Origin of the sequence: Acinetobacter sp. WA-87, assembly GCF_039938935.1 — a bacterium.
Lineage (GTDB): Bacteria > Pseudomonadota > Gammaproteobacteria > Pseudomonadales > Moraxellaceae > Acinetobacter > Acinetobacter seifertii.
Window position 1 is genome coordinate 346,030 of the sequence record NZ_JBDUVF010000001.1, and the last position, 57,671, is coordinate 403,700.

The window sequence follows — 57,671 nt, forward strand, 5'->3', positions numbered from 1 at the left end:
GCCCTAAGGCTACGCGCTGTTTTTCACCACCTGAAAGTTTGATGGGCATACGTTGTAATAAGTGCCCTAACTTTAATAATTCAATAATGTAGTCTGCTTCAAAGTGACGTTCTTGTTGGGATAGACGCTTAAGACCAAATAATAAGTTTTGCTTTACCGTTTTATGCGGAAAAAGCTGAGCATCTTGAAAAACCAATCCAATATGCCGCTTTTGGGTACTCAAGTTAATGTTCTGATCTGAATCAAACCATGTTTGGTCCTGTATCTTAATGAGTCCACTATGCGGTGTGTTCAACCCTGCAATGGCATGTAAAATTGATGTTTTACCTGACCCAGAGGCACCAAATAATCCAATAACAGCAGCATCTGACTGGAAACTAGGTTCAATATGAAATTGACTCATATGTAGCTGGAAATGGCAATCAATTAACATATTTCTACCGTCCTAAACGCTTTTTTTGATACCGATGAAACCACTGTGCAAACCATAGGGCTAAAAAAGCCACACTTAACGATAAAACAATAAGCCTTTGAATAGCAGCTTCTGTATCAGGTTGTTGCATTAGGCTATACATGGCCAAAGGCAAAGTACGCGTTTCATTTGAAATATTACCCACAAAGGTAATGGTCGCACCAAACTCACCTAAACTGCGGCAAAAACATAAAATAGCACCAATTAGAATACCACTGCTGGCAAGCGGCATCGTGACATGAAAAAATGCCCCTAAAGATGAGGCACCTAATGTCTTTGCTGCCATTTCTAAGCGCTGATCGACCAGTTCAATCGCTAGTCGAATCGATTGCACCAATAGCGGAAAACCCATTACTGCTGAAGCAAGAACGGCACCTTTCCAGTTAAATGCAAAATCAATTCCGAGCGGTGCCAAATATTGTCCAATAATGCCGCGGCTCCCAAAAACTTGTAATAACAAATAACCAGGAACGACCGGCGGTAGCACTAAAGGTAAAAACACCAATGTTTCAATGAATGACTTCCCCCAGAACTCTTTACGTGCCAAAAACCATCCCACACAAATTGCAGGAATAATACTGACGACAAGACAACTTGCTGCCACCTTACAAGAAAGTTGCAAAACGCTCAGTTCTTCTGGAGTTAAAGAAAACATCATGGCTTTGCTGGAGCCAACACGCTAAAACCATATTTTTTAAAAACAGCTTTGGCTTGATTGCTCTGTAAAAATTGATAGAACTTTGTTGAGCTTGGATTCTTTTTAATCAACCCTACAGGATAAATAATTGGTGAATGCGTATTTTCTGGAAATACACCAACTACTGTTACATCTTTACTAATCGCTGCATCAGTTGCATAGACAATGCCAACCTGACATTCACCTCGCGCAACAAAGTTTAATGCCGCTCGAACATCTTCTGTTTCAACTAACTTTGGCTCAATACGGCTCCACCAACCTAGGTTAGTAAAAGCTTGTTTAGCATATTTGCCTACAGGCACACTTTTGGTATCCCCTGTACAAATCTTGCCTTTAAACACTTTATTTGGATCGGTGGTTTTATCTAGTTTTACATTTAGTGACTGCCCTTTAGGGGTAATTAGAGCCAGACGGTTGCCTAATAGATTTATACGGTCATTTGTTGCAACTAATTTTTTATTTTGCAGATAATCCATCCACTGGGTATCTGCTGAAATAAATACATCCGCTGGTGCCCCAGCTTCAATTTGTTTCGCTAAGGTCGATGAGCCTGCATATGAAGTTTTAACTTCTACTTTATTTTGTTTTTCATAAATTTTTTCTAAATCGTTAATAGCATTGGTTAAGCTCGCTGCTGCATAAACGGTAACCGATTCAGCTTTGGCTGGAACATTAAAGACTAATCCTATGCTGAGCACCGAACAGACTAAAGCCAACTTTTTTATATTCGTATCACTTACCATTATGTTTACCTTTTTGTCGTTTTTTGCAGCGATATATACCCAAGAATATAGCGATAAGCATAGACGATGAAAAGTAGAAATTATTTATAAAGATGGATATTTTTTTCTAAGCAGTTAAAAATTATAGTTAAGCAAAAACTGATTCTCGCTTAAATTCTTTGATTTATAAAATATTTCTCATCTTATTTCTTTAAATAGCTACCCATAATTTGATAGTCCTGTTCTAAGGCTTGTCGAGCATTGATTTCCATTTGGCGGTAATGCTGTAAGACATTCTGGCCCAAAGCTGTAACGGCAGCCCCACCACCATGTGTTCCACCTGTTTGAGTTTCAACTAAAGCTGTTTCAAAACACTGGTTCATGGTGTCTACCAACTGCCACGCACGGCGGTAACTCATATTCATAGATTTTGCAGCTTGTGAGATCGAACCAGTTTTCTCAATTGCTTCAAGTAAGTCTGCCTTACCCGGTCCAAATGCAATGTTCTGCTCTAAAAGAATTCTAATCTGTAATTTTAAGTTTTTTTCTTTCATAGACTTAGTTCACAAAAGTTTATTTTATGCTCGTTAACATTATAGGGAAGTTTAACAAGCTAAGACATATACAAATTTAAATCTCGATTAGCTCTTAAAAATAGTCTTATTAAAAAATCAAAACTGCACAAAGTGGATAAAGATCTGGAAAAAACGGATAGAGGCCAAAGCCTAATCGCGGTTCAATCAGTTAAAAGCTGAATGAATAGGATTGAGCAAATGACCTCATCTAATTTAAAACAATGGAATGATTTTGTAGATGGATGTATCGACTTCCGTCCTAACGATGGCGTGTTTCGTATTGCACGTAATATGTTTACTGAGCCTGAACTATTTGACTTGGAAATGGAACTTATTTTTGAAAAGGTTTGGATTTATGCATGCCACGAAAGTGAGATTCCAAACAATCATGATTTCCTAACAGTTCAAATTGGCCGTCAACCAATTATTGTGAGCCGTGATGGTAAAGGCGAATTACACGCAATGGTTAATGCTTGTGAGCACCGCGGCGCAACATTAACACGTGTTGCTAAAGGCAACCAATCTACATTCACTTGTCCATTCCACGCATGGTGCTATAAGTCAGATGGCCGTTTGGTGAAAGTCAAAGCACCTGGTGAATATTGTGAAGATTTTGATAAATCAAGCCGAGGCTTAAAACAAGGCCGTATTGCCAGCTACCGTGGCTTCGTATTTGTAAGCCTTGATACTCAAGCAACAGATTCTCTTGAAGACTTTTTAGGTGATGCAAAACTGTTCCTTGATTTAATGGTTAACCAGTCGCCAACAGGTGAACTCGAAGTATTACAAGGCAAGTCATCTTATACCTTTGCAGGTAACTGGAAGCTACAAAATGAAAATGGCCTAGATGGCTACCATGTAAGTACCGTTCACTATAACTACGTCTCTACAGTTCAACACCGTCAGCAAGTCAATGCATCAAAAGGTGAAGAACTCGATACGCTTGACTACAGCAAGTTAGGTGCCGGTGATTCAGAAACTGACGATGGCTGGTTCAGTTTCAAAAATGGTCATAGCGTGCTGTTTAGTGACATGCCGAACCCAACTGTTCGTCCGGGTTACAGTACAGTTATGCCATATATGGTCGAAAAATATGGCGACAAATATGCTGAGTGGGCAATGCACCGTTTAAGAAACTTGAACTTGTACCCTAGCCTATTTTTTATGGATCAAATTAGTTCACAGCTTCGTATTGTTCGTCCAGTGGCATGGAATAAAACCGAAGTCATTAGTCAATGTATTGGCGTTAAAGGTGAATCTGCTGAAGCGCGCCGTAACCGTATTCGCCAGTTTGAAGATTTCTTTAACGTGTCGGGCCTTGGTACACCCGACGATTTAGTTGAATTCCGTGAACAGCAAAAAGGTTTTCAGGCACGTCTTGAACGTTGGAGCGATATTTCGCGTGGTTGTCAGTCTTGGGAATATGGCGCAACTAAAAACTCACAAGATTTAGGCATTCAACCCGTCATTACTGGCCGAGAGTTTACCCACGAAGGACTCTATGTAAACCAGCATGGACATTGGCAACGTCTGATGCTCGACGGATTAAACAAGAAAGCATTGAAAATGCAAGATATTACTTTTGAAAACAATACCCTGATGGATGAGGTGTAACCATGTCACAAGAACTACATTTTGCTGTATCTCAGTTTTTGTACAAAAAAGCAGAGCTTTGTGATGCTTATGACTGGGATGCCTACCTAGAGCTTTACGATGAAGATAGTGAATATCATATTCCCCAGTGGATTGATGACCATAACTATGTTCAAGATCCAAATCAGGGCTTGTCTTATATCTATTATGCGGACCGTACAGGCCTTGAAGACCGTGTATTCCGTATTCGTACTGGAAAAGCAGCCTCGGCAACGCCGTTGCCACGTACTTTGCACAGCATAAACAACATTCGAGTTAAAACACTGGATGATGGATTAATTGAAGCAAAAGTTGCATGGCAAACGCTTTATAACCGTCAAGGTTTAGAAGGCTGTTTTTACGGACATGCTACTTATCTTTTACGCCAAACAGCAGATGGTTTCCGTATTCGTCGTCAGCACAGCATTTTGCTTAATGACAAAATTGATTCCGTTTTAGACTTCTATCACGTTTAAGGGGAATGAAAATGGGACATTCAGTTGCACTTAACTTTGCCGATGGCAAAACCTTTTTCATTTCGGTAAATAACGATGAATTGTTGCTTGATGCAGCAGTTCGCCAAGGAATTAACCTACCGCTAGACTGCCGTGAAGGTGTTTGTGGTACCTGTCAGGGTCAATGTGAAACTGGTCTTTATGAACAAGAATATGTTGATGAAGATGCATTAAGTGAGCGTGATTTGGCTGAGCGCAAAATGTTAGCTTGCCAGACCCGTGTAAAATCAGATGCAGCTTTTTATTTCGATCATGATTCTGCGATCTGCAACGCTGGTGATACTTTAAAAATTGAAACCAAAGTGACCGCTGTTGAGCTGGTTTCTGAAACAACAGCAATTTTGCATCTTGATGCAAGCAGTCATGCTGCACAACTTCAGTTTTTACCGGGTCAATATGCTCGTTTGCAAATTCCAGATACTGAAGATTGGCGCTCATATTCATTTGCAAACAGACCAAATGCGACCAATCAATTACAGTTTTTAATTCGTCTCTTACCAGACGGTGTTATGAGTAATTACTTGCGTGATCGTTGTCAGGTTGGGCAAACCCTACTCATTGAAGCACCACTTGGTAGTTTCTATTTACGTGAAGTACAGCGTCCACTGGTTTTTGTGGCAGGTGGAACAGGATTATCCGCATTTTTAGGAATGCTTGATAACTTGGTTGAGCAGCCTAACTCACCTGCCGTTCAGTTGTACTACGGCGTAAATAATGAAACCGACTTGTGTGAACAACAGCGTTTACATGCCTACGCAGAGCAGCTACCAAACTTTAGTTATCACCCGATTGTGACTAAAGCAACCGAAGCTTGGCAAGGCAAAGCGGGCTATATTCATGAGCACTTGAATAAAGATCAACTGGCTGAACAGGCTTTTGATATGTATTTATGTGGCCCACCACCAATGATTGAAGCCGTCAAAAATTGGTTGGATGAGCAAGCTCTGCAAAATTATCGTATTTACAGCGAGAAGTTTTTACAGAGCAATACCTCACGTTAAAGGTATAAATAATTTAAAAACCACTAAAACCTGAAATGATTCAATATACTCTGTAGGGGGTATATTGAATTTTTGCATAAAAACTAAAAGTTAATATATATCAATAATATAAAACAATAAATTCCGAAAAAATAAAATTGACCAATTCGCTCGGATTTGCTATAAATTTTGATAGATCTTAAGGAATAAGGTCATGATGAGATTAACTTATAGCACCTTTTATATCCCCCTATTTTATTTCTCAAATGTATTAAATTGATGGACAAAATCCGACGTAAAAATTTGAGAAAATCATATTAATTAGCGGTTAAATTGGTCTGTATTTTGCTTATATCTCATTGTAATTTGCGAGTAACTTAATTTTTTAAGTGCCGTATTTACTTGCTGAACAGTGAAGGTTTAAGACTTTTGCAATACAAGTAAATACAGGAGTGAGCCAAAAGGGATAAATATGAACCAAGCCAACTCCCCAGAACTCAGTGGGCGTCATTTTCAAAATGAGTCTATCTTTACCAATCATAATCTGGTGTTTGATCACCACGATTTAAGCGAAACTTGCCGAAATGTAGGCCAAATTTTTAAGCCACATGATCTTAAAATCTCTCAGCAGAAGCGAGATTTCAGTGCAACCATGCACCATGTTAAAACAGGCGCATTGTCTATTAGTCGCTTGGAATATGGCGCGGATGTCATTATTGAACCAGATCACCTTGATAACTTTTACCTCATTCAAATTCCAACTCAGGGCTATGCAGAAATCGAGTTTGGTTCACAAAAGTTTATTTCTTATTCTCAAGTTGCGTCTCTTATTTCTCCTCAGCAATCTTTACGTATGCGCTGGCATGCGAACTCGCCACAGCTTATTCTAAAAGTTTCAAAGGATGATTTTACTTACCATTGCCGTCAACATATTGCTGATTCAGAAAATAACTTACTCATTTTCGACCCAAAATTAGACTTTTCTATACAAAGTGGAGCCTATTTTTTACAGCTGGTTAGAACCTTGATGGATGCTTTGGCATGCGAGCAACACCCGCTTCATCATCCTTTAGCCTTTAAACAATTTGAGTCAAATTTGTTTAATGCCCTCATTTATGGGCAACCCAATAACGCATTACATAAAATAGATCAGCATAAAGAAAAAACGGTCTCTCCTTATTTCGTGAAGCGCACAGAAGCCTATATTAAAGAACATTTACATGAGCCGCTTAATGTCGAGATTTTAGCTGAACATGCAGGCGTGAGCGTAAGAACCCTATTTACTGGTTTTAAAAACTATTTGGGGACTACCCCAATGTCTTATTTAAAAGAATTACGCTTTGAACAAGCTCATTTAGAGCTGATGCATAATGAAAATCTGTCGGTTACTGACGTTGCATTTAAATGGGGATTTACTCATTTAGGCCGTTTTTCTCAAGAGTATAAACGCCGTTATGGCGAATTACCTTCTTCTACCCGCCGTTCTGGTCAAAATGAAGGCTCAGGCTTAATTACTTCAATTTTTTCTTAAAACAAATAGAGAAAAGCCTTTTATATTGATGAATATAAAAGGCTTTTTTTATAACTTAGAAATGATGGACATAACGAACTTGCAGTCGTGTTCCCTCTGGGCGGTTTTCAGCATCTTGCTCAAAATAAGCATTTGTAACCAAGTGATCATTTTTAGAAAAACTATACATCGCACCCGGACCAATTGCCCAGACTTGCTCACGTCTACCTTTGACTTTTTCACCATCAACTTCGGTGTCTGTGATTTGTTTTAACCAATAGCCATTTAGTCCTAAGCGGAACTGTTCAGTAATGGCATAGTCTGTTGCGAAATTTGCATGAATTGCTTGCCCAGCTTGCATATCATTTGCTCCAGCAAAAGCATAGCTTGGGTCATCATTTTTAAAGTTATAGAGATAATGGATACGTGTGGATGCGGTCCATTTAGGATTAAACCAATACGTTGCAGCCCAATAAGGGTCAAATGAAACAGCGTTATTACTGGGGTTAATATCTTTTTGCCGATCATATTCGCCAGTAGGTAAATTCACCTGAAACTCAAAACGATGTACAAACTTTGGCCCTTGTGCCCCCATGACTGGATCGAACTGAATAAAAGGTCCGATCATAATGTCCCCAAAGCCACTTTGGGCTTTAATAGCAGCATTATTCAAGCCATCATCCATATCCATTTTGCTGACAAAAGGAATTAAAAAATTTATACCTAAACTGGCTTTATCATTTACTCGGACATTCGATAAATAACTAATCTGCTCAACCAATACTTGATAATTTAAATCTGTTTTAGGTAAACCTAATTTTTGTCCATTGGCATCGACCAGTTTATTACTATCGTAATTTTGAAAATAGGTTTGAGCATACCAGCCGGGCCCTGCGGGTAAGCCGCCATCGAGAAAGCTGGTCATACCTAAATTTACGGTCGGTAAATCATAGGCATGAGAAACCAATGGCAAACCCAACAATGTCCCTGCTAAAAAGCCATGTTTAATTAAAGTGCTTTTCATCTTCTTATTTCCTATAAAAAAATCACGACCGGATTGATCGTGATTGTGGTGAATTAATGTGCTAATTCTGGATGTTCTGCGGCAATCCGATACTTTCCTGCGTGGAATACCAATGGTTCACCTTGGCGTTGTTGGTATTGTTCAATTTGACCAATAAAAATCAGGTGATCTCCGCCCTCATACTGATTTACATTTCGGCAAACCAAGGTTGCGAGTGCATCAGATAAAATTGGAATGCCTGCATTGCATTGTTGATGGGCAATACCTGCAAATTTGTCTTCGGCACCTCGAGCAAAATGTCCTGAAAGCTGATGATGCTCTTGTGCCAACATGTGAATGGCAAAATATTCAGCTTCAACAAAATCAGTCAAACTTGGAGCTGTTTTTGAAAGACTCCATAAAATTAATGGCGGATCTAAAGACAGCGATGAAAATGAATTGGCTGTCATGCCTATTTTCCGACCATCTTTACCACGAGTTGTAATCACGGTAACGCCAGTTGCAAACTGTCCAAGCAAATTACGGATTTCTCTTGGGTTTTCTGCATTAATTGCTTGTAAAGCTAAAGTTTCAATTGTGTCCATTTTCATATCTCCCTTTGCTGTTTTGCCCTTAAGCCACTTTTGCTGCGGTTTTTGAGGCCATGAATGCTTGAGCCTGATTTGCATCAAACCACCAAGGAGCAAAGGCACGAGGGTCATCAAAGTTATTGGCCATAATGGAAGCAATGCTCTGGTTTTGGCTTGCGGCTGCTAATAGCTCAACAACATGGGGTTGCGGCGGTACTAACAGGCTATTGGTCCAAGCCACCACTTTTTCTGCATAAGCCCAATAACGTTCAAAAGTTTGAACCATCCATTGTTCGCTAAAGTTTTGATTATCATTGGCTAAAATGGCATCGAAATAGATTTTGCTACACTTAGCAGCGTTGTTTGAGCCTTGACCAGTAATAGGGTCATTCACCACCAAGGCATCTGCCATACCAAAAATTTTCTTGCCAGAAGGTAAGGTTAAAACGGGTTTACGTACTGTCGGCGGAAAACGTCCTGCTAAATATCCACCAGCATCGGTTAACTCAACATTCGCGCAGCGTTCATATTCCCAAGGCACAAATTTCTTGAGTAAATCCAAACTGCATTGCAGATGCTGTTCGGGTGTTTTGACATCTTGCCAGCAATCCATTGGACCGTTTGGAATACCTTCAAACACCATGATGTCGCAAGGACCATTAACGGTAAGTGCTGGAAATGAAAAGTATTCGCCGACTTCAGGAATAATGTTAAAAGTCACACGAGAGTATGGCGAAATTGGCTTCATGTTTTTGACGTAGGTCAAAGCCAAAGCGCGTTGAGGCTTATCAAAAACACTGCGCACATCATCACGTTCAAACTGTTTAACGACTTCACCTTTACCAGCCGCGAGTAATACAAGCTCGTAGTCGTTTGCGAGTTGTTCTAATTCCTCTATACCTACATCCTGAATTACCAATCGACCGCCACGGCGTTCAAATTCTTCCATCCAATATGGCATTTTGACGCGTTGATCGACCGATTGAGCGTAGCGTTCAAGACGAGCACTCCATTCAAATGCTTTACCACCATTTTCAGGATTAACTAAAGCCAGCCCGATACCTTCTACCGCTGGACATTGTTCTTCCCAAAAATTTAGTCCCAAGTCACGTTCAGTTTGTAAAGCGGTATGAAACATACACTGGCTTGACATGACTTTACCTTGACGGATTTCATCGGCAGTTCGGTTGGTGATCATGGTCACGTCATAGCCTGTATCTAATAAACCTAAACCAAGCTGTAAACCAGACTGCCCTGCTCCAACAATTGCAATACGGCGCATAATATTCTCCATAATTTTCTAAATGTGCTTTTAAAACGCTGTGCTATTCGGCTAAGCGTGGAATAGCGGGCTGTGATCCTTCAGGGCCCATCACTGAATATCCGCCATCGACCGCATAATCTGCTCCGGTGACAAAACTCGCAGCGGGTGACAATAAAAACAAAACAACATTGGCAACTTCTTCGGGATGACCCAATCGACCTAGCAAGTGATAATCGGCTGCCACGCTATCGGCCTTTTCACGGTTATTACCACTGACTTCTGCAATAACACGAGACCATGTCCAACCCGGTGAAACGGAGTTGACGCGAATACCATCGGCAGCAAAATCCATTGCCATGCTTTGTGTGAGTTGACGTATCGCGGCTTTAGAAACCGGATATAACCAGCGTCCTGTTTGTGCTACTTTGGCCGAGATTGAAGTAAAATTAACGATTGAACCTTGCTGCTTTTTTAGGTCATGGTATAAAGCACGGCTCAGCTCAACTGTTGAGACCAAATTAATATCGAGTGCTTGTAACCAGTCCTGACGTGAAGATTTAAAACCATCATCTAAGTAGGTACATGCCAAATTCACCAAGTAGCTCACTTCACCTAAATGTTGGTGAATATCCGCCACAGCTTGTTGAATAGCCGCATCACTGGTTAAATCGGTTTGAATAAACATCACATCATGATTAAAGCTTTCCGCAATTGCCTTGCCTTTGGCATCAATATCTAAGATAGCGACATGAGCACCTGCACTCACTAAGGCTTGCACAACAGCTTTACCAATCAGTGTTGCGCCGCCGCTTACCACAGCGACTTTTCCTTTTAAATCTATATTCATTACAGATACTCCTTAATTGACTGGCTTGCCTTCGCTACTTGACCAAGATGGCATCAACGTATTTGAAGGAAGATCTTCATCAAGAAGTTTTCGTGCTGTCTCTACACCTGCAACTGGTAAACCTATCGGGTCTAATAAACCAATTTGAACCAGTACAGACGCTTGGTCCCAGTAAATATGCTCATGACACAGCTTTGAACCTCTGAACTGAATTACACCTAACATTGGAATTTCGACGTATTTACCAGTCGGTTTTACACCCGGTAATAACCAGTCAATTTCAGCATCGTGGGTAAAGCTCATAATGAACTCGTCTACCACTTGCGTTGAACCAACCGTACGAGAGATCGAGGTAATCTTCATATCTTTTGGATTTTGATGAACAAAGTGATATTGATAAAAACGGGCAAGCTGGCTTTGACCTACACCACCAGTTAAGGTTGGAATATGGTTGACATACGGTTCTGCGACCATTGTTGCCATGGTTGCTGGCACGTCACGCGTATCGAACTCATGACAAATATGCTCTTCCCATAAAGCAACTAAGTCATATTTCGGTCCAATCGTGTCATGTAGAGCGGTTACTGTACGCTCGTGGGCAAAACGTGCTGACGGTTTGTGATAATGATTGCTTTTAGGGCGTGCAAAAGCATGATCAACACCTTCATAAACATAAGTTTGTACATTTGAATATTGGTTGACTGCATCGACAATCGCTTGTCTCGCATCTGGCGGTGTAAATTGGTCCAGTTCTGCAATATGTAAAACCAAACGTCCTTTTACGTTGGCTAACTCATCTAACGCTTTTTCAATGCCTACACCGTAATAACCTACGGCACATGCCACGTCAGAAAGTCGGCAGCCTGCTAGATACGCCAGCTTTCCACCCAAACAGTACCCCACAACTCCGAGGCCTGTAGAAGTGTCACATTCTGGTCGAGTCTTTAAAAAAGATAAGCTGTCCTGAATATCTTCAACCCCAAGATTTTCATCATATTGCTGATAAAGTTCAAAAGCCTTTTGAAAATCTTCTGGTGTATAACCCAGTTCAATATTAGGTGCTACACGCCAAAATAAATCAGGAACTAAAACGGTATAGCCTTCTTCTGCAAGAAATTCTGCTTTTTCTCGCATGGCTGCATTCACCCCAAAGATTTCCTGACAAAGCACCACACCGGGTCCTTTTCCTGTTTCTGGCGTCGCTAGATATGCACTGAACTGCTTTCCAGATGCTGTTTTAATTTGAATGGTTTGACCAGCCATAGTGTCAACTCCTGACATTGTTATGGCTTTATCTTCTATCCGAAATTTTTTTTAGACTGTCCAAAAGCTGCAAGCACTATCCAATCTCTGCGCAATTATCAAAACTCATCAAACTGGATAAAAACTAAAAAAAACAAGAAATACCTATATTTCAAAAGCTTAAATTAAAAAATTAAATTAATACTTTTTATCTCATTTGGAAAAAATGGATGAAGATTAGGACTTATTGGATAGTGACGATTGGCTAAAAATAGTTCAATCAAGTCATGTAATTCGTTTGATTACATAAAAAAAGCCCAGTCATTTTCTAAATTAAGGCGTTTATTTATGCATCGACCATGGCCACTTTATGGACAACAAAAAACGTTAATGCTCATCAATATTTTATGTTGTAGTGCATTTTCTACTCAGGCTTATTCAGCGGATGAAGAATGGAAATTTACATTAAAAAATGCATATATAGACAGAAACTATGACAATCCAGATGTAAAAGACACAGGTAGCTGGTCACAATCAGTTTCTCTATTTTACAACTCAAATATGCATGATACGCCGTTAGAAATTGGAGGAACCCCAATTCAAATTGGCGCAAATGCTTCAGCACAATATGCGGTTCGATTAAGCCAAGATAAACATGTTGCAGATACGGTATTACCTTTCGATAAAGCGACGCAGTCACAAGCACCCGATTATCTAAAATATGGTGCGACCTTAAAGTTAGGCTATAACAAGACGCTACTCAGCATTGGTGAATTATGGCTGGATCTACCCGTAACCACTGTAGATGCAAGTCGACAACTCCTGACATCTTATTGGGGAACTAACCTTAAGAGCCAGCTAAACGATAAGCTTTTTGCAGAAATTGGCCGCATTGAAAAAGTATCTCCGCGAAATGAAGAAGACTTTCACAGATTTTCTTTTACTTCAAAAGGTGTGACTGGCTATTCCGACGGACTTAACTACATAGATCTGCGCTATCAATTTACGCCTACATTGAAGGGTGAATATTACTTTGGGAATATGGAGGATTTATATAACAAACACTATGTCGGCATTGACCATATATGGAAAAATTCTAATTTTTCAGTTAATTCAAAGTTCAAATATTTCAATGCCAAAGATAATGGAAATCTTTTTGACATCGATGCACAAAATGTAGGGTTACTAGAAACGCTTAAAGTAAAAAATCACAGCTTTGGTTTGGGTTATCAGCAAATTATTGGTGAGTCTGCTTACCCGTTACCAGATGGTTTCTTGCCTGAAACTTATTTCATTAACTGGAACACCACTGGTTTCTTCAAACAAGATGAAAAGTCCTATCACTTTATTTATGGCTATGACTTTAAAGATTATGTGCCTGGCTTAAATACCACTTTCAAATATGTATATGGCGATCACTTTAAGACAGCAGATGGCTTAAAAAATAAAGAAAGTGAAGCAAACGTTATTGTCAATTATGCCCTTCAACAGCCATTCCTCAAAGGCTTAGCTCTTCAGTACATCTTCATCAATTATGACGTTAAGCATGGGAACGATTTCTCTGAAAACCGTTTCTTCGTCAATTACAGCAAAAAATTTTAATGAATAAGGAATACGTATGAAAACGATAGATGCAAACACGATTATCAACCGTGAGAAACTGTCTCCACTACAGTGGATGGTTTTTATCCTAGGCTTTTTTGTCTTCTTCTGTGATGGTCTAGACACAGGAATTATTGGTTTTGTTGCCCCAGCATTATTAGATGATTGGGGGATTACCAAGCCTCAACTCGCTCCTGTTTTAAGTGCTGCCTTAGTCGGCATGTCGATCGGTGCAATCATTTCAGGGCCTCTGTCCGATAAGTTTGGACGTAAAGGTGTTATTGTTTTTACAAGCCTTTTATTTTCAATATTTACGATTTTGTGTGGCTTTGCCGACTCAACCCAAGATTTAATGATTTATCGCTTTATTACAGGTGTTGGTTTAGGTGCAGCCATGCCAAACATCAGTACGATTGTCTCTGAGTATATGCCTGTAAAACGTAAAGCATTCTTAACAGGTCTTGCTGGCTGTGGTTTCATGCTCGGTATTTCTTGCGGCGGTGTACTGTCAGCTTATCTATTAGAGAGTTATGGCTGGGCTAAGGTGATTATTATTGGCGGAAGCATTCCCCTAATTTTAGTGGTTGCTTTATTGCTTAAATTACCTGAATCAACTCAATATTTAATTACACGTCATCAACAAGACAAAGCTCAGCGTATTCTAGAAAATATTCAAGGCCACTCGTTCCAAGAACCTGTAAAACTTGTTTTAACTCAAGCAGAAACTGCATCAGATGAAAATCCGGTTAAAGTGGTTTTAGGAAAATATCTGTGGGGTTCAAGCATGCTTTGGCTCTGCTGCTTTACTAGTCTTTTGGTATTTTATCTTTTAACAAGCTGGATGCCAACAATTCTAAAAACAGCTGGTTTTAGTACCCAACAGTTTAGTTTAATTGCCGCGATTTTCCCTTTTGGTGGTGTGATTGGTGCAACCATTATGGGATGGTACATGGATAAACTGAACCCAACCACAGTCATTAAATATTCATATCTAATTGCCTTCGCCCTATTCATTGTCGCAGGTCTGGTGAGCTCAAATATTTTCTTGTTAGGTCTTACTATCTTCTTAATTGGTGCATTACTCGCTGGTGCACAGTCTTCATTACTGCCACTTGCAGCTATGTTCTATCCAGCAGTTTGCCGCGCGGTTGGTGTTTCATGGATGCATGGTATTGGTCGTATCGGTGCAATTTTAGGTGCTTTCTTTGGCTCGCTTATTTTTACTTTCAACCTAAGCTTAAGCGGTATTTTCTTTATTCTTGCATTACCAACCTTCATCTCATTTATTGCACTTAGCCTGAAAGTGATTCATGAGAAATCTAAAAACAAACAAGTGTTAAAGCTCGAAGAAAGTTTATAAATATTAGGCTATAAATAAAAAACTGATTTAGGCAACTAAATCAGTTTTTTATTGCGAAAGTTAAATGTCAGAAAATTTTCCCTTTGGTCTCACTTGGATTTTCACCAAACTCTTCACGATATTCTTGAGAAAAACGACTTAAATGGTTAAAGCCCCAGTCATAGGCAAGCTTTGAAATAGAAACCTTTCTATCTGCACCTGTGGTGCTCAAGATTTTATAAATTTGTTGAAGGCGATATTTTTTTAAATACGACATTGGACTGGTGCCGTAGTACTGTTGAAATTCGTCATACAATTTTGATTTTGAAACCCCAGCCAGACGTTGTAAATCTTCTGCACAGATTTCTTCGTGCGCATGTTCAATAATAAAATTACGAACCTTACGGATATAAGCTGGCTCATCCTGATGTGAGAGTAACTTTAAGGCTTCTGAGTAGTTATTTTCTTGAGACAACAATAACGCTTTAATTACAAAATTTTCATAGTCTTCAGATAGCATTTGCAAACCATAAAAACTGCTATATTGCGATTTTAACTGTACAAAATTTTGAATGTTCTTCCACCATGCACCAATCAATTGCTCAGAGTCTAAGTGCATTTCAGGATTAAAAATGATAGGCGTCTCTATGGGTTTGTTTAGTAGATCCGCAAGAACAATCTGCATACTCCGCTCAGGAATAACCACCTGAAATTTTCTGCAATCTTTATCGATAATCAAATCTTGCTGATCGTTATTTGAAACAATAAGGCCCTTGTTTTCATCAGATTGATAATGAGCGCCACGAATGTTGAGAGCTTGTCGACCTTGTATCGGCAAACTAATGCTATACGCTTTTAAATTTGAGATGTTAATGGCAACGTTTGCACCATAACTGATTGTACCGATTGCCATTTTTTTATTAGGCAAACGCATTCCGTCATAGTGAAAATCGAGAGTGTCTTTGTAAATTGTATCTAGACGATGTTCCCCACAAATCGTGGACATCAAATTCTGCGCAAATTCAGCTTTGCGTGAATAATGATTGAGTTCCGTCTGTTGGCTGAGTGATATCATATCCTTTTCACCTAGCTAAATAACTTATTGCTTAAAAAGCAACTTGTATGCCAATTAATATCCTTTAATTGACGAATTTTCCTGAAAATACCGAATCAAGAAAGAGAGTAAAGATTACTTTCTCATACTCTATTAAATTTTAAAAATGGAAATAAGTTAAATACCTTTAAAGTATAATTTTATACCTTAACGAACTTATTTTATTAGATTTTTTATAAACAAATAGAGTAGAGATAAATCATTATTTTGAACAGCAGACTATCATAAATTTTAACGAATAAAAAAACCGCCTATTTAAAATAAGCGGCTTTTATAAAATACTTAAATTATTGAGCGGTGTAACCACCATCCATAACAACAGCTTGGCCTGTTACCCCACCTGCTTTGCTACTCGCAAGGAAAATCGCATAGTCAGCAATTTCTTCAACAGAGAGTAAACGCTTTTGAGGAACCATTGCCAAAATTACATCTTCAAGTGCGCTGTCTAAACTCACATTACGCGTTTTAGCTAAATCTGCAATTTGCCCACGAACCAATGGTGTATCTACATAACCTGGACATAAAGCATTTACCGTAATGCCATCACGCGCACATTCTAATGCTGCAACTTTTGTTAGACCAATCACGCCGTGTTTAGCACTGTTATAACCAGCCTTTCCAGCGAAACCAATTAGTCCATTAATTGAAGCCATATTAATAATACGGCCATATTTTTGAGCTTTCATAATTGGAAAAACATGTTTAATGCCAATAAACGCCCCAGTTAACATGACCTGAACTAACTTTTGAAAAACAGCCGTTGGAAACTCTTCAATAGGTGCAACATGTTGAAAGCCAGCATTATTAATTAAAATATCAACCGTGCCAAAGGTCTTTTGAGTAAGCTCAATTGCTTGTTTATAAGCGTCTTCATCGGTCACATCACATGGTGCAGATAATGCTTCAAAGCCTTGCTCTTTAAGTGAATTCGCCGTTTCTTGGCACTTTTCGGCATTCATATCAGAAATAACAACTTTGGCACCTTCTTGAGCAAATTTCTTAGCAATCTCTAGACCGATACCACTTGCAGAACCTGTAATAAAAGCAACTTTACCGTCTAAAAGTTTAGTCATCTATTTACTCCTTAATACTTATAACGTGCTGATTTAAACAATACCCGTTACGGTAAAGACCGTAATCACTACAAATACTGCTAATGTTTTAATTACCGTAACTGCAAAAATATCTTTATACGATTGTTTATGGGTTAAACCTGTAACAGCGAGTAAAGTAATTACAGCACCATTATGCGGTAAGGTATCCATACCACCCGACGCCATTGCAACCACACGGTGCATGACTTCAGGTGGAATACCTGCAGCTAAAATCGCGGCGTTATAATGTTCAGCCATCGCACTTAAAGCGATACTCATACCACCAGAAGCCGAACCGGTAATACCTGCTAAAACGGTTGTCGTCACCGCCCCATTGACTAATGGATTTGTGAAGGTACTGCTCATTGCATGGCTAATCAGTGCAAAGCCCGGTAATGACGCAATAATTGCACCAAAACCATACTCAGAAGCCGTATTCATCACTGCTAAAAGTGAACCGCCAATACTGGCATTAATACCTTCTTTAAAGTTCGTCACTACACGTTGATAATCAAACAAAATTGCAGTAATAATCCCGACAATGAGCGCAAGACCAACCGCCCATATCGCACCAGTTTTCGCAACATCTACGGTGTAATCAGCTAGACCAACTGAGGCAAAATCAAACCCATTTGGGTACCACTCTTTAATTGCTTTAGACAAATATTTGTTCATTACTGCAACAAGAATGAGCGGTACAAATGCTAAAAACTGACGAGCCGTACTTCCATTGTTTTGCAAAGCCATATCGGCTTCAATTTCTTGAGATGGTGTATTGTCTACCCCAAACCCAGAGAATCCTTCCCCAGCTTTTGCAGCAGCGCGGCGACGCCATTCTAAGTAACTTAAACCCATGCATAGAACAAAAATAGCACCAATAATTCCTAAGAAAGGTGCGGCATAAATATTGGTACCAAAGAAAGTGGTTGGAATTACGTTTTGGATTTGTGGAGTACCCGGCAATGCATCCATGGTGAATGTAAATGCACCAAGCGCGATGGTCCCTGGAATTAAACGTTTTGGAATATTAGCTTGTCTAAATAGCTGGTTGGCAAATGGATAAATGGCAAATACAGCAACAAATAAACTTACACCACTGTAGGTTAAAATTGCACCTAATAGTACAACGGTTAAAATTGCTTTTTTTGCTCCAATCCATCTCACAATGGTTCTAGCAATAGACTCAGCAATTCCTGACATTTCAACGACTTTACCAAAAATTGCCCCGAGCAAAAACACAAGAAAGTAATCTTTAATAAAGTTCACCATTTTGGGCATAAATACACCCGAATAAAACGGTAAAACATTGACTGGGTTAATCAGTAAAACTGCAAGTAAGGCACAAATGGGTGCCATGAGAATGACAGAAAAGCCCTTGTAAGCTGTATACATTAACAGCCCAAGCGAAAGTAAAATTACAAATAATTCCCACATATATTCTTTGCTCCTTAAAGAATAAATACTAGGTTCAATAAAATTACCAAAAGATATTTAGGTTATCCCAAACCTAAAATGATAAAAATCACAGTATCTATGAGTGGTAATAGGTAAATGAGCTTAAAAATAAAATATCACTAAAATATTTAAAAACAATGTAATTTATTTAATTTTTAAAATATCAATAAAATACAGAAACTTAAATAATTCAAATAGTAAAAATACACCATTTAAAAACCATTATTTTTTAATAAAACTTATTAATTATTGAGTAAATTAAATTAATATCTCTATATTATTTAATAAAGATAATTAAATAATATATTTTTTAAATTAGTTTAATTACATCATTAAATTAATAAATATTAAGAAGGTTAACTTCTCATTACTAAATACATTCCATCCTTTACATTAACAATTAAGCAGAAATTTTTTATACGAATAATCAGGTTTTTTATGAATAGATTAGGGTCTAATCATGGCAAAGGCGTTAAAATATAAAACTTTAATTACTGCGACCAACCTACGAGTCCAATAAAGATGAAGAAAAAGATGTTGTTTATAGGAAGTATATTGTTGACTTCTTTATCTACCTCAGCTGCACCAATAAAGTTACCCGATGACTGGACTCAAAATACTCAGCCATTTCAAATTACTGAAAATATATACTATGTAGGTACTCATGGTCTTGCAGCTTATTTGTTAGCTTCTGGTCATCAAGCTCTATTGATAGATACGGGCCTTCCAGAAAATACAGAGCAAATAGAGCAGAACATTAAACAATTAGGTTTTAAGTTATCAGATGTAAAAATTATGGTTACAAGCCATGCTCATTGGGACCATGTAGGTGCACTTGCACGCATTAAACAAGATACTGGTGCTAAATTAATTGCAATGCAGCAGGATGTTAAGGCTTTAGAAATAGGAAAACCTATAGGTGAAAACACCTTCCAAACTATTCCTTTTACTCCAGTTAAAGTTGATAAAGTCATTCACGATGGAGAAGTAGTTAAACTAGGAAAATTAAAACTTAAAGCCACGCTTACCCCGGGCCATACTCCGGGTTGTACAACTTGGTCAACTGAAATTAAATCTAACGGTAAGAACCTAACTGTTGTTTTCCCTTGCAGTCTCTCTGTAGCTGGTAATGTTTTACAAAATAATCATCAGTATCCAAATATTGTTGCAGATTATCGTAAGAGTTTTGAGCTTTTGAAAAATATGAAGGCAGATATTGTGCTTACTAGCCATCCAGAAGTTGCAGATGTCTTGGGCAATAAGGCGCGTAAAGATGCTGGACAAACCAATGCATTTATTCAACCAGAAAAACTTTCTAGTATTGTAAAAGATGCGGAAATGGCGTTTGAAAAATCACTAGTTAGTAGTCATCCATAAACATTAAGTTGTCATATTTATATTTGATAAAAATTTAAAAGCCCTGATCATGCAGGGCTTTTTTAGAAGCTGTAATATAATCGCCCTTTACTATTTTCCTGTTCAAGTTATATCTAATCAAAAATTATAATATTGGTTAAACTTGATATTGATCCGCTTTCAAATTGGGTTGATCTACAAGTAATTCAATAAAAGATGGAATTGATGTAGTGTTAAGCAAATATGGATTAAAGTCATCAACATGATGATGAAAAAAGAAATCTTTTATTTTTGTATTGATAGGAGCAAATTTCATACTCCAATGTTTAAATAACCGTTGTTCAGACGGTTCCAAAAAGATGATTTCGCAGTTTTGATGTCTTGAATCTTTCAAAATTGATTTATAGAACAGTGCCTCAACTTGTTCTTTCTCTCCTTCTAAGTATTGTAAGAAGTACCCATTACCATAGTAAAGCACACCAGTAATGTCATTTTTAGAATTAAATTTGACAGCTTCTGTAAGAATATCAATTAAATCTTGTTTTATTTGACTATGTTCACTATTGGTTTTACTTGCATACATAAAGCCTATTAAACTCATAGCGATAACTCGAAGATAAATGTCAATGGTGCATTCTGACACTTACATACTATCCTTACAATGCAACCTACTTAAAACCTTGTATTTCAAAAGTAAAGATTATTATCATTTTGAAAATGACAAACTTTAACAAGCAGAAATCTTTTGTAAATGAATGCCAACTTAATCAACTAAACAGATACTTTTAATTTTAGTAAAATTAAAACTGTCTTTAATTTGTGGATGTCTAATGGAGAACCATGAAATCACTCTTCAAGACGAACATCATAAACAATTTAAGATTGTCAAAGTTCAAGATGTTCGTTTTGATAGTAATACACTGACTCATAGTTACCAATGGTTATGGGTATTTGATCATAGTTCAGAGTTTTTCCCATTTGAACTATGGGATCAACTTGACAATGCCACCGTTCATCAAAAAATAAGACTGAATAATCAGGTCTTTAAGATTATCAAGATTTTGACAAAGAAAACCAAACTACGGTATTCCTGAGTAAACATTTTTTCTCATATGTTTTAGATAAAGTTACTAATTTATTCATTTGCGGTACGTAGCCATGGCGTAACTGTTAACCCAGTAAGTACTCCTTCAGGACTTAAAAAGCGAGTAACTGACTGCCCCCATGGTTCTAAACGATTATTTACCAGTAGTTGATATCCTTTAGAAATCATATGAGCTGAAGCTTCATTAATATCCTCAACTTCAAACTCAATCCAACTTTGAGGAACAGTAAACTCCTCGGGCCATTCTTTTCGACCAAAGCAGGACTCTGCTGCTTGATGTAATGGCCACAGTGCAAAGTGTTTTACACCACCCAGCTCGCTAGCTTCTGTACTCATATAAGATTCATTACCTTCCATCGCTTTTATTGGAAGGTTTAATGTATCTTGATAGAGTGCTTTACTCTCTTCATTAACTCTTGTAATTGGTCCAAATCCAGCAACAAAAAGTACTTTGATAGGAGACATTTTTAATAACTCATTTTTATAAAGTAATAGGTTCTTTTATACTTGAAATAATTCATTTTTTAAACATTAATTATTTTCTTGCTAATTTATTCCTAAATATTTTAAGGATCCTCTTATCACTATCATCACGTCAATCATGCATAATTTATTTTCTGAGTTTTAAAAATGATTATTACTATTTCTTTTAGAAGAAACTTTAGAAAAAATTGCCTAGAGAACGTTTAAATATTCAGACAAAAAACCTCGCCAATGCGAGGCTTAAATGTTCTAAAATTTATTTACTCAGAAGCTTCTCAACATTCTTTTCAATTAATTTTTTACTTTGATTATTCATTAAATAAAAGTAAAAAATTAATCCAAAAAATACTGCTGCATAAAGAATAATCGCCCATATGTACTTCAATATATTTCCAAATAACATATGATTCATCATATCTACATCAATATTAATTCCCAAATTATGTACATATCGACTTAAGAACAAGGCAATACAATAAATTAAGATAGGAACTGCAAGAATTCCTGTCCAGATGTTAATTTTGTTTTTCTTAACTTCCAGTTTCTCAAAGTCATCTTCACCAAAATATTTTTCAATCTCAATAATTTGTTTGTTTAAATCATCTTTTAAAGAGATAGGTAATCTCCTATCTTTAATATGATATTGAACGTCTTTTAATATTTCCGCATTTTCCAGAGATTCACCTAAAATTCTTAAATTTCCCATAAATAACCATAATGCAATCAGTAAAAAACAGGGATTTTAGTGGAAATTCTATATGAGAAACTGCTTTTTAACATAAAAGTAATAAATTAACTTGAATAAAAAATCCAGAAGATACTTTAACTTTTCTAAACACTTTCCTATTTTCAATAGTTTTAATAAGATCAATTTTTATGAAGAACTTGGATTAAATTAGAGTAGTAAAAGAGAGTCTTTTTGCTACTTGTTTTAAGATTAACTCTAATATTACCGATAGAGAAAATTTTATTTATACAAGCTTTCTCTAAAAATATTCTGTAGATAACGGACTGGAGTAGTACCTGTATGTTGACGGAAAAAAACGATAAATGCACTATCACTGATAAACTCCAATTGTTGCGCCACTTCACTTATTTGTATACCTTCAGATAGCATTTCTATTGCTCTTAATAATCTCCATTGTTGTCTCCAGTTCTGATAATTCATTCCTGTATCACGAATAAATATTCGGCTAATAGTACGTTCGCAAGCACCTACTATCAGAGCCAGCTGACCTAAACGTGGAGGTAGTTCTCCCATACGGACGTGCTCTAACCAAGATTCTAGACGAGTATCTGATGGATACATTAATTGCCAATTTTCACTTCGTGCACCACATATCTCTTCACAAAAAACAGTAATTAAACTTACCTGTTGTTCAGCCTGCATTCCCCATGGCCAAAATGCCATTCTTTCAATTACTTCAAAAAATAATGGATTGACTTCAACAATCTGTACTGGCAACTGAGATAAATTTGATGTTGGTAAAAAATATAGTGAGCGGTAAGCCATTACACCACGCATGATCGCTCGATGAGTTGTGCCTGCAGGAATCCATGCAGCACGTCGTGGTGGTAGTAAAAAAGTCATTTTACCTATTTCTATTGTGATACTACCAGCAGCCGAAAACAGTAACTGATGACGAAGATGACAATGCTTACCAGAATCATGTTTTCCTATATCTGATGCAATACCAATCACTGGATCAGCGAAAATATCTGGATCAAAAATACTATCTGATGCAATTTTCAAAATTTGTCCAATAATTAATATATTTAGTCCTTATTATGATAATCAGACTTTTATCTTTCAAGAATAATAACCTTTAATATTCATTTATTAAGACATTTCATGAATGCCATACATCGTCCACCCTTGTGGCTTTTAACACTTCTGATTATGTTCCCTCAATTAGTTGAAACCATATACAGCCCGGCACTACCTTACATTTCCCACACATTTGAAGTTAATCGTAAACAGGTAGCTCAGACGCTTTCAGTTTATTTCATCGCTTTTGCTATAGGTGTAGGGTTATGGGGATGGTTAAGTGACCAAATTGGTCGCCGCTCTGCCATGATGTTAGGACTTATCTGTTATGGGGCTGGGACATTATTAGCTATTACAACAGTAAATTTCAAAATTTTGTTATTCGCCCGTATGATTTCAGCTTTTGGCGCTGCCGCTGGGTCTGTTGTAGTACAAACCATGCTTCGGGACAGTTATGAATCGACAAAACTAGCAAGTGTATTTTCCTTTATGGGAGCCGCACTAGCTATAAGCCCGGTTTTTGGTTTAGTAAGTGGAGGCTGGTTAGTAAGTCAATGGGGTTATATGGGGGTATTTATCGCCTTATTTTTACTTGCCATACTATTGTTAATACTAAGTGCTGCTTTTCTTCCTGAAACTCAGTCTCACCCGATAACTCACACTAGCATACGAACATTAGCTGCCCGCATGTTCCTTGATAATTCGCTTTGGCAAAATGCCATGCTAATTGCCTTGTTTAATACAATGATTTTCAGTTATTACAGCCTTGCCCCATTTCTTTTTAATCAACTTGGCTGGAGTTCAGAAAAATTTGGCTGGACAGGATTATTATTAGCAATCTCTTCTCTTATGGGTAGTTTACTAAATCGAAAGCTACTTGCCTCAAATATAGAACCAGAAATATTGGTAAGACATGCTTGTTACATCACAATGTTATCAAGCATGATTGCTTGGATATTACAAACAACTGTATGGATCTTGATTCCGATGGCTGGAGTCGTTCTAGCCTATGGTATTGCCATCCCAAACATACTTAGTCGGGCATTGTGTCATTATCGAGAACAAGCAGGAAAAGCTGGCGCGTTATTCGGTTTAACTTATTATTTACTGTTGGGTTGTATGCTCGGACTTTCTGGTTTAGTACAACAGTTAGGCTTTGTTCTTACAGTCTGTACATCGGTAGCCTTACTTCTGCAGCCAAAGCTAGAGTCGAGTTAATTGAAATATTTAACTAGATATAATCATTTATTTTTTAGATTTAAAGTATATCTATTGAAAGCATTCTAGTATGAACTCTAATAAGAGTAATATAAGTTTAAAACACTATGAAAGCATTAAGCGTACTTATTTCAAATTCTGTATAGCTTAAATTTTTTAAATTCAACTTTTGGTTTACAAGCTATGAAATCTTTGGATCTTACTCGCTTTGATCTTAATCTTCTGGTTGTACTTGAAGCTTTATGGAATGAAAGACACGTTGGCCGTGCGGCAGAAAGCTTGCATATAACACAATCTGCAACTAGCCATGCTTTATCAAGGCTACGTAATACTCTAGAGGATCCTTTATTCATTCGTAACCCTAAAGGAATAGAGCCTACTCCACTAACAGTTGAATTAATGCCGCAAGTAAAAACAGCTCTTGAATTAATAAGACAAGTTGCTACTCCTAGAGGGCAATTCGATCCAATGAACTTAAAGAGGCCCCTTGTAGTGGCAGTTACTGACCATGCAATATTAACAGTTATCAATCCTGCATTTGCTAAGCTTCAGAAGGCTGCTCCTGATATAGTTTTGAAATTAAAACAAGCTAATAGTGAATCAGCTTTAAGCATGTTAGATAATGGAGATATTGATATTGTAATTGGCTCAGGATCTTTTTTTCAAATCCCCCAGCGTTTAGACTGCCAATTTGTCCATCAGGAAAGATTTGTAGGGATTGCTCGTAAAAATCACCCAGCTTTAATCAAGCGCGACAACAAAAAGTACATAGATATCAATAATTTTATCAAATTTCCGCATATCTTAGTCTCACCGAATGGAGATATACGAGGAATTGTAGATGAAGTACTAAAAACTCATAACCTTACACGCAAAATTAGCGTAATTTGTCCTAGTTTTTTGGCTGTACCATTCTTAGTTGGTAGTTCAGATTCAATAGCAGTAATAGCCGAGCGAGTAGCATTAAAATTACAAGAGACTGCTCAATTGAGCATTTTTGAGCTACCTTTGGTATTACCAACTTGGGAGGTTTATATTATTCGATCGAGAGATAGGATTAATGAACCTATGATCGAATGGATTACAAACACACTAATATCAGCGCAATCAGCCAGTTAAAAAATTCTTTTTTTAATTATTAATTTTATGCATGCATTCAATGAATGAATGCCATTAGAGATCATAATTTCAGCTGATTAGAATCACTCTAATACGATTATATAAATTATTGGAGTAATTCATGAATAACCAGCCAACCCTAGTCATGATTCCTTGCTTCTCAGGAGCAGCGTGGCAACTTAACCAACTTACTGAATTAAAAAATTATAATATGCGCACTTTTTATTTACCGAATGATATTAATAAAATAGAAGAATTAGCTGATTTCATTATAGACCAAGTAATAGATCTAGATAATTACGTTATAGTTGGTGATTCTTATGGTGCTATAGCAGCAATTGCTGTTGCAATACGTCAACCAAAAGGTTTAACAGGTTTGGTCATTTCTGGCGGTTTTGCTAAAAGTCCGATTACTTCTCCACTACTCAAATTTTTATCAATGCTTGCCCCTTTCTTTTCAGGTCCATTTTATCGACAACTAACACTTCGATTTCATGCTGCAGAGCTCGCTTCATCTTTTGATAAAGAGGGAGAAATACCCTGGTCAACAAATCTAAGTAGAGATTTATTTATTAAATCCACGCCTCACAAAGCGTATATCAATCGTATTCAATCAATTGAAGAAATCAACTATATCTCTCTCTTAGGAAACATTTTAGTACCCACATTAATTCTTACACCTGATGAAGACAAGCTAATTGGAGAAGAAGCTTCTAAAACTCTTTTAAAGAATATTAAAAACTCAGAAGAAGTGATTATCAAGCGTACGGGTCATATGTTTCGATTTTCACACCCTTTCAAATACTCTCTTGAAATAAAAAAATTCCTGAAAAAATATCAAATGTAAATATTTAGAAGAAGCTCTCTTCAAAGGGCTTCGACACATAAATCTTGCATACTTGGTCTTAATAATATTAGTGATATATATTAATAAGCATGTACAGAAAGCTAAAATCCTCGTTAGAAAATTAGCTTTATTACTTGTTCTTTACTATCCTACAGTTTGTTCTCTATCAAATAAGTTCATGATTTTTATTTTTCATAATTTTTTCAAAAAACATAATTTTAGGCAAATTTTCGTATAAATTACTCTTCAAGGTAAGTTGAGTAATCTAAAGGTAAGAAATGACGCTGAAACAATTAAAAGCTTTTTTGGCTCTTGCACGTACTCTCAACTATGCCAATGCTTCTTTAGAGCTACATCTAAGCCAATCTGCCTTAAGTCTTACCATCAAAAGTTTAGAAGAAGAGTTAGGCGGTAAACTCTTTAACCGTAATACACGCCGTGTTGAGCTTACACAGGAAGGTAAATCTCTTATTCCCTATGCGAAAAAGTTACTCGCCAATTGGGATGAGATGGAAAATGATGTTAAACAACGCTTTAAACTTAATCGGGGAACTTTAAGTATTGCATCTATGCCCTTTGTGACTCATGCCATTTTACCTGAAGTAATTCACCAGTTTTTAGCTGTTCATCCCAATCTTAATTTTTCAATTCACGATATTCCAAATGAGACCATTATAGAAAAAGTACAAGATGGTATTTTTGAGCTTGGTATCTGTTTTGAACCAGATCTTACCGAAGGCTTAGAGTTTAAGCCTCTGTTTGAAGAAGATTTCTTAGCGTTATTACCTAAAACTCATCCACTTGCTCAATCATCTTCTATTACATGGCATGAGCTTTGTTCAAATCCATTCGTGACCTTACAAAAACCTTCAATTGTTCGTTATTTAGTTGAGCAAAATTGTTTGCGAAATAATATAACGCTCGATTTAAAAGTAGAATGTCATCAAATTTCATCACTTTCAAGTTTTGTGGCTTATGGAATTGGAGTAAGTGCAATTCCAAGACATTTTTCCAAACACATTGATAAAGAACATAACGTGTTGATTGAGTTAAAGGATGAAGCTATTCATAAGACTGTGGGAATTGTTTATAAGAAGAACTTTGAAATTTCAAATATTTCTACTCAATTTATCGAGGCATTAGTTCAATATAAATTTTAAAAAATTAAATACTGTGTTTTAGGGTTGGTTTCGCTCATGTTTAATAAAAATTAATTAATTATGATATTTTTCAATAAATTAAGATTATTTTTTAAAGTTTTTTACTTAGTGAAAAACTGATCTCTTGTTATAAATTTGATACTATTCATTGATTATACTTATTAATCCTTTAAAAAAATTAACTTCTATAACGCAAATTGTGATGTTAAAACTAAATTACTAAGGGATATAGGAAAACAACAGAATGAATAAAGTTTATGCCAATGCAGAGGCAGCACTGAAAGATGTTATTGCAGATAATCAAACACTCGCTGTAGGCGGTTTTGGTTTATGCGGAATTCCTGAAAAACTAATTGTTGCAGTTAAGCAAAGTGGTGTAACTGGTCTAACTTGTATTTCAAATAATGCAGGCGTAGATGATTTTGGTTTAGGCATTTTGCTTAAAACCAAACAAATCAAAAAAATGATTTCTTCTTATGTTGGTGAAAACAAAGAGTTTGAACGCCAATATTTAAATGGTGAACTTGATGTGGAGCTTACACCACAAGGCACTTTAGCTGAAAAGTTACGTGCTGGCGGTGCTGGGATTCCTGCATTTTATACTCAAACTGGTGTAGGTACCCTTATTGCGGAAGGTAAAGAAGAACGTACTTTTCATGGCAAAAACTACATTCTAGAAGAATCTTTAACAGCTGATGTTGCTCTTGTAAAAGCATATAAGGCAGATAAAGCAGGTAATTTAGTATTCCGTAAAACTGCTCAAAATTTTAACCCTGAATGTGCGATGGCTGGAAAAATTACAATCGCAGAAGTGGAACAAGTGGTTGAAATTGGTGAATTAGATCCGGATGAAATCCATTTGCCGGGTATCTATGTAAACCGCATTGTACTGAATGCATCACCTGAAAAACGTATTGAGCATAAAACTTTAAGCACGGAGGCAGTATAAAATGGCTTGGTCACGTAACGAAATGGCACAACGTGCTGCAAAAGAACTTAAAGACGGTTTTTATGTCAATTTAGGTATTGGCTTACCTACCCTTGTTGCTAACTATATTCCAGAAAATATTAATGTTTGGCTTCAGTCTGAAAATGGTCTATTAGGTATTGGTGAGTTCCCAACAGAAGAAACTGTTGATGCTGATTTAATTAACGCTGGTAAACAAACGGTTACTGCTCGCGCTGGTGCTGCATTTTTCTCAAGCTCTGAATCTTTTGCCATGATCCGTGGTGGTCATGTCAACATTGCAATTTTAGGGGCAATGGAGGTTTCTGAAAATGGTGACTTGGCTAACTGGATGATTCCAGGTAAGAAAGTTAAAGGTATGGGCGGCGCAATGGACTTGGTTGTTGGTGTCCAAAAAGTTGTAGTGCTTATGGAACACTGTGCAAAAGATGGTACGCCAAAAATCGTAAAAAACTGTAGTTTACCTTTAACAGGTAAAGGCGTGGTTCATCGAGTCATTACTGACTTAGGTGTAATGGATATCACCCCACAAGGCGTAGAGCTGATTGAACTTGCTAAAGATGTCTCGCTTGAACAAATTCAAGCTGCTACAGGTGTCGAGTTTTATAAAACCTTAGTCGCGTAAATTCTAAGATTTAGTTAGCTGTACAGGACTCAAGTTAGAAAGTGAGCTTGAGTCTTAGCCCTTTTAAGCACCGGATGTGCTGTTTATAAATAAGAACGAGAAGGATTTTTCAGCTATGGAAAAACAGCAAGGAATTTTTGAAAGATTTGCTCTTCGGATTAGTGATTGGTCTGAAAAATGGTTTCCTGATTCATATATTTTTGCATTACTCGGCGTCATTATTGTGTCTGTTGCCGCTTTGGGTATTGGTGCCCCAATTCACGATGTAGCAACTTCTTTTGGTAACGGTTTTTGGAGTCTTATTCCCTTTACCCTACAAATGACCATGCTCATTATTGTAGGTTATGTCGTTTCTGTATCTAAACCCGTCAAATACATCATCCAAAAAATGGCACGTATTCCAAGTTCTGGTCGCGGTGCCATTGTTTTGGTAGCAACTGTCAGCTTATTAATTTCACTAGTCAATTGGGCTGTTAGTACAATCCTTACAGCGCTTTTAGTGATTGCATTAGCAAAACGTAAAGAGCTGAATATGGATTACCGCGCAGCGGCTGCGGCAGCAATCATTGGTATGGGTGCAACTTGGGCACTAGGAATCAGTTCTTCAGCAGCACAGCTTCAGGCAAATAAAAGTAGCTTACCTGAATCAATTTACAACCTGACTGGTGTTATTCCATTTACCCAAACTATTTTCCTTTGGCAATCAATTGCGATGACCATTATTTTGGTGATTGTTTCAATCGCCATTGCATATTTTTCAGCTCCAAAAGGCAATAATGTTAAAACGATTGATAGTTTTGATGTGCAGTTTGAAGAAGACAAACCACATGAGGAGAAATCAACGCGTCCGGGTGATTGGTTGGAAAACTCGCCTATCTTAACGATTATTGTAGTCACATTGGGCTTAATCTGGATGTTTTTTGAATTTTCAAAAAGTAATCCAATTATTGCGATTTCAAGTTTAAACACCTACAACTTTGTGTTTTTAATGCTTGGGTTAGCATTACATGGCACACCACGAAACTTTTTAAATGCTGTTTCAAAGGCAGTTCCAGCTGTATCAGGAATCTTAATTCAGTTCCCTCTGTATGGAAGTATCGCTTTTATTATGACGCAAGCTTTAAACAGTCAAGATTTATCGCTGTCGCATTATATAGCTGAGTTTTTCGTTTCAATCGCTTCAAAAGAAACCTTCGCAATTGTGATGGGGGTCTACTCTGCTGTACTTGGATTCTTTGTACCGTCAGGTGGTGGAAAATGGATTATTGAAGCCCCATATGTCATGCAAGCAGCAAATGATTTAAAGGTTCATTTGGGTTGGTCTGTACAAATTTATAATGCAGCCGAAGCTTTACCAAACTTAATCAATCCATTCTTTATGCTTCCAATGTTAGGCATTTTAAAACTAAAAGCAAAAGATGTGATTGGGTTTACAGTCACTCAGCTCGTTGTGCATTTTCCATTAGTTTTATTCTTGCTGTGGTTCTTTGGAAGAACACTCAGCTATACACCTCCAACTTTTTAATTTAGTGGCGCCTTTGGTTTAGGCTAAAGGCAAATTTAGCAAAAACACCAATAAGAGATATTAAGATGAGTTCAATAGTTATAGTTTCAGGTAGCCGTACGGCAATGGGTGGTTTTCAGGGTAGTTTATCTTCTCTAACCGCTCCAGATCTTGGCGCTGCTGTCATCCGTGAATCTATTCAACGTGCAGGTGTTAAACCTGAACAAGTAGATGAAGTTATTTTCGGTTGTGTATTGAGTGCTGGTATTGGTCAAGGCCCTGCTCGCCAAGCTATGCGTAAAGCTGGTGTACCTGATCATGTCGGAGCTGTGACCATAAACAAGCTTTGCGGCTCTGCTATGAAAGCTGTATTAATGGCATCGGATACCTTAAAAGCAGGCAGTGCCAATATTATTGTGGCTGGTGGCATGGAATCTATGACAAATGCACCTTATATTTTGCCGAAAGCTCGCGGTGGTTACCGTATGGGCCACGGCGAAATTAAGGACCATATGTTTTTAGATGGCCTTGAAGATGCTGAAACAGGCCGTTTAATGGGTTCTTTTGCTCAAGACATGGCAAACACCAAAGGCTTTACCCGTGAGCAAATGGATAACTTTGCGATTTCTTCACTTAAAAAAGCGCAAACTGCCATTACAGAAGGTTATTTCAAAGAAGAGATTGTTCCTGTTGAAGTAAAAACACGTAAAGGTGTGGAAGTTGTTGATCAAGATGAGCAACCATTAAAAGCAAATCTTGAGAAAATTCCAACTCTACGTCCCGCTTTTAGTAAGGACGGTACAATTACAGCTGCAAACTCAAGCTCAATTTCTGATGGTGCTGCTGCATTAGTACTTACTACTGAAGAATATGCTCAAAGCCAGGGTTTAAATACTTTAGCAAAAATTGTTGCAACTTCTACTCACTCACAGCATCCAAGCGAATTTACGATTGCTCCAATCAGTGCGATTCAAAAAGTGATTGAGCGTGCTGGTTGGTCAGTTGATGAAGTAGATGCTTGGGAAATTAATGAAGCTTTTGCAATGGTAGCAATGGCACCAATTCATGAGCTAGGAATAGATGAAGCAAAAGTTAACGTACATGGTGGCGCTTGCGCGTTAGGTCATCCAATTGGCGCTACAGGTTCAAGAATTATTCTTTCTCTCATTTATGCATTAAAACGCTTAGGTAAAAAGAAAGGGGTTGCAGCCCTATGTATTGGTGGCGGTGAAGCAACTGCTGTTGCAATTGAAATCTAATTAAAAAATAAAAGAAGATGTAAGGACTTTCCTTACATCTTCTTTTTTATAAATAAAATTCTTAAGCTGTTTTAAATAGCTCATAACAAGTTTGACGGAACCATTTATGACTACTCTTATGGTGGCAAGACATATGCCAATGTTGCTTAACGTCATAAGTTGGAAAATCAAGCGGTGCAGGTAAAATTTGTAAGTTCTCTCTAACCAATAAAACTTGGCTTAAATAATATGGAACAGTGGCAATCGCATCTGTTTCCTGAACAACTAAACCTACACCTAAGTAACTTGGTAAGCGAATTAAAATATTTCGATCCAACCCTTTATTTTGTAGCTCATTTTTAATGTGATAATGCCCAATACCTGCATCAATATCGATATGATATTCACGCATGTAATCTTCTAGAGTAAAATTATTTGGATCTAAACGCGGATGGCTTTTCGAGCTAATCACGACATAGTGTTGACGGAAAAACTTCTGCTGATAAAAACCTTCTTCTAATTGTGGCAAGAAACCTATCGCCAAATCAATTTCACCATTTGCCATTTGATAACTGGTTTCTGGCGTAATTGGTCTAATATTTAAACGAATGAGAGGTGCTTTTTCTTTTAAATAGTTAGTTAACTGAGGCAATAAAACCAAATGTGATACATCAGTCATTGCAATGGTAAACAGCTGATCTGACGTTAGCGGATCAAAGTTCACATTAAAGTTATTAATACTTTCAACTTTATCAATCACTTCACTAATCAGAGGAAAAATCTGCTTTGCAAGTTCAGTCGGAATCATTTCATTTCCAACTCGAATAAACAATGGATCATTAAAATGTTGGCGAATTTTGTTTAGACCATTACTTACACTCGGCTGTGTTAAACCAATAGCATCTGCAGCCATTGAAACACTTTTGAACCGATAAATATGATAAAAAATATTTAATAATCTACTGTCTAGATCAAACAAAATTGTCTCCGCTTGGACTCAATAATCCAGTGAAATAAGTTCAAAAGCAGGTATAAATGATAGAAAGATTCCTATGCCCTACTTTTGACTTATTGAAATTTACTCTAAATTAGCAAAGAACTTAGATGAGGGGCAATGCTTTATCATGCCTTTCATCATGAAGACCCAAGCATAATCTACTTATTTGATTAATTTATATATAAATATCGTGTACTTCATCTTGCGAATGAGTATGCGTTATTGTTCTTGCTGGGCTTTAAAACCATTCCATATTTGTTGTACCGATTTATTATCGCTCAAATTATTTTTAAAGATATAAATATCTTGTGCGAGGCAATATTCTTGCTGATCTAAAATAACTAATTTTCCAGCTGCAAGGTCTTCTTCAACGTTAATTTTCGGAATCCATGCAACCCCTAAACCTTGTAAAACCAGTTCTTTTAAGTTAGTTGCATTGTCCGTTTCATATAACGTTTTATAAACAAGTTTACCTTCTATCAGTTGGTCTACCAATTTTCTTAAGTAAGCATGTTTGCTATAAGCAAGCAATGCAAAATTGCTTTGTATTGTATGTTTAGGGCTATGGTCAGGTTCTGTAGCAGAAACAGGAACAATAACTGTCTCGGCAATTTTAATACCACTTAAAATATCATCTCCGACTTTTCTAATATTGCTTTTATCTGCATAGCAAATCATGAAATCACAGGCACCTTCTTTTAACAAAGACAGGCCTTCTCCACTATTCGTTGCGACAATTTCAATTTTTAAATCACGAATAAGAGTAGGAAATTTCTTTAAAAATGTTGTTAAAAAACCTGAAGCTAGTGAGTGAACAACACAAAAACGAATAGTAGATTCAGTTTCATTTTTAATATTTTTAATGAGTTTTGCGGTCTCCTCGACTTGCTTTTCAATATTTTTAGACATTACCAACAAAATTCGTCCAATGTCTGTAAATTCGATATTGTTCTTATTGTTTCTAATAATGACTTCAGCACCAATCATTTCTTCAATTTGCTGAATTCTTCGAGTAAAGGCAGATTGGCTAATGAACCTTTTCTCTGCTGCTTTTGAAATTGAGCGTTCACGCTCTAGAGTGAGGAGATCCTCTACCCAGCGAACTTCTAAATTCATCTTATCTATTCCCTTTTATATTTATAATTTTATTAATTGATATTTTTGGGAAGTCGTATGAATAAATGTAGAGATGAATAAAAATGGTAAAACATAGGGAGTACCTGCAAAAATGCGAGAAAAGATTGGACAATGCCAAACTATGAAAATGAAGTATTTAATAATTCTGACATAGAAAACAAGATAAGAGAATAATAGGTTTTGTTTTAACACGTTAAGAGATGAACATAACTACGATCTAATAAAAAAAAATTTTGAAATCAATGAATAAAATAACATCAGAAAAATAAATAATTCAGTTCAACCAAATAAGTTTTAGAAATAACTATAGGCTTTTATTTAACCATTTTTTATAAAGAATATAGCTTCAGGAATGAAGTAAAATTTGGATAAAAAAAGTCCGCACCTTGGGGAAGAATGCGGACTATGAACTGTTTCAATAACCCATTGTTAAGTTATTGACTAAATTTTGATGCTATTAAATTAGTACACTATTCAACTTTAAGAGCAATCATAAAATCTGATTAAACAACTTTTTCCATTTTTATTTCACCAAGAAATAAGAATGTTTTATTTACTCTTACAATAACTTATAAAGTAAAAATAAATTTAATGAATAATTACTACAACTTATTTTCAAGTTCTATGTAGTGATAATAATTAATTGTATTTCATACAATATTTATAAAGAGTATAAGGTGAAAATTCAATTCCGACTATTATACTAAAGTATCGATTTGCTTATTTTGAACTTATAAAGTCATCATTCACAATAATGACTTTATGGACAAAGGAGATATTCAAAGCAAACTAATACTCTCCAATCAAGTAGTATAATTTTCTTGAAATTTCAACCATCATATTTGCAGTATATTGACTAATTTCAAATATTTGTTTTTTTTGTGGATTAAATACCATGTTGTCTTTTTCATCGCTAAAAAAAACATAAGTTGTATATTTATCCATGTGATGAACATGCTCTTTTAAGCTTAATTTTTCACCAGAATTAGGGTCATATGCAATAAACTTCATTCTCATGCATTTGTCTCTTACAGCGCTTACATCTCAATAATTTTGAATCAAGAGATTATTTAATAGACAACAATCTCAAGCTATAACTCATCGATACGATGCAGTTGGAATATTTTGCTTTGCTTTTTGAATGGATAGCTCAGCATTTTTTATTGATTGCTCAGCCTCTTTAAGCATGTGTGAACTTTTGGTTTCAGCTTTTTCTTCAGTGCCCCAAAGAAGATAGCAAGCAAAACTTCCCAATATTAATAATCCAGCAGTTACTTTTAACATAAACTTAATAAATCAAAATTTTCTGTATTATATGTATTTTTATGTGAAATACATCACAATTTTATTAAAATTTATTAAACAAAGCTCATTATTTATTCTTTAAAATTAATATTCACATGAAATTTCAATTAAATTTACTGTTTTTTAAAAAAAAATTATGGCCTAACCATATTTAAAACACTCAATTGACGTAATCATTTTTACAATTCTGCACATCAACCATGAATATAATTATTTGAAATAATTAAATATTAATAGAAATTAAGTCTATTGATCTATTCAATTTTTAACTATTCATTTTAGCTTAACTCATTTTTTGATATGCAAAAAATGCATAATTGGTTTAATAAATGCATTAGAAGTGAAGCATTTCGAATTCTAAGATGAATCATCTTTAATGAATCGAAGTTTAATGATGAACGCTGATATTACTACCCGTATTGAGAAGGATCTTATTGGTCATCGAGAAATCAACAATGACCATTATTACGGAGTTCAAACATTACGTGCTTTAGAAAATTTCAACTTAACAAATAGCAAAGTTGGAAATTTTCCTAATTTAATTAAAGCATTAGCTATGGTTAAACTAGCTTGTGCTGAAGCAAACTATAATCTTAAAAACCTAGATCAAACTAAATTCGAAGCAATTGAATACAGCTGTAATCAGCTTATTCGTGGTAATTTCCATGACCAGTTCCCAATCGACATGATGCAAGGCGGTGCTGGTACTTCAACTAATATGAATGCAAATGAAGTATTGGCAAATGTTGCTTTGGAATATATGGGCCATTCTAAAGGGCAATATCAATACTTGCATCCAAATAACGACATTAATATGTCGCAGTCAACAAATGACGTATACCCTACTGCAATCCGTTTAGGTCTGCTATTAAGCTTAGATGAGTTAAATCTTCCATTTAACAATTTAATTTTAAGTTTTCTTAACAAATCTCAAGAGTTTGCACACATTTTAAAAATGGGCCGTACTCAATTACAAGACGCTGTACCTATGACTTTAGGTCAGGAGTTTGCTGCATTTGCAGTTACGCTGCAAAAAGATCTTGAGCAAATTAATACGCTTATTCCAAATGTTTTAGCTTATATGAACCTTGGTGGTACAGCGATTGGTACGGGAATTACGACGGAATATAATTACCGTGAACTGGCTATTCAGGCACTTGCAAAAATCTCTGATAAGAAAATTAAGTCAGCTCCAGATTTAATTGAAGCAACTTCAGATATGGGTGACTTTGTTCTTTTATCTGGTTTATTAAAACGTACTGCTACGAAACTTTCAAAAATTGCTAATGACTTGCGTTTACTTTCAAGTGGCCCACGTACTGGCATTAATGAAATTAACTTAGAAGCGCGTCAACCGGGTAGCTCGATCATGCCGGGTAAAGTAAACCCTGTTATTCCTGAAGCGATGAACCTTGCTTGCTTCCAAATTATTGCAAACGATTTGGCTGTAACTTTAGCTGCTGAAGCAGGCCAACTACAGTTAAATGCAATGGAACCGCTTATTGCATTCAAACTATTTGAATCTATGGACTTACTTGGTAGAGCAATGGCAATGTTCCAAAGCAAGTGTATTGATACGATTACAGCGAATCCTGAACACTGTAAAGCTTTAGTTGAAAACTCAATTGGTATTGTGACTGCACTCAACCCATATTTGGGTTATGAAACTACAACTCGTATTGCTAAAACTGCAAACGAAACTGGACAAAGCGTATTGGCTTTAGTTCAAAAAGAAGGTTTATTATCAACTCAAGTGCTTGATGATATCTTGTCGATTAATAATATGGTTAAACCAAAAATGTCGGCTTAATTCCTGAAAAATAAAAAGGAGCTTTTAAAGCTCCTTTTTATTTTTCCATAATTTTTAAAAACTAAACGTTGTAGAGAACTGGGCTATACGTGGATTACCTAAGAATAAATAGTCATCACCCATAAATGCCCCTACATCACGCCAATATTTCTTATTAAATAAGTTATCAATATTGAGTCTAAAAGTTGTGTCATGCCCAGCAAAATTTGTTTTATAGGCAGCACCAATATTAAAGACACTGTACCCACCTACTTTTGCCGTTGCCTCTTTATTTGCATATTTACTGCTGCTGTATTGCATACCACTCAGTAATCGTAATCCTTCAACAGAAGGAACTTTATAAGATAGCTGCGCAGTTGCGCGGATTTTCGGTACATTTTGAGTCTGATGACCTTTGTAGTTGTCAGTATCAATATCAACAAGACGAGATTTGGTATAGGTAACACCTGAACTTACATCGAGTGTATCGGTTAAGGCACCCGTTAAACCTAACTCAATACCTTGATTGTGTTGCTCACCTTGTTCAACAAAATCGAAAGTTCCATCTGCATTTACTTTGCTATATTGATTATCTTGTTTTAAATCAAAAATAGCTGCTGTTACCAAGAAGTTGTGTATCTGTTGTTTAACTCCAAGTTCATATTGTTCAGAGTTTTTAGGTGATAGAACTTCTAAAGCATTATTAGCAAACCATGGTGCTTCACCACCATCTGATAAACCTTTAGCATATGAAGCATAAAGATTAGTTGTAGTAGTTGGGCTATACATGAGCGCTAATTGTGGCAAGAATTTGTTTAAATCCGTATCACGGCTTTGCTGCCCATCTGAATTATAAGCTTGCTCATCAAGGTGAATAAGTTTCCCACCGAATAAAGTTGACCACTGATCATTAAATTGAACTCGGTCAGATACAGTAAGTGCAGTTTGATCGCTTTCTAGGGCTTTGTAACGATCACCTGGACTTTCCGATGAAGGATTGTAGTCAATCGTATCTTCATAGATATTGCCTGTTCCTACAGCTACATTCAGTGGTGTATGGTGCTTTAAGGTTTTATAAGTACGTTGTAATTCGAAAGCTACTTGATGCTGAATGTTGCCAGTGTTGAATCCACCATTTAACCCAGCTGCAAACTGGTTAGTAATGCGTGTGTCATCTGGACTACGAAAATCGTAAATATCATAATTACCGTGTTTATCAAAAGTATTGCCCAAGCCAGTAACTTCACAAATGCTGCTATAACATCCCCATGGGAAAGCACTATTATCATCAATCACAACACGGCTTTGTGATGCACTTAAGCTACCATTCCATTGATCATTAAATGCATATTGATACTTTAAACTCGCATTTACACTGTTATTTACAACAGGCTTACTCCAAGACTGATAACCCAATAAACGGTCTTGATCTACATTTGTTGGTACTTCTTGTCCATCAAGCAGTTGATAGCCTGGTACTGAGCGTTGGCTTTGACGCTGAGCTTCAATATCAAACAGTAATTTAGAGCGATCATTAATTTTCCAGTCTAAAGCAACTGAACCAAACTCACGTTTACCATTTGCGTGATCAACGTTTGGGTGGATACTTTCATGTGCTAAATTAACGCGATAACCAAAATTGTCATTAACAAAGCCGCCTACATCCGTTGCCAGTGTATAGCCGCCTTCTGAATTTGCATCGACCGTAATAGTTTTAATATCGGCAGGTCTTTTGGTCACGTAGTTAACCACACCACCGGGTGTCGACATTCCACTTTGAATCGCAGAAATACCTTTTAAGATTTCAACTTGCTCTTTATTTTCTAAAGCAACATTTTGCTCACCACGTATACTATGACCATTAATGAGATAACTTGAACCTAAATCGAGTGCGAAACCACGAGCGACAAAGTTTGGATAATAGCCAATAGCAGCGTAGCCATCGCCTAGCGATGAATCATTTTTAATAACATCGGTGAGTGTTTTTGCGTGCTGATCTGCTAGACGCTCAGAAGTAATGGTTGTAATGGAGGCAGGAACTTTCTTTACATCGCCAGTTTGAAAACCAGATAGATTAACTTTCTTTGAGGTGTATAGCGCATCACTATTTTGTGTGGCATTCACAGTAATGGTTGGGAGCTGCGAAACCTCCGCTTCATTTGCATAAACTACAGAGCTTATAAGTGCAATAGATGAAGCCAATGCTGTTTGAGAGCATGTCATGAAGTAAAGATTTAACGCGCGTCTTTCCATTGAATAGTTACCTGCCATAGCGAGCATAATTTATAAAGCTAAAAAACGGTTATGTGCCCTATTTTTCAGCCACGCAAGAATACAGGCACCCATATTGAGAAACAACACATTCTGTATTTTTTCGATTAAGTGAATTTAATGCAACTTTTATGCACTTACTTATCAATATATAAATTTCTTTTATTTTCTTTGAAATTGAGGTTATAACTTTTTAAGTATTACAAAATAGCAAAAATGAAACTAAGCTCAAAACTAGAGGAGTCAGGAGAAATTTAACAATAGATATATTTTTAAAATTAGCTCAATGATTTTAAATACAATTCATTATCAAATTGAATGAAAGGAAATGTTCGATCATTGGTTAATTTATCTTTAAATCGAACAAAAGGACGTAATTTTACTAGAATCGAATTTTAAAATTAGAAAAAATAAATGGTTAGGAATTTTAAGGAAGTGCTCAAGGTCGAGTGATTTTTAATGTTTCATTCTATTTTCTGTATAGCATACCTAAAAAATTCCTAGTTTTTGTCTACAAAACGATGGAATAAATATGACATATACTCAGGAAGAAAAACGTAGCCGGATACGTGGGATTGTAGGCGCAGCCTCTGGTAATTTAGTTGAATGGTTCGACTTTTATATCTATGCAGTATTTGCTGCCTACTTTACTCAAGCCCTAACTGCACCAGATATGGATAGTACGACTAAGTCTATTTATGTTTGGGGTGTGTTTGCTGCAAGTTTCTTTATGCGTCCAATTGGTAGTTGGGTATTTGGACGCATCGCAGACCGACATGGTCGAAAAAAGTCGATGATTATCTCAATCTGTCTGATGGCCCTAAGCTCATTTTTGTTTGCAGCTTTGCCAACTTATGATCAAGTTGGTTTATTTGCACCCTTTCTTTTACTTGTAGTGCGATTACTTCAAGGCTTATCTGTGGGTGGCGAGTATGGAGCAGTTGCAACTTACATGAGTGAACTAGGCTTGAAAGGTCAACGTGGTTTTTACTCGTCTTTCCAGTATGTCACCCTCTCTGGCGGTCAGTTACTCGCAAGCTTACTTGGCGTTATTTTGTTGGCATTTTTAAGTGAGCAACAATTACATGACGGCGGTTGGCGTATTCCATTTGTGATTGGTGGTATCGCGGCAATTTTATCTTTACTTGCTCGTAGTCGTTTAGAAGAAACACTTTCTCATCAAGATAGCGAACGTAAAGAGTCTGGTAGCTTAAGAGAACTCTTTAAAAAGCATTGGAAAACCTTTTTATTGGTGGTCGGATACACTTCTGCTGGTTCCTTAACATTTTATGTAGAAACTGTTTACTCAAAAACCTATTTGACCAATTTAGGGATGGATGGAAAAACCGTTGGTTATATCATGACCTTCGCGCTATTTGTCTATATGTGTGCTCAACCTGTATTTGGTGCAATATCCGATCGTATTGGGCGCCGCTCTTCAATGTTGGCATTTAGCTTATTGTCCGCCATTTTTATTTATCCAGTCATGGTGGTCGGGATGCGAGCCAATATTGACTCTCCGATTATTATAGCCCTGCTACTCATCTTTATGATGATGTTACTCAGTTTCTATACCTCTATTAGTGGTTTGGTAAAAGCTGAAATGTTCCCGCCTCATGTACGAGCTTTAGGCGTAGGTTTTTCGTATGCAGTAGGTAATGCGCTGTTTGGTGGTTCTGCACCTTCAGTTGCCTTACAGTTCAAAGCTGCTGGAATTGAAAATACTTTCTTTATTTACGTCATTGTCATGCTGATTATCTGTTTCTTATGTAGCCTTGCGCTTCCGAAAAATCCAGATTATTTAGAACATGATCATTAAAAACTAAAAGTTAGATATTCTTCTAGAGCTTTTTTTAGAAGAATATCTTTTTAAAATAATAAGAAATTCATTTTTGTTCTGTATCTTATAACTACATAGTACAACGCACCTGCTTAATTCATTAGCAATTTTGAGTTTGATGCTGCTGATCTATATAAATCAATTTTTTGATGGGATAAAAATGGAAAACGAAAAATCCCCTTTACCTGAAAGTATTATTCAAGTCACCTTCTGGCAAGCCTTTTTATTTTGGCTCAAGTTAGGCTTTATTAGCTTTGGCGGGCCAGCTGGACAAATCGCTGTGATGCATCAGGAACTCGTTGAACAAAAGCGCTGGATTTCTGAAAAAAGATTTCTCCATGCACTTAACTACTGCATGCTGTTACCCGGCCCTGAAGCGCAGCAATTAGCAACCTACATTGGTTGGCTTATGCACAGAACTGCGGGAGGATTAGTCGCAGGCATTCTATTTGTCCTACCGTCTTTATTTATTTTAATTGGGCTGTCTTGGGTCTATATAAAATTTGGAGATGTTCCGATTATTGCTGGTATTTTTTACGGGATAAAGCCTGCCGTCACCGCAATTGTCTTTCATGCAACATACCGTATAGGTAGCCGTTCGCTTAAAAATAAATTTTTATGGTTCGTGGCAATTGCAGCGTTTCTTGCCATTTTTGTCTTAAAGCTTCCTTTCCCGCTTATTGTTTTATCAGCAGGCATTGCAGGTTATTTAGTAAGTAAAAAGTACCCTGAGCTACTTTCCTCAGCGGCTGGTCACAAAGCTAGTCAAAAAGATTATGGCCCAGCATTTATTGATGATGATACCCCAACACCAGAGCATGCTAAATTTCATTGGTCACGATTAGCTAAACTTATTTTTGTGGCCATTGCGTTATGGTTATTGCCAATTTTAGCTTTAGGCGCATATTTTGGATGGCATCATTCTTATACTCAAATGGCGTGGTTTTTCACTAAAGCTGCGCTGCTTACGTTTGGGGGCGCTTACGCAGTTTTACCTTACGTCTATCAGGGCGCAGTCAATCATTTTGACTGGCTTTCACCTACGCAAATGATTGATGGATTGGCACTTGGGGAAACTACACCCGGTCCACTGATTATGGTAGTTGCCTTTGTTGGTTTTTTAGGAGGTGTTAATCATTCATTACTTGGGTCTGAACATCTATTTTTTGCTGGAGCGCTCGGTGCTGTCATTGTGACTTGGTTTACCTTTCTCTTTTCATTTGTATTTATTTTTGCAGGTGGTCCTTTTATTGAATCTACACACAATGAAATTAAGTTTACCGCACCACTCACTGCAATTACCGCGGCTGTGGTCGGTGTCATTTTAAATCTAGCATTATTTTTTAGTTATCACGTGCTATGGCCGCACGGTTTTTCCGGTCACTTTGACACTATCGCAGCCGTCATTACAGTGGCTTCATTTATTGCCTTATTCCGCTTTAACATTAATGTGTTGTATGTCATTTTTGCTTCGGCACTAATTGGTTTAGGTGTTTATCTTTTATAAAAATGAGTCATGGGGTCTTTTAACGTAATTGTGAAGGACTCATGCCATAAAACTGTTTAAAGCGATGGCTTAAATGGCTTGCTGAACTAAAACCACATACCAAAGCAATATCTTGTAAAGAAAGCTGAGATGACTGAATTAACCCCTTTGCCTTAGTTAAACGTCTTTGCATGACATATTGGTGAGGCGCCATATTCATAGACTGTTTAAACATATGAGCAAAATGGTATTCACTTAAATTCACAACATTTGCCAAGTCTGACAAAGTGAGTGCTTGGTCTAAATGCCCTTCAATCCATTCCTGAATATATTTGAGTTTATGAGGAGCAAGCCCACCTTTAATGACTGGCTGCTGCCATTTCACGTTGCTGTATCTTCGAATTAAATGATTTAACAATAAACTGGCAGTTGTACTCATTTGTAAATGATTTGATGAATCATTCCAATCACAATCTAACAAGAAAAACTGATATAGCGCACGAATCTTTTCGTCATCATTAAAGACAACTTCGTTTAGTTCAATTTGATTGGGCTCTTTGTCCCATATTTTTTCAGCAACATCACGCAAATGTTGGTCGGTATAATACAAGTGAACGAATTTAAGCCCACCACGTATGTCCCAAGTTGATTCCTGATGTTCAGGCAACAAACAAAAACGCCCCGGCCCACCGCCATTTTTCCAGCCCGCAGGTGTTTTTTGATAGCTTTCATAGCCATCTTGAATATACAGACTTAAAGTATGGTGATCGCTACAGACACTTACACGATCTTGCTGATTAGACCAAAATGCAAGTTGCATATTTTCATCAAGCACCACAGTTTCGTGAAGCTTGGCTTTAGATTGCTGTAGCTGTTCTAAAGTTTGATAGGCCATGCAAAATTAAAACGAATATCATTGAGCTTAAGTTAACCATATTCAGCAAAATTCAGCTAGTTCAGTTATATAAAAAGCGCAAGATCTTGCATGTATAACACAAGAATATATACGTGAAAAATGAAGCATTCCTAGATACTTAAGCTTGGTAATCGAGGATGAAGTTATGAATATTTTACTCTATGTTGCGGTGGTGTTGATTTGGGGAACAACATGGATTGGAATTGCCGTTCAAAGCCACTATGCAACACCCGTTGTCGCAATTTTATGGCGTTTTGCCATTTCAGCCTTATTACTGTGGGTTGTTTTACTATTTTCAGGAAAATTACAGCGAATTGCTTTAAAAGATCACTTGTTTTGTATGCTGCAAGGCCTTTGTGTTTTTGGCCTAAACTTTATTTGTTTTTATACTGCGGTTAAATATGTAAATAGCGGTTTAGAGTCTGTCATTTTTTCAATGGCTGTTTTCTTTAATGCCATTAATGCGCTTATCTTTTTTAAACAGAAACCTTCTCCAAACTTTGCGCCAGCTGCAATTTTAGGACTCATAGGTATTGTTTTACTGTTTTGGCATGACCTGATTAATAGCCAGTTTAATGCACAGTTATTAATGGGTATCGGACTATGTGCAATAGGCACTTACGGTTTTTCTTTAGGAAATATGATTAGTGTTAGACACCAAAAACGTGGTCTAAATATCTTTTCAACAAACTGTTATGCCATGAGCTATGGGGCATTGGTGATGTTAAGCCTAGCTTTATTTACAGGACAAGATTTAATGCCACCGATGAATTTCCCATTTTTAAGTTCGGTACTTTACTTAGCTGTATTTGGTACGGTTATTGGGTTCTCTGCTTATTTTTCTCTGGTTGGACGAATTGGCGCAGCCAAAGCAGCTTATAGCACGTTGCTCTTCCCTTTAGTTGCTTTAACAGTTTCTACTTTCTTTGAAGGATATGAGTGGACTTTAAATGCTGTACTTGGAATTTTATTAATTTTACTTGGCAATTACTTAATGTTTAGTAAGTTAGAAATTGGAAAAAAGTTATTTAATAGTCAAAAAAGTTGTGAGAAGCAGGCCTAAGCCTGCTTTTTTATAAATCATAATTAATTTTAACAGCCCGTTTTTAGCAATAACTCGAAATCTTTTAAAGCTGCAGCTGCTGTAGCTAAAGGCGCAGATGCCCCTCCACTGACCACAAACTCACCCATCTCTTGCGTTAACACTCGTATGCATTTATTAGAACCTTGCAGATGAGCAAAAGGATGATTTGCTGCAACTAGTCTTAATTCAACACCCGTTTGAATTTGCTGATTTTTAATATGAATAAAACCAACCAAACGAGGAGTTAGATTTTCATTTTTCCAATCACGTATATGATCGGCAGTTACATGACTGATTCCTTGTCTTGGAATATCTTTAATTTTTATATCAGCTCCCAAAACAGTATTTGCCAGTATTGTAATTTTAGCAGCGGTATCCCATCCATCTACATCGAAAGAACTGTCAGGTTCCGCAATACCTTTTACTTGAGCTTTTTCAAGAGATTCTGTAAATGCACATTCGTGTTGCAACATATCATTCAAAATAAAATTTGTGGTGCCTGTAAACACACCTTCTATTTCTAAAATTTGGCAACCAGCCAAGTTATATTCAAACAAATCAACAGTCGGTAAAGCCGCAGCCGTCGCGCCGCTAAAAAATAGTTTTTTATTGTGCTGATGTGCCAAGTTAATTAGTTTTTTACCTTCTACGACTAAAGCACCTTTAGATACTGCAATCGCATTCATGTTATGTGTTAAAGCATAATTTAAATAAAATAGGCCTTTTCCACCTGTCACATAATCACTTGGGCCAGTCTCAATAATGACATCCGCCTGAACCTGTTGTAAAAACTTTTGTTCAGTGAGACCTGCTTGATATTGTGCTTTATCTAGCCACTTTGAAGCTTGTAAACCATCTTGGTCAATTAAACCTGAAGATGAATTACAGACACCCACTAAACGGGCATCAGCTTGATATTTTTGTTTATAGTATGTCGATCGATTTAAAAGAAGCTCTGCAATTTGTTGCCCAATCCGTCCAAAACCACAAATTGCCACGTTAACTCGCTTCATATCGCTTTCTCAAAAATTTATATGATTTAAATCAAAAAGTTTCCATAGACAATTTCAATGCATCATCTCTGGAAACTTTATATTTATATAGATAAGTTAAAATACTATATCGCTCAGATATTTGTTAGATTAACAATCTTAATAACCATATAAATTGCGACAGCAAAAACCATTAAAGCAAAGACTTTTTGTACAATCGTAGGTGGAATAAAGCGAATAGCTCGACGACCTAATAGCATGCCTGCTACACATGCAAGAGCAAACGCACTGGTAATGCCTACTGGATAGTGAAAACCTTCTGCAATATGCATCACAATACTTATGCCACTAATGAGAAAAATAATCATAAGTGAGGTTGCAACAATGCTATGCATATCCAAATTTGTGACTTTTCTAAGCGCTGGTACAATTACAAAGCCACCACCAACACCTAGCATACCAGTTAAAAGCCCCGCAATAATTCCAATGCCTGCAAGTACACCTCCAGTTTTAAAATTCCAGATAAATCGCCCTGTACTTGGGTTGACCTGACACGGCGGGTTATGGAAATCTGAAACTCGGTTACTGATGAGTCGATAACCCACTGTAAACATAACCAAGCTAAACATTAACATGAGCCAGACAGGTGAAATCGTATTGGATATTAAGATTCCAATATGGGCCATGGGAGTACCAATAATTGCTATCCAGATTGCAGCGCGATAGCGCACAATCTTTTTAAGTAAGCCTTCAATAGTCCCAATCAGGGTAGATAGCGCGACAGCCAGCAAACCAATAGGCGCTGCTTGAGCCACTGTCCAGCCTTGACTTGTCATGAGTGCGGGTACAGCGAGAATACCGCCACCCGCACCAGTAAGACCAAGTAAAAAGCCAATAACAATGCCTTCAACGACAAGTAGTAACATATCAAAAGCCTAAAATTGCATATATTTCATTTGCTGTGGACTGCCATTTGATGAGTAAGCAAATTCTCATCTTCTTGCGAAGCTTCAACCGCTTCTCAGGATAAAGCGTTGCTTTACTTATCCTCTTCCACTCGAGCACAGCTCTCGTCTTCTTGCGAAGCTTCAGTCGCTTCTCAGGGTAAAGCGTTGCTTTGTTTATCCTCTTCCGCTCAAGCACAGCTTTCGCCTTGCGCTCGGGTAAAGCGTTGCTTTACTTATCCTCGCTCAGGTTTGACCATCCACTCGCGGCCTTTGAGCATGCCTTGCCAGTAAATCGGTGGCAAAATCTGTTCTTTAAGCAACCAAGCCAAACGAGATGGTTTTTGTCCATCAATCACCCATTTTGGAAAACTAGGAAGCAATTTACCGCCGTAACCAAACTCGGCTAGAACGATTTTTCCACGCTCTACTGTGAGTGGACATGAGCCATACCCATTGTATTCACAGAAGTTTTGTTCACCCTTGAGCTGCGTTATCACATTCACAGCGACGATCGGAGCTTGTGCGCGTGCAGCAGCAGCCGTTTTGGCATTAGGCGCATTCATCACATCACCTAAAGCGAAAATATTGGCATGCTGTGTGTGTTGTAAAGTTTGAGGATTCACACTCACCCAGCCTGTGTCATCAGTGAGTGTGCTAGCACGAATAAAATCTGGGGCTTGTTGGGGTGGAACAACATGCAACATATCGAAATCGGTCTCGACTAATGCTGCATTTTCATCATTCACCACTTTGAACCATGCTTTCTTTGCAGGCCCGTCTACTTTGACAAGTTGATGGTTAAAATGAAGTTCAGTGCCATATTTTTCAACGTATTGCATTAGTGCAGGTACATATTCTTTAACACCAAATAAAACAGCGCCAGTGTTATAAAAATGAATAGAGATATTTTTAAGTTGGCCTTGCTTTAACCAGTAATCGGCTGAAAGGTACATCGCTTTTTGAGGAGCACCTGCACATTTAATCGGCATAGGCGGTTGGGTAAAGATCGCCTTTCCACCGTTTAATTGTTGCACCAGTTCCCATGTATACGGCGCTAGATCATAACGATAGTTAGACGTCACCCCATTTTTTCCTAAGGTTTCGACTAAACCTTCAATGCCATGCCAATTCAGTTTTAAACCGGGACACACGACCAAAGCTTTATATTGAATAGGTTGGCATCCTTCCAAAATAACCTGATTATGCTCAGGGTCGAATCCAGCAACCGCAGCTTTCATCCATTTTACTTTTGAAGGTATCACACTTGTCATTGAGCGTGCGGTTACTTGTGGTTTGAAAATACCACCACCGACCATGGTCCAGCCCGGTTGATAATAATGTGTATCTGCGGGATCAATAATGACAATATCTAAATGAGGTTCACGACATAAAAGACTCGACGCTACAGAAATTCCTGCTGCCCCAGCGCCAACAATCACAACGCTATAACAAGGAATTGTGGCTGGTTCATGATCACGTTTTAAAATACGTGGCACCAAGCCTTTTAAGTTAAACCCAAGCTTATTACCCGACTCAACTAACAGTGCTGCATCTTGTGGAGCAACTTCAGCCAAAGCCCATAAACTGATTGCACGCATACCAGAGCGACAATATGCTAAAACGGGCTTCTGAGCATTCTGATAAAGCTGCTTAAACTCGGTAACTTGTTGATCGCTAATTTTACCACTGATAACAGGCTGATAGATTACGTTTAGGCCATGTCGCTGAGCTGCTTCTTCAATTTCAATCACATTGGGTTGATCTGCACCTTCCCCATCTGGACGGTTACATATCAGAGTTTTTATTCCTTCGTCTGCAATTTTTACAATATCGTTGGCAGTAATCTGGCCAGCAACATAAAAATCTTGATTAACTCGTTTAAGTTCCATATTGCCACCTTATAATTGTGAAATTGAGCCGCAAGCCTGATTAGCAGGAAGTGCTTTATCAATTTGTTTTGGATATGGCAGATTTAAGTTATTCATTAATTCAATAAAATCTTCACGCGAGCGATTCTGACCTAGACGTGAATTATTTAAGCGTTCATTGCCAATGGTTGAAGATAAACGACCTTTATAATCGTGTCCCGGATACACAATAGTGTCGTCAGGCAAGCTAAAAAGTTGTTTATGAATACTGTCATAAAGTGTGCCCGCATTTCCCTGCTGGAAGTCGGTTCGACCGCATCCATCAATTAATAATGCATCACCAGTGAAAACCATATTTCCCACCAAATAACTCGTACAAGCATTGGTATGACCTGGTGTATAGCGTGCTTCAATACTAAGTTTGCCTAGTTTCAGCGTACAACCATCTGTAATAAGAATATCTCCGCAACTTACATCTGAGTTTCTATGTAAAACCGATTTACAATGAAAACGTTCACGCAGTAAATTTGCAGCAGTAATATGATCTGCATGAACATGTGTATCTAAGGTATAGATGAGCGTAAATTGATGCTTTTCTAATTCTTTTGCATAGATTTCTATATCTGATGCAACTGGGTCAATTAAAATAGCCTCTCGTGTTTCTTCGCATCCAAGCATATATGTATAAGTCGAACTTTCTTGTTCAAAAAATTGCTTAAAGAACATGATTTATACCCCGATAATTTATTTCTATCCTATATTTTGCAAATACAATGCCAATTATTTTTATTTAAATAATAAGATTAAAAATCATATATTTAATTGAAAATTTAAAATTAAAATCAGAATATAAACTTTTCTTGATGTTTCTATGAAACTCAAGTATGTTTCAATGAAACGATTGTGAAACATATAAAATGGCAAAGCTAAATTTTGAGTCAGAACAAGATTTTTATATTTTATTTGAGCAACTTAAGGCTTTATTCCCAAATGCGAGTCTGTTTTTAGCAGACACAACGACTCACGCAATTCACTATAAATTTAACACAGATGACATTTCTGTTGAGAGCATGGCAGCGCTTACTCAAGATCATCACAATCAATATCTCGAAATCAATACTCCTAAAATGAGAAAGCGATTTATCTATCAAGAACATGATATTTATATTGCCGAGCATCGGATTATTGGGAAGCTACATATTTTACAGCCGATAAGCAATGAAAATGACATTACAGAACCGTTAGAAATAACAGAGCAATTGAAAGACTTAGCCAAAGTTTTTAATAGCTGCTCACCAGAAATGGCTCGTATGTTTTCGATTATTCAAAGAGTAGCTATTACTGAGTTTCCAGTGCTTGTCCGCGGTGAATCTGGCAGTGGTAAAGAATTGGTAGCAAAAGCCATTCACGATTATAGCCAGCGCAAGAACAAAATTTTTGTAGCGATTAACTGTGCTGCTCTCAATGCAAATATTTTAGAAAGTGAGCTGTTTGGACATGTAAAAGGTGCTTTCACGGGAGCAATTCGTGATCATAAAGGCGTGTTTGAACGTGCCGCTGGTGGAACACTTTTTCTGGATGAAATTGCCGAGATTCCTTTAGAGCTTCAGGCTAAATTATTACGAGTGTTAGAAACAGGTGAGTTTACTCCAGTGGGTGGTGAAAAACCGATTCAGGCCAATGTCCGAATTATTACTGCAACACATAAAGCTTTACGCGAAGAAGCTAAAGCTGGACGGTTCCGTCATGATTTACTTTACCGTTTACGCGTAATTCCAATTTTTATACCGCCACTCAGAGAACGAAAAGTCGATATTCCACTCATTGTCGATCAGATTTTAAAAGAAAGCTCAACTCAACTCGACACCATGCCTCGTCATGTCAATCAAAAAGCCATGCAAGTTCTTTTAAATTATGACTGGCCAGGAAATGTTCGTGAGCTTAAAAACACCCTACTTTATGCGTTAACGATGGCAAATGGTAAGGATGAGATTGAAGTTGAAGACTTACCAAATGAACTTTTAAATGCTGACGATTACGTTAAATTGCCTGAGACAAATACCGAGCTTAGTCCAGAAAATGTGCAAGCTGCTTTAGAAAAATATGACCATAACCTGAATATGGTTGCTAATATTTTTGGTATTAGCCGTACAACGCTTTGGCGTTATAGACAAAAACATAAGCTTTAGCTAGGTATTTGTTAGATCTAAGGCGTATCATATTGCAGTTGGTTAGATCCATTAAATTCAAAGGCTTTCTATGATTGTTCGCGATAAAAGCAACGTTTTTAAACTCTTATTTGCATGGAAAGGAACTGTTCTACCCAAGGTCTTGCCAGCATTAAGTTTTGTTGTATTTATTTCAGCATGTGTAGTTTGGCTTTCCTATTATCATTGGATTCAAATTCCTACTGTACCCGCAATTGGATTTACAATCTTTGGTGTGATTCTTTCCATTTGTACGGGTTTTAGAAATAACGCCTGTTATGACCGTTGGTGGGAAGGCCGCAAACTTTGGGGTGCATTAATTGCTAATGCCAGACATATTGTTAGAGACAGCCATATTCTCACCAATGAACAACGTGAACATTTAATTCATCAGGTCTTAATTTTTAGTAATTTACTACGTGATCGACTGCGCCAGCAAACCGCTGAGCCGACCAAATTTCTTGAACATGCTTATTTAAATAACTCTTCACTCGATTATTTAAATGATCATATTAATGCACCGCAGTTTGTACTCGAAAACATTCAAAAAGATTTAGTTAAAATACTAAAAGACGGCGAAATTAGTGACATTATCTATAGCACGCTAAATCGACATATTATTGAGTTAGGCAATATTCAAGCGGGTTGTGACCGTATTGCTGGTACACCTTTACCCTACTCTTATTCTGTACTTTTACATCGCGCTGTTTATTGTTTCTGTTTCATATTACCGTTTAGCCTTGAAGCAGCTTTAGGTATTTGGACACCGCTTATTGTTGGCTTAATCGCTTATATGTTTTTAGGGCTAGATGCTTTAAGTGCTCAAATTGAAGAACCTTTTGGTTTGCAAGAAAATGATTTACCGCTCGATTCTATTGTACGTTTGATTGAGCGAGAATCTTTAAGCTCTTTAGGACAGCCATTACCTCCTATTATTGAAGCCAAAAACAACAATTTACTTTAATAAAAAAGAGCGATGATTCGCTCTTTTTTACATGTTTAAGTTTCTATTTAGGGTTGTACAATAATCTTAACTGCCGACTCATTATTATGAATTAAGGTTTCAAAACCTTGTGAAATCAAATCATCCAGTTGAATACGCTGCGTAATAAAAGGTTCAAGATTTATTTTACCTTCTTCAACCAGTTTGATCGTCTCCTGATGGTCATTTACATAGGCAATTGTGCCTCGTACATCAAGCTCTTTCATTACCACACTATGCACATTAATTGATGCTGGATGGCTCCAAATCGAAACTATGACAATCACACCAGTTGGTTTCACTGCTGCAACTAAAGTATCTAATACCTTGTTAACGCTACTACATTCAAATGCGACATCGACACCATCGCCATTGGTAATTTTCATAACCTCAGAAATAACATCAACTTCTGAGGGGTCTAAAATATAATCTGCGACTCCCGACTCTTTGGCTTTTTCTTTACGTTTGGCACTTAATTCGGTAATGATGACTTTAAGACCTTTCGCTTTTAAAATTGCCGAAAGCAATAAACCAATTGGCCCAGCACCGCCAACCAGTGCAATATTACCAGCCTTTGCACCACTACGCACGAAAGCATGGTGACCCACCGATAACGGTTCAATTAAGGCTGCCTGATCCAGTGGAATTTTATTGGAAATTGGGTGTACCCAACGGCGTTTAACTGCAATTTTTTCCGATAAACCACCACCACGACCACCTAAACCAATAAAGTTCATATTTTTGGAAAGATGATAATTATCGTCCGGTCCAGTCGGTACATCATCAGCCACAATATAAGGCTCTACCACCACATGTTGACCAATTTCAATATCATCAACACCTTCACCTACAGCATAGACAACACCTGAAAACTCATGGCCCATGGTAATCGGCGCAGATTCGCCTGAAATAGGATGTGGATGTCCACATGGTGGAATAAAAATTGGCCCTTCCATAAATTCGTGCAAATCTGTACCACAGATTCCACACCAAGCTACCTTAATACCTACAGTGCCGGGACTGACTTCTGGTTCAGGGATATCTTCAATACGAATATCGCCTCTGTCATAAAAACGCGCTGCTTTCATTATTATCTCCCTCAAATCAGGATGTTGTTTTAGCGATAGACTATTCCACCGTCCGTTAAAATGGATTGACCCGTAATATAGTCTGAATCTTCACTTGCCAGAAAAGCAACTAATGCAGCCACATCATCTGGTGTTTGGGCTCTACCTAAAGCAATGCCTTCTACATACTTTTTATAAGTTTCACCTATAGTAGCACCAGTAATTTCAGCAAAACGTTTATCAATTTCAACCCACATGTCTGTTCCGACAATTCCGGGGCAATATCCATTTACCGTAATACCATGACTGGCATATTCTTTTGCCGCAGCTTGCGTAAGTGCTCGTACCGCAAATTTGGTTGCCGAGTAAATACCGAGTAAAGCAAAACCATCATGGCCTGCAATTGAGCAAGCATTAATGATTTTACCTTTATGTTGGCGTTGCTTAAATTTTGCAGCAGCCGCCTGAATACCCCACAGCACTCCACCAATATTGATATCAACAATTTTTTGAAATTCATCAGGTGTGATTTCCGCAATCGCCTGAACTTGAGCAATTCCAGCGTTATTAATCATGACATCAAACCCACCAAGTGTCTGCTCAGCATGATTTATAGCGGCATACACTTGCTCTCGGTCACTTACATCAGCAATAAATGTGCTCGCATTTACACCTAAAGCCTGAATTTCCTGCTGCACATCGTTCAGTCGATCTTGTTTCATATCCACTAATGCAATATGTGCCCCTTCTTGCGCCAAGCGCAGGGCAATCCCACGGCCAATGCCTTGAGCTGCCCCCGTCACTAAAACGACTTTATTTTTTAATCCCTTAACCATGTTCAACTCCTGTAAATGCAGAATTTCTACATATGAATCGCTCGTTGCATTGAAGCTAGAATGGATTCATGCATAGCTTCTGATAATGTTGGATGCGGGAAAATCACTTGAGCTAAACTTTCATCAGTTGCTTCAAGATATTTGGCAATCGCAAAGCCTTGGATATGTTCGGTTACTTCATGGCCTACCATATGTGCACCAAGTAATTCACCCGTTTCAGCATGTATCACCGTTTTAACGAAACCTGACGCATCTCCAATTGCCAAAGCTTTGCCGTTTGCAGTTAAAGAAAACTTACCGATTCGTATAGGTAGATTCTGAGCTTTTGCTGCATTTTCCGTTAAACCAATACTCGCCACTTGTGGATGTGTAAAAATACAACCCGGTATCTGACTACGGTCGAGTGAATGGACGTTTAGCACACCAGCGATTTTCTCGACACATATCATGGCTTCATGGCTTGCTTTGTGGGCAAGACACGGTACTCCAGCCACATCGCCAATCGCATAAAGCCCTGCTACATTGGTTTTACAATAGTCATCAATTGCCACAAAACCTTGTGGATTCAGTTCTACACCTAAACGTTCTAGTCCTAACCCTGTGGTATTCGGCTGTACACCAATTGCCGAAAGCACACGGTCAAAAACAAGCGTTTGAACGTCATTTGCCGTTTCAATTACACAGTGGACTTGATCATTTTCAATTTGAATACTTTGAACGACAGCGTCGGTTAAGACCTTCATTCCTTTTTGTTCAAACTGTTTTCTGACAAATTGAGCTACTTCCGCATCTTCAGTCGGTAAAATTTGCTTGGCTAAATCAATAAGCGTGACCTGACATCCCAAATCTTGATAAAGGCTAGCAAACTCACTACCAATTGCACCTGAACCTACAACCAGTAAACTTTTCGGTAACTGCTCTGGAACAAGAGCCTCTTTATAGCTCCAGACATAGGTTCCATCGACAGGAAGCTGAGGAACATGTCGAGCTTTAGCTCCAGTTGCCAAAATAATATGCGGTGCACTCAAAGCCTGACTTTTACCTTGAGCATCTGTCACTTCAAGTTTTTCTTTAGCCGTAAGTTGAGCACGGCCATTAAGCACTGTCACATGATTCTTTTTCAGCAGGTAGTCGATGCCTTGTACTAACTGAGCTGACACTTGTCGACTATGTTGCACAAGCTTTTGAATATCAAAATCGAGTTGAGATACCTGAAAACCAAACTGTCCGGCATGTTTAAACTGGTTTGCAAGCTCAGCCCCTGCAAGCAAAGCTTTAGTTGGAATACAGCCCCAATTTAGACAAATTCCGCCTAAATGTTGCTCTTCTACAATTGCGGTTTTTAACCCGAGCTGGGCTGCACGAATTGCAGCCACATACCCACCCGGTCCCGCGCCAATCACAATTAAATCAAATTGAGTTTCTGACATGCGGATTCTCCTACACCAAAATTAAAGCAGGGTTTTCAACAAACTGCTTAAAGCTGGCCAAGAATTTCGCCCCAACTGCGCCATCAATGACTCGGTGATCACATGACAATGTCGCTGTGACAATCTCACGAACCACTACATTGCCATTTTCAACAACAGCACGTGATTCAGAAGCACCTAATGCCATAATTGCACCTTGCGGTGGATTAATAATGGCGTCGAACTGTTTAATGCCTAACATTCCTAAATTTGAAATGCTAAAGCTACCGCCCTGAAACTCGTCAGGTTGTAACTTGCCAGTCTTAGCACGGGTTGCCAAATCACGCATGTCATCGGAAATCTGTGCTAACGACTTCTGATTTGCTGCTTTTACAATCGGTGTAATTAAACCGTTTGGAATCGCTACAGCCACCGAAATATCCGCTTGAGAGAACTGTAAAATTGATTGAGTCGCCTCATCAAATTGAACATTCACCTCAGGTACTTTAATCAGCGCCGCTGCTGCTGCCTTAATGAGCATGTCATTAATAGAAAGTTTCACTTGTGGAACAGTCTCATTAATCTGCTTACGTAAATTTTGCAAAGCTTCTACGTTTAGATCGACCACTAAGCGAAAATGTGGTGCATTACGTTTTGCAGCCTGTAGCCTTGAAGCAATCGCCTTACGCATCCCATTCATCGCTACAGTAGTAACGGTCGATTGTTGTTGAACAGCACATTGAGTAGATTGTTCATTTACCGATGCAGGGTTATCACGATAGTAAACCGCTTCAACATCTTCTTTACAGACCCGACCACGAGTACCTGAAACACGGCAGTCATTTAGATTGATGCCCCATTGCTTTGCTAAACGGCGTGCTACAGGTGTCGCTAAAACTTGGCTATCATCGGCAGTAGATTTAACCACTTTAGCTTGAGTTTGCTGCTTAACATCAGGCCATTGACCACCAGCAGCTTGTACAGCTTTCTGGATGTCTTGAACACTAATACGTCCTTCACGACCAGAACCTGTGACTTTTGCCAAGTTTACATTGTGCTTTTCTGCAAGCTTTAACGCATGTGGTGTTGCAAACAAATCATCAGGTGTTTGATAGCCTTGTAATGGCTCTGGTACAGCGTAGTCACCTTTAGCTACCTTTGCAGGCGCTGGAGCGCTAGCTGTTGAAGTCTGTGGTTGTTCTGTTTTTTCAACAACAGGTGCAGATGTTTCCGCCTTACTTTGCTCCGAAGGTGCTTCCGGGGCTTTAGGTGCTGAACCACCTAGTGATGCAATAAACTTTTCAACTTCTGCATCAGAAACTTCACTTTCAGCACATACAGCAATAAGTCCACCGACGGGTAAAGTATCCCCGTCTTTTGCTAAAATTTTACGGAGCGTTCCAGCAAAAGGCGCTTCTAATACATTGACGATTTTTGTGGTTTCAATTTCACAAATTTCATCGCCCTTATTAAAGCTATCACCCTCTTTAATCAACCATTGGGCGATCGTGCCTTCTTCCATGGATAATCCCCATTTCGGGATCTCCAGCGTTTTAATTTCGCTCATCCTAAGCCTCCAATGTTTTTCGCACAGCTTGCTCAATACGCTCTACACTTGGAATCCATTCTTTTTCTAAAACTGGAGAGAATGGAACAGGCGTATGTGGTGGCGTTACGAGTTCAACAGGTGCTTTCAAATAATGGAAACCTTTTTGGGCGATTAGTGCAGCCACATCATGACCAAAACCACAGCGTGCTGCTGATTCATCCACAATAACCACACGCCCAGTCGATGCAACAGACTCTAAAATTCCTTCTTCATCCAGAGGTGAAATCGTACGAGGGTCTACCACCTCAACCGAAATACCATCTTTTGCCAGTTTGTCTGCTACTTCATTGGCGCGGTGTACCATCAGGCCTAAAGCAATAATGGTCACGTCTGTTCCTTCACGGGTGTAATTTGCTACACCAAAAGGAATGGTATAGGCATCATCTGGAACTTCGCCTTTAATGTCATAGAGCATTTTATGTTCGCAGAACACCACTGGGTCGTCATCACGAATAGCCTGAATTAACAGCCCTTTCACATCATATGGGCTAGATGGAACTACAACTTTTAAGCCCGGAACCGCGGCAAATACGTTATATGGTGACTGAGAATGCTGAGCTGCCGCAGAAAAACCTGCGCCAATCATGCCACGTACAACCATGGGTGCTTTTGCTTTTCCACCGAACATATAACGGAATTTAGCAGCTTGGTTATAGAGCATGTCATGACACACGCCGTAGAAATCCATAAACATTAAATCGGCAACAGGACGTAAACCTGTTGCAGCAGCACCAGCGGCCATACCGATAATTGCAGACTCGGTAATTGGCGTATCAATAACACGTTCCGAACCAAATTCTGTCCATAAGCCTTTGGTTACGCCCAATACACCACCGAAACCTTCTAACTGATTTTCTTCAGTATTTTTACCGCCGTGCCCACCACG

The 57,671-nt window shown here is 37.6% G+C and carries 53 protein-coding genes (2 of these 53 only partly in view); 22 read left to right on the plus strand and 31 right to left on the minus strand.

Going from position 1 to position 57,671, the window contains the following annotated elements; genetic code table 11:
- The 4 genes from ABFY81_RS01665 to ABFY81_RS01680 all read right to left on the minus strand — a co-directional run.
- Positions 1 to 433: the 5' portion of an ATP-binding cassette domain-containing protein gene (locus ABFY81_RS01665; protein WP_347912889.1), read on the minus strand. The gene continues 188 nt to the left of window position 1, outside the view; the window shows 433 of its 621 coding nt (coding positions 1–433); it begins with the start codon at positions 431 to 433; the stop codon falls past the left edge of the window.
- A gap of 4 nt (positions 434 to 437) precedes the next feature.
- Positions 438 to 1,130 (minus strand): molybdate ABC transporter permease subunit, encoded by a 693-nt coding sequence (modB, locus tag ABFY81_RS01670; protein ID WP_347912890.1) that lies wholly within the window; start codon positions 1,128 to 1,130, stop codon positions 438 to 440.
- A complete protein-coding gene (gene modA, locus ABFY81_RS01675; protein WP_347912891.1) occupies positions 1,127 to 1,912 on the minus strand; it encodes a molybdate ABC transporter substrate-binding protein in 786 nt (261 codons plus the stop codon). Before modA ends, modB begins: the two co-directional genes overlap by 4 nt.
- Positions 1,913 to 2,094: 182 nt before the next feature.
- Positions 2,095 to 2,445 (minus strand): LysR family transcriptional regulator, encoded by a 351-nt coding sequence (locus tag ABFY81_RS01680; protein WP_347912892.1) that lies wholly within the window; start codon positions 2,443 to 2,445, stop codon positions 2,095 to 2,097.
- Between the two features lie 219 nt (positions 2,446 to 2,664).
- On the opposite strand from ABFY81_RS01680, the gene antA reads away from it, so the two are divergent.
- The 4 genes from antA (at position 2,665) to ABFY81_RS01700 (ending at position 7,124) form a co-directional block, all read left to right on the plus strand.
- Positions 2,665 to 4,080: an anthranilate 1,2-dioxygenase large subunit gene (gene antA, locus ABFY81_RS01685; protein ID WP_077165402.1), complete on the plus strand. Its 1,416-nt coding sequence runs from the start codon at positions 2,665 to 2,667 to the stop codon at positions 4,078 to 4,080.
- Positions 4,081 to 4,082: 2 nt separating this feature from the next.
- Positions 4,083 to 4,574 (plus strand): anthranilate 1,2-dioxygenase small subunit, encoded by a 492-nt coding sequence (gene antB, locus ABFY81_RS01690; protein ID WP_000076809.1) that lies wholly within the window; start codon positions 4,083 to 4,085, stop codon positions 4,572 to 4,574.
- Positions 4,575 to 4,579: 5 nt separating this feature from the next.
- Entirely contained in the window at positions 4,580 to 5,614 is a 1,035-nt protein-coding gene (gene antC, locus ABFY81_RS01695) for an anthranilate 1,2-dioxygenase electron transfer component AntC (RefSeq protein WP_347912893.1), read from the plus strand.
- Between the two features lie 451 nt (positions 5,615 to 6,065).
- The gene (locus tag ABFY81_RS01700; RefSeq protein WP_347912894.1) at positions 6,066 to 7,124 is read left to right on the plus strand and encodes an AraC family transcriptional regulator; all 1,059 of its coding nucleotides are present in this window, start codon (positions 6,066 to 6,068) and stop codon (positions 7,122 to 7,124) included.
- A gap of 55 nt (positions 7,125 to 7,179) precedes the next feature.
- On the opposite strand, the gene ABFY81_RS01705 is transcribed toward ABFY81_RS01700, so the two are convergent.
- The 5 genes from ABFY81_RS01705 to ABFY81_RS01725 are packed head-to-tail and all read right to left on the minus strand — an operon-like array spanning position 7,180 to position 12,070.
- Positions 7,180 to 8,127: a transporter gene (locus tag ABFY81_RS01705; protein ID WP_347912895.1), complete on the minus strand. Its 948-nt coding sequence runs from the start codon at positions 8,125 to 8,127 to the stop codon at positions 7,180 to 7,182.
- Between the two features lie 53 nt (positions 8,128 to 8,180).
- Positions 8,181 to 8,711, minus strand: coding sequence for a flavin reductase family protein (locus tag ABFY81_RS01710; RefSeq protein ID WP_347912896.1), 531 nt, complete (start codon positions 8,709 to 8,711; stop codon positions 8,181 to 8,183).
- Between the two features lie 28 nt (positions 8,712 to 8,739).
- Entirely contained in the window at positions 8,740 to 9,978 is a 1,239-nt protein-coding gene (locus ABFY81_RS01715; RefSeq protein WP_213033557.1) for a styrene monooxygenase/indole monooxygenase family protein, read from the minus strand.
- Between the two features lie 43 nt (positions 9,979 to 10,021).
- Positions 10,022 to 10,807 (minus strand): SDR family oxidoreductase, encoded by a 786-nt coding sequence (locus ABFY81_RS01720; RefSeq protein WP_004701698.1) that lies wholly within the window; start codon positions 10,805 to 10,807, stop codon positions 10,022 to 10,024.
- 12 nt (positions 10,808 to 10,819) lie between these two features.
- Positions 10,820 to 12,070 (minus strand): dienelactone hydrolase family protein, encoded by a 1,251-nt coding sequence (locus ABFY81_RS01725; protein ID WP_347912897.1) that lies wholly within the window; start codon positions 12,068 to 12,070, stop codon positions 10,820 to 10,822.
- Between the two features lie 369 nt (positions 12,071 to 12,439).
- On the opposite strand from ABFY81_RS01725, the gene ABFY81_RS01730 reads away from it, so the two are divergent.
- The gene (locus ABFY81_RS01730) at positions 12,440 to 13,651 is read left to right on the plus strand and encodes an OprD family outer membrane porin (protein WP_347913404.1); all 1,212 of its coding nucleotides are present in this window, start codon (positions 12,440 to 12,442) and stop codon (positions 13,649 to 13,651) included.
- 16 nt (positions 13,652 to 13,667) lie between these two features.
- Positions 13,668 to 15,011, plus strand: a complete 1,344-nt coding sequence (locus tag ABFY81_RS01735) for an MFS transporter (protein ID WP_347912898.1) — start codon at positions 13,668 to 13,670, stop codon at positions 15,009 to 15,011.
- Positions 15,012 to 15,078: 67 nt separating this feature from the next.
- Here ABFY81_RS01735 and ABFY81_RS01740 read toward each other — a convergent pair whose 3' ends face one another.
- From ABFY81_RS01740 to ABFY81_RS01750, 3 genes are all read right to left on the minus strand, one after another.
- On the minus strand, positions 15,079 to 16,065 hold the full coding sequence (locus ABFY81_RS01740; protein WP_347912899.1) for an AraC family transcriptional regulator: 987 nt from the start codon (positions 16,063 to 16,065) through the stop codon (positions 15,079 to 15,081).
- A gap of 326 nt (positions 16,066 to 16,391) precedes the next feature.
- Complete coding sequence (locus ABFY81_RS01745; protein ID WP_275290025.1) at positions 16,392 to 17,177, minus strand: 3-hydroxybutyrate dehydrogenase; 786 nt, start codon at positions 17,175 to 17,177, stop codon at positions 16,392 to 16,394.
- Between the two features lie 33 nt (positions 17,178 to 17,210).
- Positions 17,211 to 18,632, minus strand: a complete 1,422-nt coding sequence (locus tag ABFY81_RS01750; protein WP_347912900.1) for a GntP family permease — start codon at positions 18,630 to 18,632, stop codon at positions 17,211 to 17,213.
- A gap of 543 nt (positions 18,633 to 19,175) precedes the next feature.
- Here ABFY81_RS01750 and bla point away from each other — a divergent pair.
- A complete protein-coding gene (gene bla, locus ABFY81_RS01755; RefSeq protein WP_151762380.1) occupies positions 19,176 to 20,030 on the plus strand; it encodes a putative subclass B3 metallo-beta-lactamase in 855 nt (284 codons plus the stop codon).
- 136 nt (positions 20,031 to 20,166) lie between these two features.
- On the opposite strand, the gene ABFY81_RS01760 is transcribed toward bla, so the two are convergent.
- Entirely contained in the window at positions 20,167 to 20,610 is a 444-nt protein-coding gene (locus ABFY81_RS01760) for a BLUF domain-containing protein (protein ID WP_023274242.1), read from the minus strand.
- Positions 20,611 to 20,839: 229 nt separating this feature from the next.
- On the opposite strand from ABFY81_RS01760, the gene ABFY81_RS01765 reads away from it, so the two are divergent.
- Positions 20,840 to 21,103 carry a hypothetical protein gene (locus tag ABFY81_RS01765; RefSeq protein ID WP_013197966.1) on the plus strand — a complete coding sequence of 88 codons (264 nt, stop codon included), beginning with the start codon at positions 20,840 to 20,842 and terminating at the stop codon, positions 21,101 to 21,103.
- 41 nt (positions 21,104 to 21,144) lie between these two features.
- Here ABFY81_RS01765 and ABFY81_RS01770 read toward each other — a convergent pair whose 3' ends face one another.
- The 3 genes from ABFY81_RS01770 to ABFY81_RS01780 form a co-directional block, all read right to left on the minus strand.
- Complete coding sequence (locus ABFY81_RS01770) at positions 21,145 to 21,579, minus strand: glyoxalase (protein WP_347912901.1); 435 nt, start codon at positions 21,577 to 21,579, stop codon at positions 21,145 to 21,147.
- A gap of 274 nt (positions 21,580 to 21,853) precedes the next feature.
- On the minus strand, positions 21,854 to 22,303 hold the full coding sequence (locus ABFY81_RS01775) for a DUF6097 family protein (RefSeq protein ID WP_347912902.1): 450 nt from the start codon (positions 22,301 to 22,303) through the stop codon (positions 21,854 to 21,856).
- A 261-nt stretch (positions 22,304 to 22,564) separates the two neighbouring features.
- A complete protein-coding gene (locus ABFY81_RS01780; protein ID WP_346789736.1) occupies positions 22,565 to 23,350 on the minus strand; it encodes a helix-turn-helix transcriptional regulator in 786 nt (261 codons plus the stop codon).
- A gap of 78 nt (positions 23,351 to 23,428) precedes the next feature.
- On the opposite strand from ABFY81_RS01780, the gene ABFY81_RS01785 reads away from it, so the two are divergent.
- The 8 genes from ABFY81_RS01785 to ABFY81_RS01820 all read left to right on the plus strand — a co-directional run bounded on the left by ABFY81_RS01785 (position 23,429) and on the right by ABFY81_RS01820 (position 32,064).
- Entirely contained in the window at positions 23,429 to 24,583 is a 1,155-nt protein-coding gene (locus tag ABFY81_RS01785) for a multidrug effflux MFS transporter (RefSeq protein WP_347913405.1), read from the plus strand.
- A 183-nt stretch (positions 24,584 to 24,766) separates the two neighbouring features.
- The gene (locus ABFY81_RS01790; RefSeq protein ID WP_134261686.1) at positions 24,767 to 25,702 is read left to right on the plus strand and encodes a LysR family transcriptional regulator; all 936 of its coding nucleotides are present in this window, start codon (positions 24,767 to 24,769) and stop codon (positions 25,700 to 25,702) included.
- Positions 25,703 to 25,823: 121 nt separating this feature from the next.
- Positions 25,824 to 26,549 carry an alpha/beta hydrolase gene (locus ABFY81_RS01795; RefSeq protein ID WP_134261685.1) on the plus strand — a complete coding sequence of 242 codons (726 nt, stop codon included), beginning with the start codon at positions 25,824 to 25,826 and terminating at the stop codon, positions 26,547 to 26,549.
- A 278-nt stretch (positions 26,550 to 26,827) separates the two neighbouring features.
- The gene (locus tag ABFY81_RS01800) at positions 26,828 to 27,709 is read left to right on the plus strand and encodes a LysR family transcriptional regulator (RefSeq protein ID WP_347912903.1); all 882 of its coding nucleotides are present in this window, start codon (positions 26,828 to 26,830) and stop codon (positions 27,707 to 27,709) included.
- A 244-nt stretch (positions 27,710 to 27,953) separates the two neighbouring features.
- Entirely contained in the window at positions 27,954 to 28,658 is a 705-nt protein-coding gene (locus ABFY81_RS01805; protein WP_019459101.1) for a CoA transferase subunit A, read from the plus strand.
- A 1-nt stretch (position 28,659) separates the two neighbouring features.
- Entirely contained in the window at positions 28,660 to 29,301 is a 642-nt protein-coding gene (locus tag ABFY81_RS01810) for a 3-oxoacid CoA-transferase subunit B (protein WP_049065394.1), read from the plus strand.
- A gap of 115 nt (positions 29,302 to 29,416) precedes the next feature.
- The gene (locus tag ABFY81_RS01815; protein WP_347912904.1) at positions 29,417 to 30,826 is read left to right on the plus strand and encodes a TIGR00366 family protein; all 1,410 of its coding nucleotides are present in this window, start codon (positions 29,417 to 29,419) and stop codon (positions 30,824 to 30,826) included.
- 65 nt (positions 30,827 to 30,891) lie between these two features.
- On the plus strand, positions 30,892 to 32,064 hold the full coding sequence (locus tag ABFY81_RS01820) for a thiolase family protein (RefSeq protein ID WP_347912905.1): 1,173 nt from the start codon (positions 30,892 to 30,894) through the stop codon (positions 32,062 to 32,064).
- 61 nt (positions 32,065 to 32,125) lie between these two features.
- Here ABFY81_RS01820 and ABFY81_RS01825 read toward each other — a convergent pair whose 3' ends face one another.
- The 4 genes from ABFY81_RS01825 to ABFY81_RS01840 form a co-directional block, all read right to left on the minus strand.
- Positions 32,126 to 33,022, minus strand: a complete 897-nt coding sequence (locus tag ABFY81_RS01825; RefSeq protein WP_004887299.1) for a LysR family transcriptional regulator — start codon at positions 33,020 to 33,022, stop codon at positions 32,126 to 32,128.
- A gap of 237 nt (positions 33,023 to 33,259) precedes the next feature.
- Positions 33,260 to 34,156, minus strand: a complete 897-nt coding sequence (locus ABFY81_RS01830) for a LysR substrate-binding domain-containing protein (RefSeq protein ID WP_019459097.1) — start codon at positions 34,154 to 34,156, stop codon at positions 33,260 to 33,262.
- A gap of 810 nt (positions 34,157 to 34,966) precedes the next feature.
- Complete coding sequence (locus tag ABFY81_RS01835) at positions 34,967 to 35,188, minus strand: hypothetical protein (RefSeq protein ID WP_077164232.1); 222 nt, start codon at positions 35,186 to 35,188, stop codon at positions 34,967 to 34,969.
- 87 nt (positions 35,189 to 35,275) lie between these two features.
- Positions 35,276 to 35,461 (minus strand): hypothetical protein, encoded by a 186-nt coding sequence (locus ABFY81_RS01840; RefSeq protein WP_004701766.1) that lies wholly within the window; start codon positions 35,459 to 35,461, stop codon positions 35,276 to 35,278.
- A gap of 412 nt (positions 35,462 to 35,873) precedes the next feature.
- On the opposite strand from ABFY81_RS01840, the gene ABFY81_RS01845 reads away from it, so the two are divergent.
- A complete protein-coding gene (locus tag ABFY81_RS01845; RefSeq protein ID WP_081409903.1) occupies positions 35,874 to 37,292 on the plus strand; it encodes an aspartate ammonia-lyase in 1,419 nt (472 codons plus the stop codon).
- Positions 37,293 to 37,346: 54 nt separating this feature from the next.
- Here the strand turns inward: ABFY81_RS01845 and ABFY81_RS01850 are convergent, their stop codons facing one another.
- Positions 37,347 to 39,551 carry a TonB-dependent siderophore receptor gene (locus tag ABFY81_RS01850; protein WP_347912906.1) on the minus strand — a complete coding sequence of 735 codons (2,205 nt, stop codon included), beginning with the start codon at positions 39,549 to 39,551 and terminating at the stop codon, positions 37,347 to 37,349.
- Positions 39,552 to 40,074: 523 nt separating this feature from the next.
- Here ABFY81_RS01850 and ABFY81_RS01855 point away from each other — a divergent pair.
- Together ABFY81_RS01855 and chrA are read left to right on the plus strand one after the other, a co-directional pair.
- Positions 40,075 to 41,361, plus strand: a complete 1,287-nt coding sequence (locus tag ABFY81_RS01855) for an MFS transporter (RefSeq protein ID WP_004701769.1) — start codon at positions 40,075 to 40,077, stop codon at positions 41,359 to 41,361.
- A 181-nt stretch (positions 41,362 to 41,542) separates the two neighbouring features.
- Positions 41,543 to 42,889 (plus strand): chromate efflux transporter, encoded by a 1,347-nt coding sequence (chrA, locus tag ABFY81_RS01860; RefSeq protein WP_347912907.1) that lies wholly within the window; start codon positions 41,543 to 41,545, stop codon positions 42,887 to 42,889.
- A 19-nt stretch (positions 42,890 to 42,908) separates the two neighbouring features.
- Here chrA and ABFY81_RS01865 read toward each other — a convergent pair whose 3' ends face one another.
- Positions 42,909 to 43,763 carry an AraC family transcriptional regulator gene (locus tag ABFY81_RS01865; protein ID WP_347912908.1) on the minus strand — a complete coding sequence of 285 codons (855 nt, stop codon included), beginning with the start codon at positions 43,761 to 43,763 and terminating at the stop codon, positions 42,909 to 42,911.
- A 166-nt stretch (positions 43,764 to 43,929) separates the two neighbouring features.
- Between ABFY81_RS01865 and ABFY81_RS01870 the strand changes: the two genes are divergently transcribed.
- Positions 43,930 to 44,847, plus strand: a complete 918-nt coding sequence (locus ABFY81_RS01870) for an EamA family transporter (RefSeq protein WP_288420415.1) — start codon at positions 43,930 to 43,932, stop codon at positions 44,845 to 44,847.
- A 29-nt stretch (positions 44,848 to 44,876) separates the two neighbouring features.
- Here ABFY81_RS01870 and ABFY81_RS01875 read toward each other — a convergent pair whose 3' ends face one another.
- The 4 genes from ABFY81_RS01875 to ABFY81_RS01890 form a co-directional block, all read right to left on the minus strand.
- A complete protein-coding gene (locus ABFY81_RS01875) occupies positions 44,877 to 45,881 on the minus strand; it encodes a homoserine dehydrogenase (RefSeq protein ID WP_347912909.1) in 1,005 nt (334 codons plus the stop codon).
- Positions 45,882 to 45,994: 113 nt separating this feature from the next.
- Positions 45,995 to 46,786 (minus strand): sulfite exporter TauE/SafE family protein, encoded by a 792-nt coding sequence (locus ABFY81_RS01880; RefSeq protein WP_151741151.1) that lies wholly within the window; start codon positions 46,784 to 46,786, stop codon positions 45,995 to 45,997.
- Positions 46,787 to 47,040: 254 nt separating this feature from the next.
- A complete protein-coding gene (locus ABFY81_RS01885; protein ID WP_347912910.1) occupies positions 47,041 to 48,696 on the minus strand; it encodes a TIGR01244 family sulfur transferase in 1,656 nt (551 codons plus the stop codon).
- Between the two features lie 9 nt (positions 48,697 to 48,705).
- The gene (locus ABFY81_RS01890) at positions 48,706 to 49,401 is read right to left on the minus strand and encodes an MBL fold metallo-hydrolase (protein ID WP_347912911.1); all 696 of its coding nucleotides are present in this window, start codon (positions 49,399 to 49,401) and stop codon (positions 48,706 to 48,708) included.
- A gap of 191 nt (positions 49,402 to 49,592) precedes the next feature.
- Between ABFY81_RS01890 and ABFY81_RS01895 the strand changes: the two genes are divergently transcribed.
- Positions 49,593 to 50,864, plus strand: a complete 1,272-nt coding sequence (locus ABFY81_RS01895; protein WP_347912912.1) for a sigma-54 dependent transcriptional regulator — start codon at positions 49,593 to 49,595, stop codon at positions 50,862 to 50,864.
- A 70-nt stretch (positions 50,865 to 50,934) separates the two neighbouring features.
- Positions 50,935 to 51,846, plus strand: coding sequence for a bestrophin family protein (locus ABFY81_RS01900; RefSeq protein ID WP_347912913.1), 912 nt, complete (start codon positions 50,935 to 50,937; stop codon positions 51,844 to 51,846).
- A gap of 47 nt (positions 51,847 to 51,893) precedes the next feature.
- On the opposite strand, the gene ABFY81_RS01905 is transcribed toward ABFY81_RS01900, so the two are convergent.
- The 5 genes in view from ABFY81_RS01905 to ABFY81_RS01925 are tightly spaced (at most 29 nt apart) and all read right to left on the minus strand, a layout consistent with a single transcriptional unit that may run on beyond the window.
- Positions 51,894 to 52,952 (minus strand): 2,3-butanediol dehydrogenase, encoded by a 1,059-nt coding sequence (locus tag ABFY81_RS01905; protein WP_347912914.1) that lies wholly within the window; start codon positions 52,950 to 52,952, stop codon positions 51,894 to 51,896.
- A 29-nt stretch (positions 52,953 to 52,981) separates the two neighbouring features.
- On the minus strand, positions 52,982 to 53,767 hold the full coding sequence (locus tag ABFY81_RS01910) for an acetoin reductase (protein WP_347912915.1): 786 nt from the start codon (positions 53,765 to 53,767) through the stop codon (positions 52,982 to 52,984).
- A gap of 26 nt (positions 53,768 to 53,793) precedes the next feature.
- The gene (gene lpdA / locus ABFY81_RS01915; protein ID WP_347912916.1) at positions 53,794 to 55,197 is read right to left on the minus strand and encodes a dihydrolipoyl dehydrogenase; all 1,404 of its coding nucleotides are present in this window, start codon (positions 55,195 to 55,197) and stop codon (positions 53,794 to 53,796) included.
- Positions 55,198 to 55,207: 10 nt separating this feature from the next.
- Positions 55,208 to 56,743 carry a 2-oxo acid dehydrogenase subunit E2 gene (locus ABFY81_RS01920; RefSeq protein WP_347912917.1) on the minus strand — a complete coding sequence of 512 codons (1,536 nt, stop codon included), beginning with the start codon at positions 56,741 to 56,743 and terminating at the stop codon, positions 55,208 to 55,210.
- A gap of 1 nt (position 56,744) precedes the next feature.
- Positions 56,745 to 57,671, minus strand: partial view of an alpha-ketoacid dehydrogenase subunit beta gene (locus ABFY81_RS01925; protein ID WP_001133053.1) — the 3' portion only. It continues 93 nt past the right edge of the window; 927 of the gene's 1,020 nt are visible here — the last part of the coding sequence; its start codon lies beyond the right edge, outside the window — the gene reads right to left on this strand; its stop codon occupies positions 56,745 to 56,747.

What these genes read in the sequence shown, in the direction of transcription:
- ABFY81_RS01795 (WP_134261685.1), top strand. Translation starts at nt 25,824, where the DNA reads ATGAATAACCAGCCAACCCTAGTCATGATTCCTTGCTTCTCAGGAGCA.
- ABFY81_RS01800 (WP_347912903.1), top strand. Translation starts at nt 26,828, where the DNA reads ATGACGCTGAAACAATTAAAAGCTTTTTTGGCTCTTGCACGTACTCTC.
- ABFY81_RS01740 (WP_347912899.1), bottom strand. Translation starts at nt 16,065, where the DNA reads ATGATATCACTCAGCCAACAGACGGAACTCAATCATTATTCACGCAAA.
- ABFY81_RS01845 (WP_081409903.1), top strand. Translation starts at nt 35,874, where the DNA reads ATGATGAACGCTGATATTACTACCCGTATTGAGAAGGATCTTATTGGT.
- ABFY81_RS01910 (WP_347912915.1), bottom strand. Translation starts at nt 53,767, where the DNA reads ATGGTTAAGGGATTAAAAAATAAAGTCGTTTTAGTGACGGGGGCAGCT.
- ABFY81_RS01885 (WP_347912910.1), bottom strand. Translation starts at nt 48,696, where the DNA reads ATGGAACTTAAACGAGTTAATCAAGATTTTTATGTTGCTGGCCAGATT.
- ABFY81_RS01720 (WP_004701698.1), bottom strand. Translation starts at nt 10,807, where the DNA reads ATGAATATAGATTTAAAAGGAAAAGTCGCTGTGGTAAGCGGCGGCGCA.
- ABFY81_RS01700 (WP_347912894.1), top strand. Translation starts at nt 6,066, where the DNA reads ATGAACCAAGCCAACTCCCCAGAACTCAGTGGGCGTCATTTTCAAAAT.
- antB (WP_000076809.1), top strand. Translation starts at nt 4,083, where the DNA reads ATGTCACAAGAACTACATTTTGCTGTATCTCAGTTTTTGTACAAAAAA.
- ABFY81_RS01850 (WP_347912906.1), bottom strand. Translation starts at nt 39,551, where the DNA reads ATGCTCGCTATGGCAGGTAACTATTCAATGGAAAGACGCGCGTTAAAT.
- ABFY81_RS01895 (WP_347912912.1), top strand. Translation starts at nt 49,593, where the DNA reads ATGGCAAAGCTAAATTTTGAGTCAGAACAAGATTTTTATATTTTATTT.
- ABFY81_RS01730 (WP_347913404.1), top strand. Translation starts at nt 12,440, where the DNA reads ATGCTCATCAATATTTTATGTTGTAGTGCATTTTCTACTCAGGCTTAT.
- ABFY81_RS01875 (WP_347912909.1), bottom strand. Translation starts at nt 45,881, where the DNA reads ATGAAGCGAGTTAACGTGGCAATTTGTGGTTTTGGACGGATTGGGCAA.
- ABFY81_RS01725 (WP_347912897.1), bottom strand. Translation starts at nt 12,070, where the DNA reads ATGGCTGGTCAAACCATTCAAATTAAAACAGCATCTGGAAAGCAGTTC.
- ABFY81_RS01810 (WP_049065394.1), top strand. Translation starts at nt 28,660, where the DNA reads ATGGCTTGGTCACGTAACGAAATGGCACAACGTGCTGCAAAAGAACTT.
- ABFY81_RS01710 (WP_347912896.1), bottom strand. Translation starts at nt 8,711, where the DNA reads ATGGACACAATTGAAACTTTAGCTTTACAAGCAATTAATGCAGAAAAC.
- ABFY81_RS01775 (WP_347912902.1), bottom strand. Translation starts at nt 22,303, where the DNA reads ATGGGAAATTTAAGAATTTTAGGTGAATCTCTGGAAAATGCGGAAATA.
- lpdA (WP_347912916.1), bottom strand. Translation starts at nt 55,197, where the DNA reads ATGTCAGAAACTCAATTTGATTTAATTGTGATTGGCGCGGGACCGGGT.
- modA (WP_347912891.1), bottom strand. Translation starts at nt 1,912, where the DNA reads ATGGTAAGTGATACGAATATAAAAAAGTTGGCTTTAGTCTGTTCGGTG.
- ABFY81_RS01880 (WP_151741151.1), bottom strand. Translation starts at nt 46,786, where the DNA reads ATGTTACTACTTGTCGTTGAAGGCATTGTTATTGGCTTTTTACTTGGT.
- ABFY81_RS01900 (WP_347912913.1), top strand. Translation starts at nt 50,935, where the DNA reads ATGATTGTTCGCGATAAAAGCAACGTTTTTAAACTCTTATTTGCATGG.
- ABFY81_RS01745 (WP_275290025.1), bottom strand. Translation starts at nt 17,177, where the DNA reads ATGACTAAACTTTTAGACGGTAAAGTTGCTTTTATTACAGGTTCTGCA.
- antA (WP_077165402.1), top strand. Translation starts at nt 2,665, where the DNA reads ATGACCTCATCTAATTTAAAACAATGGAATGATTTTGTAGATGGATGT.
- ABFY81_RS01760 (WP_023274242.1), bottom strand. Translation starts at nt 20,610, where the DNA reads ATGAGTTTAATAGGCTTTATGTATGCAAGTAAAACCAATAGTGAACAT.
- ABFY81_RS01715 (WP_213033557.1), bottom strand. Translation starts at nt 9,978, where the DNA reads ATGCGCCGTATTGCAATTGTTGGAGCAGGGCAGTCTGGTTTACAGCTT.
- ABFY81_RS01735 (WP_347912898.1), top strand. Translation starts at nt 13,668, where the DNA reads ATGAAAACGATAGATGCAAACACGATTATCAACCGTGAGAAACTGTCT.
- chrA (WP_347912907.1), top strand. Translation starts at nt 41,543, where the DNA reads ATGGAAAACGAAAAATCCCCTTTACCTGAAAGTATTATTCAAGTCACC.
- ABFY81_RS01765 (WP_013197966.1), top strand. Translation starts at nt 20,840, where the DNA reads ATGGAGAACCATGAAATCACTCTTCAAGACGAACATCATAAACAATTT.
- ABFY81_RS01750 (WP_347912900.1), bottom strand. Translation starts at nt 18,632, where the DNA reads ATGTGGGAATTATTTGTAATTTTACTTTCGCTTGGGCTGTTAATGTAT.
- ABFY81_RS01805 (WP_019459101.1), top strand. Translation starts at nt 27,954, where the DNA reads ATGAATAAAGTTTATGCCAATGCAGAGGCAGCACTGAAAGATGTTATT.
- ABFY81_RS01815 (WP_347912904.1), top strand. Translation starts at nt 29,417, where the DNA reads ATGGAAAAACAGCAAGGAATTTTTGAAAGATTTGCTCTTCGGATTAGT.
- ABFY81_RS01770 (WP_347912901.1), bottom strand. Translation starts at nt 21,579, where the DNA reads ATGTCTCCTATCAAAGTACTTTTTGTTGCTGGATTTGGACCAATTACA.
- modB (WP_347912890.1), bottom strand. Translation starts at nt 1,130, where the DNA reads ATGATGTTTTCTTTAACTCCAGAAGAACTGAGCGTTTTGCAACTTTCT.
- ABFY81_RS01790 (WP_134261686.1), top strand. Translation starts at nt 24,767, where the DNA reads ATGAAATCTTTGGATCTTACTCGCTTTGATCTTAATCTTCTGGTTGTA.
- ABFY81_RS01820 (WP_347912905.1), top strand. Translation starts at nt 30,892, where the DNA reads ATGAGTTCAATAGTTATAGTTTCAGGTAGCCGTACGGCAATGGGTGGT.
- antC (WP_347912893.1), top strand. Translation starts at nt 4,580, where the DNA reads ATGAAAATGGGACATTCAGTTGCACTTAACTTTGCCGATGGCAAAACC.
- ABFY81_RS01705 (WP_347912895.1), bottom strand. Translation starts at nt 8,127, where the DNA reads ATGAAAAGCACTTTAATTAAACATGGCTTTTTAGCAGGGACATTGTTG.
- ABFY81_RS01920 (WP_347912917.1), bottom strand. Translation starts at nt 56,743, where the DNA reads ATGAGCGAAATTAAAACGCTGGAGATCCCGAAATGGGGATTATCCATG.
- bla (WP_151762380.1), top strand. Translation starts at nt 19,176, where the DNA reads ATGAAGAAAAAGATGTTGTTTATAGGAAGTATATTGTTGACTTCTTTA.
- ABFY81_RS01830 (WP_019459097.1), bottom strand. Translation starts at nt 34,156, where the DNA reads ATGAATTTAGAAGTTCGCTGGGTAGAGGATCTCCTCACTCTAGAGCGT.
- ABFY81_RS01855 (WP_004701769.1), top strand. Translation starts at nt 40,075, where the DNA reads ATGACATATACTCAGGAAGAAAAACGTAGCCGGATACGTGGGATTGTA.
- ABFY81_RS01870 (WP_288420415.1), top strand. Translation starts at nt 43,930, where the DNA reads ATGAATATTTTACTCTATGTTGCGGTGGTGTTGATTTGGGGAACAACA.
- ABFY81_RS01905 (WP_347912914.1), bottom strand. Translation starts at nt 52,952, where the DNA reads ATGAAAGCAGCGCGTTTTTATGACAGAGGCGATATTCGTATTGAAGAT.
- ABFY81_RS01680 (WP_347912892.1), bottom strand. Translation starts at nt 2,445, where the DNA reads ATGAAAGAAAAAAACTTAAAATTACAGATTAGAATTCTTTTAGAGCAG.
- ABFY81_RS01865 (WP_347912908.1), bottom strand. Translation starts at nt 43,763, where the DNA reads ATGGCCTATCAAACTTTAGAACAGCTACAGCAATCTAAAGCCAAGCTT.
- ABFY81_RS01840 (WP_004701766.1), bottom strand. Translation starts at nt 35,461, where the DNA reads ATGTTAAAAGTAACTGCTGGATTATTAATATTGGGAAGTTTTGCTTGC.
- ABFY81_RS01890 (WP_347912911.1), bottom strand. Translation starts at nt 49,401, where the DNA reads ATGTTCTTTAAGCAATTTTTTGAACAAGAAAGTTCGACTTATACATAT.
- ABFY81_RS01835 (WP_077164232.1), bottom strand. Translation starts at nt 35,188, where the DNA reads ATGAAGTTTATTGCATATGACCCTAATTCTGGTGAAAAATTAAGCTTA.